General features: G+C 43.5%; 57 protein-coding genes, 1 tRNA gene and 1 riboswitch (1 of these 59 running past the window's edge). Of the genes, 42 read left to right on the top strand and 16 right to left on the bottom strand.

Annotated elements, in window-relative coordinates; genetic code table 11:
* The 7 genes from A7D14_RS08045 to A7D14_RS08015 form a co-directional block, all read left to right on the top strand.
* On the top strand, positions 1-552 hold the 3' portion of the coding sequence (locus A7D14_RS08045; protein WP_067032540.1) for an SDR family NAD(P)-dependent oxidoreductase. The gene continues 210 nt to the left of window position 1, outside the view; 552 of the gene's 762 nt are visible here — the last part of the coding sequence; the start codon falls outside the window, past its left edge; its stop codon occupies positions 550-552.
* A gap of 114 nt (positions 553-666) precedes the next feature.
* A riboswitch (SAM riboswitch) is annotated at positions 667-785 on the top strand.
* Between the two features lie 100 nt (positions 786-885).
* Entirely contained in the window at positions 886-1,887 is a 1,002-nt protein-coding gene (locus A7D14_RS08040) for a homocysteine S-methyltransferase family protein (RefSeq protein ID WP_067032538.1), read from the top strand.
* Between the two features lie 9 nt (positions 1,888-1,896).
* Complete coding sequence (gene metH, locus A7D14_RS08035) at positions 1,897-4,614, top strand: methionine synthase (RefSeq protein WP_067032535.1); 2,718 nt, start codon at positions 1,897-1,899, stop codon at positions 4,612-4,614.
* A gap of 3 nt (positions 4,615-4,617) precedes the next feature.
* Positions 4,618-5,571 (top strand): methylenetetrahydrofolate reductase [NAD(P)H], encoded by a 954-nt coding sequence (gene metF, locus A7D14_RS08030; RefSeq protein WP_067032532.1) that lies wholly within the window; start codon positions 4,618-4,620, stop codon positions 5,569-5,571.
* A gap of 197 nt (positions 5,572-5,768) precedes the next feature.
* A complete protein-coding gene (locus A7D14_RS08025; protein ID WP_067032529.1) occupies positions 5,769-6,869 on the top strand; it encodes an acyloxyacyl hydrolase in 1,101 nt (366 codons plus the stop codon).
* A gap of 26 nt (positions 6,870-6,895) precedes the next feature.
* A complete protein-coding gene (locus tag A7D14_RS08020) occupies positions 6,896-7,669 on the top strand; it encodes a head GIN domain-containing protein (protein ID WP_067032561.1) in 774 nt (257 codons plus the stop codon).
* A gap of 83 nt (positions 7,670-7,752) precedes the next feature.
* Positions 7,753-8,859 (top strand): serine hydrolase, encoded by a 1,107-nt coding sequence (locus tag A7D14_RS08015; RefSeq protein ID WP_141673295.1) that lies wholly within the window; start codon positions 7,753-7,755, stop codon positions 8,857-8,859.
* Positions 8,860-8,861: 2 nt separating this feature from the next.
* Here A7D14_RS08015 and A7D14_RS08010 read toward each other — a convergent pair whose 3' ends face one another.
* Positions 8,862-10,307 (bottom strand): pyridoxal phosphate-dependent decarboxylase family protein, encoded by a 1,446-nt coding sequence (locus A7D14_RS08010; protein WP_067032526.1) that lies wholly within the window; start codon positions 10,305-10,307, stop codon positions 8,862-8,864.
* A gap of 203 nt (positions 10,308-10,510) precedes the next feature.
* Between A7D14_RS08010 and A7D14_RS08005 the strand changes: the two genes are divergently transcribed.
* From A7D14_RS08005 to A7D14_RS07995, 3 genes are all read left to right on the top strand, one after another.
* On the top strand, positions 10,511-10,744 hold the full coding sequence (locus tag A7D14_RS08005) for a thioredoxin (RefSeq protein ID WP_067032524.1): 234 nt from the start codon (positions 10,511-10,513) through the stop codon (positions 10,742-10,744).
* A gap of 66 nt (positions 10,745-10,810) precedes the next feature.
* A complete protein-coding gene (locus tag A7D14_RS08000; RefSeq protein ID WP_067032521.1) occupies positions 10,811-11,416 on the top strand; it encodes a MarR family winged helix-turn-helix transcriptional regulator in 606 nt (201 codons plus the stop codon).
* Between the two features lie 15 nt (positions 11,417-11,431).
* Positions 11,432-11,833 carry a group III truncated hemoglobin gene (locus tag A7D14_RS07995; protein ID WP_067032519.1) on the top strand — a complete coding sequence of 134 codons (402 nt, stop codon included), beginning with the start codon at positions 11,432-11,434 and terminating at the stop codon, positions 11,831-11,833.
* Positions 11,834-11,845: 12 nt separating this feature from the next.
* Here A7D14_RS07995 and gldA read toward each other — a convergent pair whose 3' ends face one another.
* Positions 11,846-12,739: a gliding motility-associated ABC transporter ATP-binding subunit GldA gene (gldA, locus tag A7D14_RS07990; RefSeq protein ID WP_067032515.1), complete on the bottom strand. Its 894-nt coding sequence runs from the start codon at positions 12,737-12,739 to the stop codon at positions 11,846-11,848.
* A gap of 343 nt (positions 12,740-13,082) precedes the next feature.
* On the opposite strand from gldA, the gene A7D14_RS07985 reads away from it, so the two are divergent.
* From A7D14_RS07985 to A7D14_RS07965, 5 genes are all read left to right on the top strand, one after another.
* Complete coding sequence (locus tag A7D14_RS07985) at positions 13,083-13,913, top strand: prephenate dehydratase (protein WP_067032512.1); 831 nt, start codon at positions 13,083-13,085, stop codon at positions 13,911-13,913.
* Complete coding sequence (locus A7D14_RS07980; protein WP_067032509.1) at positions 13,910-15,052, top strand: pyridoxal phosphate-dependent aminotransferase; 1,143 nt, start codon at positions 13,910-13,912, stop codon at positions 15,050-15,052. The genes A7D14_RS07985 and A7D14_RS07980 overlap by 4 nt, the downstream gene beginning before the upstream one ends.
* A gap of 3 nt (positions 15,053-15,055) precedes the next feature.
* A complete protein-coding gene (locus A7D14_RS07975) occupies positions 15,056-15,916 on the top strand; it encodes a prephenate dehydrogenase (protein WP_067032506.1) in 861 nt (286 codons plus the stop codon).
* A gap of 8 nt (positions 15,917-15,924) precedes the next feature.
* The gene (locus A7D14_RS07970) at positions 15,925-17,007 is read left to right on the top strand and encodes a bifunctional 3-deoxy-7-phosphoheptulonate synthase/chorismate mutase type II (RefSeq protein WP_067032503.1); all 1,083 of its coding nucleotides are present in this window, start codon (positions 15,925-15,927) and stop codon (positions 17,005-17,007) included.
* Between the two features lie 233 nt (positions 17,008-17,240).
* Positions 17,241-17,915, top strand: a complete 675-nt coding sequence (locus tag A7D14_RS07965; protein ID WP_067032499.1) for a head GIN domain-containing protein — start codon at positions 17,241-17,243, stop codon at positions 17,913-17,915.
* A 171-nt stretch (positions 17,916-18,086) separates the two neighbouring features.
* Here the strand turns inward: A7D14_RS07965 and A7D14_RS07960 are convergent, their stop codons facing one another.
* Positions 18,087-18,527, bottom strand: a complete 441-nt coding sequence (locus A7D14_RS07960; RefSeq protein ID WP_067032496.1) for a hypothetical protein — start codon at positions 18,525-18,527, stop codon at positions 18,087-18,089.
* Between the two features lie 93 nt (positions 18,528-18,620).
* Here A7D14_RS07960 and rsgA point away from each other — a divergent pair, with 93 nt between their 5' ends.
* From rsgA to A7D14_RS07925, 7 genes are all read left to right on the top strand, one after another.
* Entirely contained in the window at positions 18,621-19,562 is a 942-nt protein-coding gene (gene rsgA / locus A7D14_RS07955; protein ID WP_067032493.1) for a ribosome small subunit-dependent GTPase A, read from the top strand.
* Positions 19,559-20,011, top strand: a complete 453-nt coding sequence (dtd, locus tag A7D14_RS07950; RefSeq protein WP_067032489.1) for a D-aminoacyl-tRNA deacylase — start codon at positions 19,559-19,561, stop codon at positions 20,009-20,011. The genes rsgA and dtd overlap by 4 nt, the downstream gene beginning before the upstream one ends.
* The gene (locus A7D14_RS07945) at positions 20,011-20,337 is read left to right on the top strand and encodes a nucleotide pyrophosphohydrolase (RefSeq protein ID WP_067032486.1); all 327 of its coding nucleotides are present in this window, start codon (positions 20,011-20,013) and stop codon (positions 20,335-20,337) included. Before dtd ends, A7D14_RS07945 begins: the two co-directional genes overlap by 1 nt.
* Positions 20,338-20,408: 71 nt before the next feature.
* Positions 20,409-21,638, top strand: coding sequence for a 3-phosphoshikimate 1-carboxyvinyltransferase (locus tag A7D14_RS07940; protein ID WP_067032482.1), 1,230 nt, complete (start codon positions 20,409-20,411; stop codon positions 21,636-21,638).
* 86 nt (positions 21,639-21,724) lie between these two features.
* Positions 21,725-22,774 (top strand): tRNA preQ1(34) S-adenosylmethionine ribosyltransferase-isomerase QueA, encoded by a 1,050-nt coding sequence (queA, locus tag A7D14_RS07935; RefSeq protein ID WP_067032480.1) that lies wholly within the window; start codon positions 21,725-21,727, stop codon positions 22,772-22,774.
* A gap of 76 nt (positions 22,775-22,850) precedes the next feature.
* The gene (gene rlmN / locus A7D14_RS07930; protein ID WP_067032477.1) at positions 22,851-23,891 is read left to right on the top strand and encodes a 23S rRNA (adenine(2503)-C(2))-methyltransferase RlmN; all 1,041 of its coding nucleotides are present in this window, start codon (positions 22,851-22,853) and stop codon (positions 23,889-23,891) included.
* A 284-nt stretch (positions 23,892-24,175) separates the two neighbouring features.
* A complete protein-coding gene (locus A7D14_RS07925) occupies positions 24,176-25,150 on the top strand; it encodes a polyprenyl synthetase family protein (RefSeq protein ID WP_067032474.1) in 975 nt (324 codons plus the stop codon).
* A gap of 8 nt (positions 25,151-25,158) precedes the next feature.
* Here the strand turns inward: A7D14_RS07925 and A7D14_RS07920 are convergent, their stop codons facing one another.
* Entirely contained in the window at positions 25,159-25,401 is a 243-nt protein-coding gene (locus tag A7D14_RS07920; protein WP_067032471.1) for a zinc-ribbon domain-containing protein, read from the bottom strand.
* A gap of 121 nt (positions 25,402-25,522) precedes the next feature.
* On the opposite strand from A7D14_RS07920, the gene A7D14_RS07915 reads away from it, so the two are divergent.
* Positions 25,523-26,152, top strand: coding sequence for a 2OG-Fe(II) oxygenase (locus A7D14_RS07915; RefSeq protein ID WP_255307415.1), 630 nt, complete (start codon positions 25,523-25,525; stop codon positions 26,150-26,152).
* 2 nt (positions 26,153-26,154) lie between these two features.
* On the opposite strand, the gene A7D14_RS07910 is transcribed toward A7D14_RS07915, so the two are convergent.
* Together A7D14_RS07910 and A7D14_RS07905 are read right to left on the bottom strand one after the other, a co-directional pair.
* Positions 26,155-26,463 (bottom strand): phosphoribosylpyrophosphate synthetase, encoded by a 309-nt coding sequence (locus tag A7D14_RS07910; RefSeq protein WP_067032468.1) that lies wholly within the window; start codon positions 26,461-26,463, stop codon positions 26,155-26,157.
* 14 nt (positions 26,464-26,477) lie between these two features.
* Positions 26,478-28,328 carry a Xaa-Pro dipeptidyl-peptidase gene (locus tag A7D14_RS07905; RefSeq protein ID WP_067032554.1) on the bottom strand — a complete coding sequence of 617 codons (1,851 nt, stop codon included), beginning with the start codon at positions 28,326-28,328 and terminating at the stop codon, positions 26,478-26,480.
* Between the two features lie 168 nt (positions 28,329-28,496).
* On the opposite strand from A7D14_RS07905, the gene dnaG reads away from it, so the two are divergent.
* On the top strand, positions 28,497-30,470 hold the full coding sequence (gene dnaG, locus A7D14_RS07900; RefSeq protein WP_067032465.1) for a DNA primase: 1,974 nt from the start codon (positions 28,497-28,499) through the stop codon (positions 30,468-30,470).
* Between the two features lie 58 nt (positions 30,471-30,528).
* On the opposite strand, the gene A7D14_RS07895 is transcribed toward dnaG, so the two are convergent.
* Positions 30,529-31,158: a response regulator transcription factor gene (locus tag A7D14_RS07895; protein WP_067032463.1), complete on the bottom strand. Its 630-nt coding sequence runs from the start codon at positions 31,156-31,158 to the stop codon at positions 30,529-30,531.
* A 158-nt stretch (positions 31,159-31,316) separates the two neighbouring features.
* The gene (nadE, locus tag A7D14_RS07890; protein WP_067032461.1) at positions 31,317-32,105 is read right to left on the bottom strand and encodes an NAD(+) synthase; all 789 of its coding nucleotides are present in this window, start codon (positions 32,103-32,105) and stop codon (positions 31,317-31,319) included.
* 66 nt (positions 32,106-32,171) lie between these two features.
* On the opposite strand from nadE, the gene gldB reads away from it, so the two are divergent.
* The 3 genes from gldB (at position 32,172) to A7D14_RS07875 (ending at position 33,968) form a co-directional block, all read left to right on the top strand.
* Positions 32,172-33,161, top strand: a complete 990-nt coding sequence (gene gldB / locus A7D14_RS07885) for a gliding motility lipoprotein GldB (protein ID WP_067032458.1) — start codon at positions 32,172-32,174, stop codon at positions 33,159-33,161.
* Positions 33,161-33,499, top strand: coding sequence for a gliding motility protein GldC (gldC, locus tag A7D14_RS07880; RefSeq protein WP_067032455.1), 339 nt, complete (start codon positions 33,161-33,163; stop codon positions 33,497-33,499). The genes gldB and gldC overlap by 1 nt, the downstream gene beginning before the upstream one ends.
* 79 nt (positions 33,500-33,578) lie before the next feature.
* Positions 33,579-33,968, top strand: coding sequence for a GTPase (locus A7D14_RS07875; protein WP_067032452.1), 390 nt, complete (start codon positions 33,579-33,581; stop codon positions 33,966-33,968).
* 26 nt (positions 33,969-33,994) lie between these two features.
* Here the strand turns inward: A7D14_RS07875 and A7D14_RS07870 are convergent, their stop codons facing one another.
* From A7D14_RS07870 to A7D14_RS07860, 3 genes are all read right to left on the bottom strand, one after another.
* The gene (locus A7D14_RS07870) at positions 33,995-34,723 is read right to left on the bottom strand and encodes a pirin family protein (RefSeq protein WP_067032449.1); all 729 of its coding nucleotides are present in this window, start codon (positions 34,721-34,723) and stop codon (positions 33,995-33,997) included.
* Between the two features lie 114 nt (positions 34,724-34,837).
* Positions 34,838-35,449 carry a ribosome biogenesis GTP-binding protein YihA/YsxC gene (yihA, locus tag A7D14_RS07865; RefSeq protein ID WP_067032447.1) on the bottom strand — a complete coding sequence of 204 codons (612 nt, stop codon included), beginning with the start codon at positions 35,447-35,449 and terminating at the stop codon, positions 34,838-34,840.
* Positions 35,450-35,500: 51 nt separating this feature from the next.
* The gene (locus A7D14_RS07860) at positions 35,501-36,265 is read right to left on the bottom strand and encodes an alpha/beta fold hydrolase (protein ID WP_067032445.1); all 765 of its coding nucleotides are present in this window, start codon (positions 36,263-36,265) and stop codon (positions 35,501-35,503) included.
* 266 nt (positions 36,266-36,531) lie between these two features.
* On the opposite strand from A7D14_RS07860, the gene mraZ reads away from it, so the two are divergent.
* From mraZ to A7D14_RS07785, 15 genes are all read left to right on the top strand, one after another.
* The gene (mraZ, locus tag A7D14_RS07855) at positions 36,532-36,987 is read left to right on the top strand and encodes a division/cell wall cluster transcriptional repressor MraZ (RefSeq protein WP_067032442.1); all 456 of its coding nucleotides are present in this window, start codon (positions 36,532-36,534) and stop codon (positions 36,985-36,987) included.
* Positions 36,980-37,882: a 16S rRNA (cytosine(1402)-N(4))-methyltransferase RsmH gene (rsmH, locus tag A7D14_RS07850; RefSeq protein WP_067032439.1), complete on the top strand. Its 903-nt coding sequence runs from the start codon at positions 36,980-36,982 to the stop codon at positions 37,880-37,882. Before mraZ ends, rsmH begins: the two co-directional genes overlap by 8 nt.
* A 126-nt stretch (positions 37,883-38,008) precedes the next feature.
* A complete protein-coding gene (locus A7D14_RS07845; RefSeq protein ID WP_067032436.1) occupies positions 38,009-38,326 on the top strand; it encodes an FtsL-like putative cell division protein in 318 nt (105 codons plus the stop codon).
* Positions 38,326-40,335, top strand: coding sequence for a penicillin-binding protein (locus A7D14_RS07840; protein ID WP_067032433.1), 2,010 nt, complete (start codon positions 38,326-38,328; stop codon positions 40,333-40,335). The genes A7D14_RS07845 and A7D14_RS07840 overlap by 1 nt, the downstream gene beginning before the upstream one ends.
* A complete protein-coding gene (locus tag A7D14_RS07835) occupies positions 40,332-41,795 on the top strand; it encodes a UDP-N-acetylmuramoyl-L-alanyl-D-glutamate--2,6-diaminopimelate ligase (protein WP_067032429.1) in 1,464 nt (487 codons plus the stop codon). The genes A7D14_RS07840 and A7D14_RS07835 overlap by 4 nt, the downstream gene beginning before the upstream one ends.
* 81 nt (positions 41,796-41,876) lie before the next feature.
* Positions 41,877-43,097: a phospho-N-acetylmuramoyl-pentapeptide-transferase gene (gene mraY / locus A7D14_RS07830; protein WP_067032426.1), complete on the top strand. Its 1,221-nt coding sequence runs from the start codon at positions 41,877-41,879 to the stop codon at positions 43,095-43,097.
* On the top strand, positions 43,098-44,432 hold the full coding sequence (gene murD, locus A7D14_RS07825; protein WP_067032423.1) for a UDP-N-acetylmuramoyl-L-alanine--D-glutamate ligase: 1,335 nt from the start codon (positions 43,098-43,100) through the stop codon (positions 44,430-44,432).
* A gap of 11 nt (positions 44,433-44,443) precedes the next feature.
* The gene (locus A7D14_RS07820) at positions 44,444-45,649 is read left to right on the top strand and encodes an FtsW/RodA/SpoVE family cell cycle protein (RefSeq protein ID WP_067032419.1); all 1,206 of its coding nucleotides are present in this window, start codon (positions 44,444-44,446) and stop codon (positions 45,647-45,649) included.
* Positions 45,636-46,724 carry an undecaprenyldiphospho-muramoylpentapeptide beta-N-acetylglucosaminyltransferase gene (murG, locus tag A7D14_RS07815; RefSeq protein ID WP_067032416.1) on the top strand — a complete coding sequence of 363 codons (1,089 nt, stop codon included), beginning with the start codon at positions 45,636-45,638 and terminating at the stop codon, positions 46,722-46,724. Before A7D14_RS07820 ends, murG begins: the two co-directional genes overlap by 14 nt.
* Positions 46,725-46,854: 130 nt before the next feature.
* A complete protein-coding gene (murC, locus tag A7D14_RS07810) occupies positions 46,855-48,204 on the top strand; it encodes a UDP-N-acetylmuramate--L-alanine ligase (RefSeq protein ID WP_067032412.1) in 1,350 nt (449 codons plus the stop codon).
* Positions 48,194-48,913: a cell division protein FtsQ/DivIB gene (locus A7D14_RS07805; RefSeq protein ID WP_067032409.1), complete on the top strand. Its 720-nt coding sequence runs from the start codon at positions 48,194-48,196 to the stop codon at positions 48,911-48,913. The genes murC and A7D14_RS07805 overlap by 11 nt, the downstream gene beginning before the upstream one ends.
* A 3-nt stretch (positions 48,914-48,916) precedes the next feature.
* Positions 48,917-50,245 (top strand): cell division protein FtsA, encoded by a 1,329-nt coding sequence (gene ftsA / locus A7D14_RS07800; protein ID WP_067032405.1) that lies wholly within the window; start codon positions 48,917-48,919, stop codon positions 50,243-50,245.
* 47 nt (positions 50,246-50,292) lie between these two features.
* Complete coding sequence (gene ftsZ, locus A7D14_RS07795) at positions 50,293-52,275, top strand: cell division protein FtsZ (protein ID WP_067032402.1); 1,983 nt, start codon at positions 50,293-50,295, stop codon at positions 52,273-52,275.
* Between the two features lie 102 nt (positions 52,276-52,377).
* Positions 52,378-52,827 (top strand): GatB/YqeY domain-containing protein, encoded by a 450-nt coding sequence (locus A7D14_RS07790; protein ID WP_067032399.1) that lies wholly within the window; start codon positions 52,378-52,380, stop codon positions 52,825-52,827.
* A gap of 54 nt (positions 52,828-52,881) precedes the next feature.
* Positions 52,882-52,955: transfer RNA gene (locus A7D14_RS07785), tRNA-Arg, on the top strand.
* Here A7D14_RS07785 and A7D14_RS19640 read toward each other — a convergent pair.
* The 5 genes from A7D14_RS19640 to A7D14_RS07765 form a co-directional block, all read right to left on the bottom strand.
* Positions 52,909-54,525 (bottom strand): recombinase family protein, encoded by a 1,617-nt coding sequence (locus A7D14_RS19640; RefSeq protein ID WP_083158026.1) that lies wholly within the window; start codon positions 54,523-54,525, stop codon positions 52,909-52,911. The genes A7D14_RS07785 and A7D14_RS19640 overlap by 47 nt on opposite strands.
* Positions 54,522-54,695, bottom strand: a complete 174-nt coding sequence (locus A7D14_RS20015; RefSeq protein ID WP_176712387.1) for a hypothetical protein — start codon at positions 54,693-54,695, stop codon at positions 54,522-54,524. The genes A7D14_RS19640 and A7D14_RS20015 overlap by 4 nt, the downstream gene beginning before the upstream one ends.
* 120 nt (positions 54,696-54,815) lie before the next feature.
* On the bottom strand, positions 54,816-55,121 hold the full coding sequence (locus A7D14_RS07775) for a hypothetical protein (protein WP_067032393.1): 306 nt from the start codon (positions 55,119-55,121) through the stop codon (positions 54,816-54,818).
* Positions 55,122-55,132: 11 nt separating this feature from the next.
* Positions 55,133-56,182 (bottom strand): relaxase/mobilization nuclease domain-containing protein, encoded by a 1,050-nt coding sequence (locus tag A7D14_RS07770; RefSeq protein ID WP_067032390.1) that lies wholly within the window; start codon positions 56,180-56,182, stop codon positions 55,133-55,135.
* Positions 56,172-56,519: a plasmid mobilization protein gene (locus A7D14_RS07765; RefSeq protein WP_067032387.1), complete on the bottom strand. Its 348-nt coding sequence runs from the start codon at positions 56,517-56,519 to the stop codon at positions 56,172-56,174. The genes A7D14_RS07770 and A7D14_RS07765 overlap by 11 nt, the downstream gene beginning before the upstream one ends.
* Between the last annotated feature and the right edge of the window lie 1,152 nt (positions 56,520-57,671).

Genomic DNA, 57,671 nt, shown 5'->3' with positions numbered 1-57,671 from the left:
GCATTTGTGGAGGAGGTCAAGAAAGTAATTGATTCCCATTTTGGAGCAAAACAAATTGATTTCTTGATCAACAATGCCGGGATTGGAATCAATGCACCCATCAGTGAAACAACCGAAGAGCAATTCAATGCCCTTGTGGATATTCATTTTAAGGGAGCCTTTTTCTTAACCCAAAAAATGTTGCCCATCATGGCAGACGGCGGAGGTATCGTAAATATCTCAAGTGGGTTGGCACGATTTTCTTTTCCGGGCTATTCAGTCTATGGATCAATGAAAGCAGCCATAGAGGCACTGACCCGATATCAAGCCAAAGAATTGGGAGAACGAAAAATCAGGTCAAATGTGGTGGCCCCCGGTGCCATTGAAACGGATTTTGGAGGGGGTACCAACAAAAATGATGAAGGCAAAAGAGCGGCCATTGCCAATTTCACCGCCTTGGGTCGTGTTGGCATTCCCAGCGATATTGGTGGTGTGGTAGCGTTCTTGTGCACCGAGGAGGCCAAATGGATCAATGCCCAACGAATTGAGGTCTCTGGCGGCATGATGATTTGATCTTCTGTTATATATCCCACAAATGGGCCGCTAATATGAAAATTAGCGGCTCTTTTTTTGCTTTTCATTCTCGAGTGCCGTTAATTTGCACCTCAGTTCATATAAAACTTGTAATGGTTATCAAGAAAGGTGGAGGGATTGGACCCTGTGAAGCCTTAGCAACCCTCGACTTCGAGAAGGTGCTACATTCTACCCGTCCTGAACCGGTTTCAGGACCTCATGGAGGATAAACCTACCATTGGGAATTGGGAAGGATAACAAAAGAATACATTCCAACAGTATTTTCCACATTTTCTTGATGCATCCATGTCCTTTTGTAAGGGAGATTGTACTATGGAAAAAATTGAAGTCATATTGAAGAAACGGATTTTAGTGCTGGATGGCGCCATGGGCACCATGTTACAGCGTTATAAATTCGGGGAAGCTGATTTTAGGGGCGAACGATTCAAGGATTGGCCCAGTGATTTGCAGGGAAACAACGATTTATTGTCCTTGACCCAGCCACAGGCCATCGCTGAGGTTCACCGGGTGTATTTGGAAGCCGGAGCGGACATTATTGAAACCAACACCTTTTCGGGTACTACCATTGCCATGGCCGATTATGGTATGGAAGAATTGGTTTATGAGTTGAACTACGAATCTGCCAAAATCGCAAAACAGGTTGCTGAAGAATTTACCAAAAAGAATCCAAGCAAACCGAGGTTTGTGGCAGGAAGTATTGGCCCGACCAACAAAACGGCCAGCATGTCCCCCGATGTCAACGATCCAGGCTATCGTGCCATTTCATTTGATGAACTTCGCATAGCCTACAAACAACAAGTAGAGGCCCTCTTGGATGGCGGCTCCGATATTTTATTGGTGGAAACCATTTTTGATACCCTCAACGCAAAAGCGGCCCTTTTTGCCATTGAAGAAGTAAAAGATGAACGAAATATTGAGGTTCCCGTGATGGTGAGCGGTACCATTACCGATGCTTCGGGAAGAACCTTGTCCGGACAAACAGCCGAAGCTTTTTTAATATCAATTTCCCATATTCCAATTTTATCTGTTGGGTTCAACTGTGCCTTGGGCGCCAAACAATTGGTGCCTCATTTGGAGGTGATTTCGGCAAAATCAGAATTTGCCACCTCAGCGCACCCCAATGCCGGATTGCCCAATGCCTTTGGGGAGTACGATGAGACCCCAGGGCAAATGGCAGCTCAAATCAAGGAGTATGTGGAAAAAGGCTTGGTAAACATCGTGGGAGGTTGCTGCGGAACCACACCAGAGCATATTAAGGCCATTGCCGATTTGGTAAAAGAGTATGAACCCAGAAAACTTTTGACTTTAGCATAGTTTAGACTTATGGCAAAAGAGAATGAGCAGAGATATTTAAAATTAAGCGGCCTCGAGCCCTTGATCGTAACCCCGGAAAGCAATTTCATCAATGTGGGGGAGCGCACCAATGTGGCCGGTTCAAAGCGGTTTTTAAGACTGATCAAAGAAGAAAAGTTTGATGAGGCTCTTGATGTTGCCCGAGACCAAGTAGAAGGTGGTGCCCAAATCATTGACGTGAACATGGATGATGGGCTGATCGATGGTAAGGAAGCCATGGTCAGATTCCTGAATCTCATTGTTTCCGAACCCGATATTGCCCGGGTGCCCATCATGATCGATAGTTCCAAATGGGAAATCATCGAAGCTGGACTTCAGGTGGTGCAGGGGAAATGTGTGGTGAATTCCATCAGCTTAAAAGAAGGTAAGGAAGAGTTTATTCGTCATGCAAAGCTGATAAAGCGCTATGGTGCCGCTGTAATCGTTATGGCTTTTGACGAAGTGGGTCAGGCCGATACCCTGGACCGTCGTATAGAAATTGCAAAGCGCTCGTATGATATATTGGTCAATGAGGTGAATTTTCCGCCAGAGGATATCATCTTCGACTTGAACATTTTCCCAGTGGCCACCGGAATGGATGAACACAAACGCAATGCACTCGATTTCATTGAAGGTACCCAGTGGGTCCGTGAAAATCTGCCCTATTGTAGTGTCAGTGGAGGGGTGAGCAACGTTTCCTTCTCATTCAGGGGGAACAATCCGGTGCGGGAAGCTATTAATTCGGCTTTTTTGTTCCACGCCATTAAAGCGGGAATGAACATGGGCATCGTTAACCCAACCATGTTGGAGGTGTATGACGATATTCCCAAAGATTTATTGGAACATGTGGAGGATGTACTGCTCAACAGAAGGGATGATGCCACAGAACGGCTTTTGGAATTTGCGGAGACCGTGGTTGGTAAGGCAAGGGAAAGCAAAGTGGACCTATCTTGGCGGGAAGAGCCATTACAGGATCGTATTACCCGTGCTTTGGTCAAAGGGATTGATCAATATATCATTGAAGATGTGGAAGAGGCACGCCAACAAGCCGCTAAACCGTTACAGGTTATTGAAGGCAATTTAATGACCGGAATGAATGTGGTGGGCGACCTTTTCGGAAGCGGAAAAATGTTTCTGCCACAGGTGGTGAAATCAGCTAGGGTGATGAAAAAGGCCGTAGCGTATTTGACCCCCTACATTGAAGCATCAAAAGACGAAAATGCCAAGCCTGCTGGAAAAGTACTGATGGCCACCGTAAAAGGCGATGTGCACGATATTGGAAAGAATATTGTGAGCGTGGTATTGGCCTGCAACAATTATAAAATTGTGGATATGGGCGTGATGGTTCCGCCTGAGAAAATCATCAATAAGGCCAAGGAAGAGCAAGTGGATATAATCGGGTTGAGTGGGCTGATCACCCCATCCTTGGATGAAATGGTGTTTTTGGCCAAAGAAATGGAACGCCAAAACTTTGATGTTCCCCTATTGATTGGAGGAGCCACCACGAGCAAGGCCCATACCGCGGTAAAAATTGACCCGCAATACAGTCAGGCTGTGGTTCACGTCAACGATGCCTCCAGAGCGGTAACGGTGGTGGGCGATTTGCTTCAGGATGAAACTTCCGTTAGCTATAAAAAGAACATCAAACTGGATTACGAGAGCTTTCGGGACAAGTTTTTGAAACGCTCCAAGCATAAGGAATATTTGACCTTAGAGCAGGCCAGAGAAAACAAGCTGAAAATCGAGTGGAACCCATCAGAGATCAAAAAACCGAACCAGTTGGGTATTCAAGTTTTGGAAGATTTCGAGTTGACCAAATTGGAGGAATTTATCGATTGGTCTCCTTTTTTCCGAAGTTGGGACCTGCACGGAAAATATCCCGATATTTTGACCGATGAGGTTGTTGGTGAGCAAGCCAAGGAACTTTTCAAGGATGCCAAGGAGCTTTTGAAGAAGGTGTTGGATGAAAAATTATTGAAGGCCAGGGCCATTTTCGGGCTGTTTCCTGCAAATCAAGTTGATGAGGATGATATTGAAGTTGTCAGTTCGAGCGCCCGCCTGCCGGACGGGCAGGCAGTCGAGAACAGTAATAAAACCTTCATTTTCAGAACACTTCGCCAACAACTCAAAAAACGGGAAGGCGTTCCCAATATCGCATTGGCAGATTTTATCGCCCCCAAAGATTCTGGAATTCAGGATTACGTGGGCTGTTTTTGTGTAAGTGCGGGGTTTGGCACCCAAGAGTTGGCGGCCCAATTTGAAAAGGATCATGATGACTACAATTCCATTATGATCAAAGCCTTGGCCGATAGATTGGCCGAAGCTTTTGCGGAGTATCTGCACAAAGAAGTACGAACCAATTATTGGGGCTATGCAGTGGATGAAAATTTGGATAATACGGATTTAATCAAGGAAAATTATCGCGGAATTCGCCCAGCACCCGGCTACCCAGCTTGTCCGGACCACTTGGAGAAATTGACCATTTGGGATATGATGGATGTTGAGGAAAAAATTGGGGTAAAACTGACCGATAGTCTGGCCATGTGGCCCGCTGCCAGCGTTAGTGGCTATTATTTTGCACATCCACAGGCCAAATATTTTGGATTGGGAAAAATAAAACAAGATCAAGTAGCGGATTTTGCCAAAAGAAAAAACATTGAACTGGAGAAAGCCCAAAAATGGCTGGCTCCCAATATAGTTGACGAATAACAAATGAAAGTAACCGACCATATCAAAAAAGCAAAGGGAAAAACGCTTTTTAGTTTTGAGATCATACCGCCGGTAAAGGGGAAGAGCATCCAAGAACTTTATAATAATATTGACCCTTTGATGGAATTTAAACCCCCATTTATTGATGTTACAACCTCAAGGGAAGAGTATGTCTACATTGATAGGGATGGACTATTGGACAAAAAATTGACCCGTATGCGCCCCGGAACTTTGGGGATTTGTGCCTCCATAAAGCATAAATATAATGTGGACACAGTGCCCCATGTGCTTTGTGGTGGGTTTACCAAAGAGGAAACGGAGTATTTGTTGGTGGATTGCCATTATTTGGGCATTGAAAATGTTATGGCCCTACGTGGTGATGCCATGAAAGAGGAAAAATATTTTGCCCCCACCAAAGGTGGACACCAATATGCATCGCAGCTGGTGAAGCAAATCCAGGATATTAATTGTGGCAGTTACCTGCATGAAGTGATAGAGACGGATGATTGCTCCGATTTTTGTATTGGGGTGGCGGGTTATCCAGAGAAACACATGGAAGCACCTTCCTTAAAATCAGATTTAAGACGATTGAAGGAAAAAGTGGAATTGGGTGCAGATTATGTGGTGACCCAGATGTTTTTCGACAATAAAAAATTCTTTGCCTTTGTGGATGCCGCTCGCGAAATGGGTATTGATGTGCCCATTATTCCGGGAATTAAGCCCATCGCCGTAAAACGGCACTTGCAGTTGCTCCCTCAAGTCTTCCGTGTGGATATTCCACAGGATTTGGTGGATGCCGTGGAAGCTTGCAAGACCAATAAGGAGGTGCGGCAAGTAGGGGTGGAGTGGTGCATAGAACAGTCCAAGGAACTCAAGGAAGCCGGAGTGCCCGTATTGCATTATTACTCCATGGGAAAATCGGATAATATCAAGGCGGTTGCCAAGGAGGTATTTTAATCATGAAATTACTCCCGATTTTACATCGGGAATCCAAATCATGTCATTCCGAACTCCTGCCTTCCGGTAGGTAGGTGTTTCGGAATCTAGAATAAAAAGCTTATAAGTAGGATTAGATCATTAGAACACTGTTTGCCCAAAGTATTATCTTTTCAGATTAAATTTGAAATCTTTTTATTTCCCTACTTTAGTGCCCCATGAAGCCCCTTTTCTGTTTTATAACCTTCTTATGCTTTTATTTGGGATGTTCCCAAAACACGGATATTCCAAAGAAATATGTGTTGGATGCCAACCAGTTTTATGGCTCTGTACTGTTGCACAACCCGGATATTTCCCACTTGATCACAAATTATCCTGCGGGGCTTATTTTAGGGTTCAGTAGAAAACGGTTTGGGCATGAGGATTGGGAATCGGAGTTTGGGTATCCCGATACCGGTTTCTCGTTTGTGTACCAAGACATGAACAACCCGACCCTTGGAAAAAATTTTGGGTTGTATGCCCATTACAATTTTTATTTCCTCAAAAGAAATCTTCAGTTTCGCATAGGGCAAGGGATTGCCTACAACACCAACCCCTATGACAAACAGAAGAATTTCAGGAACAATGCCTATGGCACCCATCTGTTGAGCACCACCTTGGTGATGTTCAATTACCACAAAGAAAATCTTTTGTCAGGGCTGGGGGTCAAGGCGGGGATTTCACTCATTCATTATTCCAATGCCAATTTTAAGGCTCCCAATACTTCAACAAACACCATGGCATTCAATTTTGGGCTCACGTATGATTTGGACGGAGGACAAGTTTATGAATTTGTTGAACCAGGCTCCAAGGAAAAAATAACCGAACCCATTCGATATAATCTTGCATTGCGTGGTGGGGTGAATGAGAGTGATGTGATTGATTCGGGCCGTTATGGTTTTTGGATTGTATCGGCCTACGCAGACAAACGTTTGGGCCGGAAAAGTGCCATTCATTTGGGAACCGACATATTTTTTTCCAACTTTCTTAAGGAATTGATTCGGTTTCAGTCCATCTCATTTCCAGAAATGGATGTGTCGCCGGATACCGATTATAGACGGGTTGGATTGTTTGTGGGACATGAACTCTTTATCAATAAAATGAGTGCCATTGCCCAGTTGGGGTACTATGTGTATTATCCTTTTGATTTTGAAGGGAGGATGTACAATAGGATTGGGCTAAAACGCTATTTTGGGGATAAAATCTATGGGGCCATCACCCTAAAATCACATGGGGCCAAAGCCGAAGCGGTAGAATTTGGAATAGGAATGCGGTTATGAAAAGGAGGAAGTACAACATACGAAGAATGAAGTGTCCCCTTGAGGGGACTTTAGGGGTGTTTTTGATGCTCCTTGTATTCATTTTGATCTCCTGCAATGGCGATAATGTACCCGACTGTTTTCAAAATGCTGGGGATTTGGTTCGGGAAACGGTTGCTGTCCCCGAGTTCAACACCATTACCGTTTTTGAAAACCTCAATCTGGTGTTGAAACAGGGCGAAGAACAAAAAGTGGAAGTTGAAACCGGTGAGTTCCTTCGGAACGATGTATCTGTGGAAGTGGAAGATGATCGACTTATTCTTCGAAACGGGAACAGTTGCAATTTTGTACGGGAGTATGGTTTAACAACTGTTTATGTAACATCTCCCAACATTTCAGAAATACGGAGCAGCACCGGACTATTGATTTCCAGTGATGGTGTTTTGGATTATCCCGATTTAACCTTGATTTCAGAGAGTTTCAGCAATCCTGAAACCGAAATAACGGATGGTTCTTTTGATTTGAACCTTAATGCTACAACGGTCAGAATTGTGGTCAATGGAATAGCCTATTTTAAATTGAAAGGCGCTACCAATAATTTTAATGTGAATGTGGCCGCTGGGGATTCCAGGGTGGAAGCAGAAAACCTTGTTTCCCAAATTGTAAATGTTAATCATAGGGGCTCCAACGATGTTTTTGTCAATCCCCAACAACGTATCAGTGGGGTGGTTCGTGGTACGGGCGATGTGATCAGCGTTAACCGCCCACCCGAAGTTGAGGTTGAAGAACTTTTTAACGGTAAATTGATTTTTCAGGAGTAAACCACCCAGGTGTTCAATTAAAATAGGTTTCCCTTTCCTTTCTTTGGATTTCTCACTATGTTCGGAAGAACAAACCAACACTGTTGAATTCACTGTTTGCACATATCAAGCAATTCTTTTCAAACTCCCCAAAAGTGAAATCGGTGGAAGGACTGCAAGGTTTGGAAAAAGCCGATATGCTCTTTCATGACCTTGTGGCTGAAGGGCAGGTGCCGGGAATGGCGATTACGGCGCTCAAAAACGGACAGACCTTACTTCAAAAAGGATATGGGTATGCAGATTTGGAACGGAAGATTCAAGTAGATGCCAAAAAAACCGTATTTCGAATAGCTAGCATCTCTAAATGTATCACCGGATTGGCCCTGGGCAAAATGGTGGAAGAAGGCATCGTGGATTTAGAGGCTTCTTTTTATGCATATGTGCCCTACTACCCCAAGAAAACCTACGATTTCATCCTGCGTCAACTGGCAGGCCATACCGCAGGTATACGGGGGTATAGAGGAAAAGAATATGCGCTAAATAAAGATTTTTCCATAAAGGATAGTATCGCGATTTTTAAAAATGACCCACTTCTTTTTGAACCGGGCCAAGGATATCTGTACAACAGTTTCGATTTTGTATTGCTTTCCTTGGCCATGCAAGAGGCGAGTGGGGTACCTTTTCAGGACTATGTAAGGGAAAATATTTTGATGCCCTTGGGATTGAAAAATACATTCTCCCCAATGGATTTTAATGTCAGTTCGAGTGCCCGCCTGCCAATCGGGCAGGCAGTCGAGAACAAAGCGGAATTCTATACCAAAAGAGCGTTAAGTTTTAAAAAGGCAGCTGAAGTGAACAACAGCTATAAATTGGCGGGAGGCGGATTTTTATCCACTAGCGAAGATGTTGCAAGATTAGGACAGGCCATATTAGAGCAAAAATTGCTAAAAAAGGAAACCTATGACCAGCTGTTGACCTCTCAAGAGGTCAATGGAAAACCGACTTTTTATGGATTGGGCTTCCAAGTGAGTCAAGATGTCCAAGGAAGGCCTTTTGTGGGTCATGTGGGCAGTAGTGTAGGGGCATACACCAATTTTTTTGTCTATCCTGAAGAGGAATTGGTCGTTTCGGTGTTGATCAATTGTACGGCCCCGAAAGTTCAGGAAAAATTGGATGGGGCAATTGCTGCTATTTTTGAAAATATAGCTTAAAGTTAACTAGCCAATTGTTCTTCAATTTCCGAGGCAAAGGTTTCACAAAGCGCAAAAGTATCCTCAATATCTTTTAGTTCTGTTCTTGGATTGATGAGACACATCCGAAGTACCACCTGTCCATGCAATAAGGTTGTGACCAACAACGCTTTCCGTGAAGCCACCACTTTTTCTGAAATGTATTGGTTGATGGCATCCAGCTCTTTTTCGCCGTAGTTTTTTTCGATGGGGTTGTACCTAAAATTAATGACCGCCAAAGTCGCGGGGAAAACAACCTCCCAATATTTGCTCTTCCGTAATTTGGATTCCACTTCCTCGGCCAAGTCAATATTATAGGTGATGGCATCCCGAAACTCCTTCAATCCAAAGGTTTTTAGCGACATATAAAATTTCAATGCCCTAAACCTACGGGTCAACTGGATGCCGTGGTCGTAAAAATTGATTTCTGAGGTGTTCCCCTCAATATCCCTTAAATATTCCGGTTTTTCAGTAAAGGTATGGCTCAGGTTTTTGTGGTTTCGTACCAACAAACAGCCCATTTCATACGGCTGATAAAACCATTTATGGGGATCAACGGTCAGCGAATCGGCCTTTTCAATGCCCTTTAAAAGTTGCTTCCCTTTTTTGGAGAGAATGGCCGCCGCGCCGTAGGCGCCATCAATATGAAACCAGATATCCTCCTTTTTACAGATCTTGCCCAAATCCACCAAAGGATCTACCGTTCCGGTATTGGTGGTTCCTGAGGTAGCAATCAAACAAAAGGGAAAAAGCCCTTCCAATCTGTCCTTGGCAATACAATTTTTGAGTTTGTTGATGGAAAACTTAAGTTCAATATCAGTCGGGATAATGCGAATCTGTTCTTTTTTGAAGCCCAACACCCGAATGGCCTTGATGTTTGATGAGTGGGCCTGGTCCGAAAGATAGATGACTGCCTTGGAAAAATCGTCCCCACATTTTATCCGTCTTGCCGTGGTCAAAGCCGTTAAATTGGCCATGGAACCGCCACTGGTAAAAATACCACCCCCTTTTTTCTTCGGGAACCCAAAAATCTTCAGCAACCATTGAATGGTGACAATCTCCAACTCGGCAGCAGCGGGCGAAGCCGCCCAACCACCCGAAAAAATATTGTAGCCCGTAGCCAAGGAATCGGCCATGACACTGATGTAATTGCTGGGTCCGGGAACAAAGGAGTACGATTTGGGGTGTGACATCAACGTACTGGTGGTCATTACCTTTTCCAAGACAAAGTTGAGCACCTCAGTGGGGTCGGTTCCCTTTTCCGGAGCTTCTTCCAGAAATAGGGAGTCCATTTCCTCCCGAGATCCCAGGGCCACGGGTAGCTTTTCACTTTGGGTGTCATGATGTTCCACAATGGCATCCACTATCTGATAGCCGTAGGTTTTCATGGCTTCTTTGGACAATTCTAATCTGGCGTTGTTCTTCTTCATGGAGTCGTTTTACGTCTTCTCCGCAAAAATACCACATTTGAAATGGTTCAAAACTGATTTGGCACCTGTTACTCCCAAAGCAATGGTGACTTTTTAGGTTTGCTTGACACTAATATTTTGAAAAAAACCTTCTTATATTTTTATAGTTAGGAATCCTTACTATATTTGTGGAGCAATAATGCTTTAACTTAAATAGTATTAAAATGAACAAGTCTATCTTTTATCATGCGGGTTGTCCGGTATGTGTCGGTGCCGAACAGGAAATCATCAATTTATTGGGAGAAGAGAGCCTCCATATTGTCCATTTGGGCGAAAACAAGCAAGAAATAACCGCGGCCGAGAAGTTTGGGGTCACCTCTGTGCCAGCTTTGGTTACTCCCAATGGGGCAGTCCTCCATATCAACTACGGTGCTTCTTTGGAAGATGTGAAGGCCTAATGGCAGTTATAATGATTAGGATTGCTAACTTTGCCTGTCGAGTACGCTCGACAGGCATTGTTTTTTATGAAGAAGAGCATTTTTGATCCAGAAGAACAGCAGTATGATCTTTCCAGCAAGATCATAGCAGGCTTGGAGCGGGTTTCCCAAGCTTTTAAGGTATTGCTCTGGGAAAAGGCGAAGCAACTGGGCCTCAGTCCCATCCAGATTCAGATATTGATATTTGTGGCGTACCATAAAAATGAGTTCAACAATGTGAGCTTTTTGGCCCGTGAATTCAATGTAACCAAGCCAACCATAAGCGATGCCATTCGGGTTTTGGACCAGAAAGGACTGATCCTAAAGGATCATTCCTCACCAGACAGCAGAAGCTACTCCATTTTCCTTTCGGACAAAGGCAAGGAAATTGTTGGGGAAACGGATGATTTTGCCAATCCAGTGGCTTCACAATTGAACAACATTCCAGCAGATGACCGGGAAAATATGTTCAAGGTCTTGTCCAAATTGATTTTCGATTTGAATCAAAAAGGAATCCTAACGGTACAGCGTACCTGTTTTGCTTGTAGATTTCATGGGAAGAATGGCAAACAACACTATTGTCACTTGCTGGAAAAAGAATTGAAACATACTGATATCCGTTTGGACTGTATTGAATTTGAGGAAAAATCTTGATTGGAAAAAACAACGATGGAAAAGCCAGATATACGGAATAGGAAGGATATTTCAACCTTGGTCCACAATTTCTACGAAAAAGTAAGGGCCGATGCGGAGATAGGCCATTTTTTCAATAAGACCATAACCAATTGGCCGGAACATATGGAGAAGTTGACCGACTTTTGGGAAATGAATCTCTTCTTTGTGCACCGGTACAAAGGGAATCCTTTGGAAGTACATGCCAAGCTTGACAAAGACATGGGAAACACCATTACGGATTACCATTTTGGAATATGGCTGCGCCATTGGATCAGTACCTTGGATACTCATTTTAGCGGACCCAATGCAGAAAAGGCAAAACAACGGGCCAGAAATATCAGTACCCGGATGTTCATTGCCATTTTTGAACAGCGCAAGCGGGATGGCCTACTATAACAAAGCCCAAAATTAGTGGGTAAGTTCCGAAAACAAACTCTCCAGATTTTTATTTTTTCGGCTCAGTTGAAGGGTTTTTAGTTTGTTGTCGTGTGCAAAGTCAAAAACGGCGGGGCGCATATCTTTGGAAGTGGCAAAAGTAATTTCATAGACAAAACCTCCTGTATTTTTTACGTTGGACACGTTTGGTAATTGGTTCAACAACTGTTCCTCTACCCGATAGTCAAACTCCACCTCAATGATCTGCTCTTCCGATTCACGGAGTTCCTCCAATTTTTTGTCCGCCACCAATTTTCCTTTGTTGATGATGATGACCCGATCACAAACGGCTTCCACCTCTTTCATGATGTGGGTGGAAAGCAAAATGGTCTTCTCCTTTCCAATTTCCCGAATGAGTTTTCTGATCTCCACCAATTGATTGGGATCCAAACCCGTGGTGGGCTCATCCAAGATCAAAACTTCCGGGTCATGTAATAGTGCCGCGGCCAATCCCACCCGTTGACGGTATCCTTTGGATAACTGTCCTATTTTTTTGTGTGCTTCGGGCGTAATTCCGGTCTTTTCAATGACGTCACTGATTTTGGATTTGGGCACTTGGTAGACATCGGCATTAAAGGCCAGATATTCCTTTACGTACATTTCCAAATACAACGGGTTGTGTTCGGGCAGGTAACCAATGCTTTTTTGAACATCCGTTTCAGCATGCAATACATCAAAGCCATTCACTTCGGCAGCTCCAGTATCCGCTTTGTAATAGGTGGTCAAAATCCGCATCATGGTGGATTTTCCAGCGCCATTGGGTCCCAAAAAGCCAACAATCTCCCCTTTGTTGATGGAAAAAGATACATTGTCCAGTGCTTTTTGTTGGCCAAAGGTCTTGGTGATATTGTTTACGGTGATGGACATTCGATTGAATTTGAAACCAAAAATACGGTTTTAGAAGTTTTGAAAAACATTGGATGATTGAATTATGGGATGAATGGAATTCTTAAAAAAAGAACACTTCATCAAAATAATACGCAGTGAACTTGGTTTTTTTTAAAAAAATCAAAAAAAATTTAGCAAGCTATGTTCATTTTGGATTGAATGGCTATCTTAGCCGCAGATTTGTAATAAAATGACAAGGACGTATTTCTGGAACGGTTTTTACTTTTACTTCTTTTTTCAAAGAGGTACGGGACTGTTTTGAATACGATTAAAGTATATAAACATGTAAAGTCCCGGTAAAAATCGGGGCTTTTTTTTTGCCATGGGTTTAAAAATAGCCATACAGGGAATTAAGGGATCCAACCACCATCAAGTGGCCACGGATTTTTTTGGGGAAGACATAGAATTACTGGAGTGTTTTTCCTTTGATGCCATTATCGACCATTTGTTGGGAGGAACGGCGGACAAGGGAATCATGGCCATCGAGAATTCAATTGCGGGTTCCATCATTCCAAATTACAATTTGGTGTACCACAACAAGATACATATTATAGGGGAACATTATCTGAGCATTCACCATAACCTGATGGTGTTGAAAGGCACAGCTATTGAAGACATCAAGGAAGTACATTCGCATCCCATGGCCTTGTTACAGTGTAAGGAATTCTTTAAGGAATATCCGAACATCAAACTGGTGGAAAGTGTGGATACTGCCGAAACGGCAAAACGGATCAGGGATGAAAAATTGACCCATATTGCTGCAATTGCTCCAAAAATGGCTGCAGATCTCTACAATTTGGATATCATTGCCCCTGAAATACAGACCATAAAGAACAACGCCACCCGTTTTATCATCTTAAAAAAACAGAACAAGGTTTTACCGAAAGCCGAAATCAATAAAGCATCGCTTCGGTTTATCACAGATCATAAAAGAGGGAGTTTGGCCACGGTTTTAAACGTGATGAGCGATTGCAATCTAAACCTGACCAAGATCCAATCGCTTCCTGTGATTGAAACACCGTGGAAATATGCCTTTTTTGTGGATGTCACTTTTGATGAATACGAGCACTTTTCAAAGGCAAAGGCTTTGTTGCAGATCATGTCGGAGGATTTTACGGTTTTGGGTGAATATAAAAATGCATTGTTGTCATGATCACAGCCGATAGGTTACATAGCGTACAGGAATACTACTTCTCCAAAAAATTGCGGGAAGTAAGAGGGTTGATCAACCAGGGGAAGCCCATCATCAATATGGGGATAGGAAGCCCCGATTTGGCACCATCGCCCCAAGTTTTGCAAACCCTGCGGGACTCCATTATGGATGCAGGGGCGCATCAGTACCAAAGTTATCAAGGATTGCCACAATTACGGGAGGCCATTGCCGACTTTTATCTTCAGAAGTTTGGTGTGTCCGTAGACCCCAATACGGAAATTTTGCCCTTAATGGGTTCCAAAGAAGGTATCATGCACATCAGCATGGCTTTTTTAAATGTGGGGGATGAGGTGCTATTGCCCAATCCAGGCTATCCAACCTACGCCTCCGTGACCAATCTGGTCGGTGGAGTGCCGGTAACCTATGATCTAACCTTGGAAAATGGTTGGTTCCCGGATTTGGAGGAACTTTCAAAGAAAGATTTGTCCAAGGTGAAGTTGATGTGGGTAAGCTACCCGCATATGCCCACAGGAGCTACGGCCTCCAAGGAACAGTTAAAGACATTGGTGGATTTCGCCCTTGAAAATGAAATTTTACTGGTCAATGACAACCCATATAGTTTTGTGTTGTCCAACAATCCCACCAGTATTTTATCGATTGAAGGAGCCAAGGATTGCACATTGGAACTGAACAGCTTGAGCAAGACTTTTAACATGGCCGGATGGCGCGTGGGAATGGTTTTGGGCAACGAAGCACATATCAATGCCGTGCTGAAGGTAAAGAGCAATATGGATTCGGGGATGTTTTATGGCATTCAAAAAGGGGCCGTTGCTGCATTGAAAAGTGGCACCGAGTGGTTTGAAGAATTGGACAAGGTTTATACCCAAAGAAGGGAGCTGATGTTCCAATTGGTAGAGAAATTGGGCGGTACGTATGATAAAAATGCCGTTGGGATGTTCGTGTGGAGCAAACTTCCCGAAGGTGCTGCACCCTCCGAGGAATTTATAGACCAGATTTTGTACAATAAAGACATTTTCATTGCACCGGGAACCATTTTTGGAAGCAATGGCGAGGGATATATCCGTTTTTCACTCTGTGTGGAGGAAGAAAAAATAAAAGAGGCCATAGAAAGATTTTAGATCATGAAAGTAGTCATCGTAGGAGTTGGATTGATTGGCGGCTCTTTTGCCAAGGATGTGAAAAAGTTGCATCCCGAAGCGGAAATCATCGGTGTGGACAAAAGTGAATCCCATTTGGATGAGGCTTTGGAGTTGGGAATCATTGACACCAAGGGCGATTATGGTTCTTTGACATTGGCCGATATGGTCTTTGTGAGCATTCCCGTGAATGCCTTGGTAGCGGAACTCCCTAAAATTCTGGATGCCGCTGGCGATGAAACGGTTGTTATTGATGCGGGATCCACAAAAAGTTTGATCTGCCAATCCGTGGACGAACATCCCAAACGCAGAAATTTTATGGCCTGTCACCCCATTGCAGGTACTGAATTTTCGGGTCCATCAGCAGCTATTGAAGGATTGTATAACGGTAAGACCAATATCATCTGCGAGGTGGAGAAGACGGCTTTTAAGCTTCAGGAGAGGGCTTTGGCCATTTTTCAGGATATAGGTATGCGTATCAGATATATGAATCCCGATGCCCATGACAAGCACATTGCCTATGTTTCGCATTTATCACACATCAGCTCATTTATGTTGGGAAAAACGGTAATTGAGAAAGAAAAAAATGAGCGTGATATTTTTGACATGGCGGGCAGTGGTTTTGAAAGTACCGTTCGCTTGGCAAAGAGTTCACCGGACATGTGGGCGCCCATATTTGAACAAAACAAGGACAATGTTGTGGAGACCTTGGAAGAGTATATCCAAAACCTGACGAAATTCAAAAAATTGATTGAGGACAATGATTTTGAGAGCGTGCACCAAGAAATGAACAATACCAATAGAATAAAACAAATATTAAAAGGAATACCACTTACAAAAAAATAGAGAGTATTATGGAAAACAGGAAGGAAATGAGAAAATGGCTGGATGATATGAACTTGGGACATCCATTGGTCATCGCTGGTCCCTGCAGTGCGGAAACCGAAGAGCAGGTGCTGAAAGTAGCCCACGAATTAAAGGATACCGATGTAAGCTACTACCGTGCCGGAATCTGGAAACCCAGAACCCGCCCGGGTAATTTTGAGGGCGTTGGGGCCATTGGATTAAAGTGGTTGCAGAAAGTGAAGGAAGAAACCGGACTGAAAACCGCCACCGAAGTGGCCAATAGGGCCCACGTGGACCTTGCTTTGGAGCATGATGTAGACTTGTTGTGGGTTGGTGCCCGTTCTACCGTTAGCCCATTTATCGTTCAGGAAATAGCCGATGCTTTGGAAGGAACGGACAAAATCGTTTTGATCAAAAACCCTGTCAATCCAGACTTGTCCTTGTGGTTGGGCGCTGTGGAACGATTGTATTCTGCGAACATTGAAAAATTGGGAGTGATCCACAGAGGATTTTCAACCTATGAAAAAACCAAATACCGAAACATCCCGGAATGGCAATTGGCCATTGAGTTGCAGACCAAGTTTCCCGATCTGCCCATCATCAACGACCCAAGCCACATTTCCGGTAAGCGTGATCTCATCTTTGATGTATCCCAAACCGCTTTGGACCTGAATTTTGATGGTTTGATGATCGAGACCCACTGCGACCCGGACAATGCATGGAGTGACGCTGCACAGCAAGTAACCCCAGAAAGATTGGTACAGATCATGAAAGACCTTCGCATTAGAAAAGAAACAAATGAAGAGGCCGAATACAACAACAAGTTGAGCAACCTAAGGGCCCAGATAGATGTATTGGACAATCAACTGATCGACCTTTTGGGAAAACGCATGAAGGTTTCCGATGGCATCGGTGAGTTGAAAAAACAAAAGAATGTTGCTGTTTTGCAGAGCAATCGTTGGAATGCCATCTTGGGCAATATGATTTTGGAAGGTGAAGAAAGAGGACTGAGCGAGGAATTTATCTTGAGAATGTTCAAGGCCATTCACCAGGAATCCATCAACCATCAGGAGAAAATCATTAACGCTTAGTGCGGTTTAAAGGTTGGTAAATAAGTATTATCAAACAGCTTAAGATGTCAGTTCGAGCGCCCGTCCGGCAGGCGGGCGCTCGAACTGACACTAATTTAAGTTTCAAAAAGGCATATTTTTAAGGCTGTTTGGAAGCAGATTTTTTAAAATTCTGAATTCCAAACAGTTTTTTTGTGCCCAAACTGTAACAATGGCCCAACGGAAAACTCTTTAGGGGTATAAATAGCACTGTCATGAAAAAAATCTATACATTTTGTCTTTTGTTGCTTCCCTTTTCCTTCTTTGCCCAACGTATGATTGATACCGAGGTGGGTGATTTTGATACGATCAAGGTTTTTGATCTGATTGAGGTAAATCTTATTCAATCCGATGAGAACCGAATAACAATTAAAGGTTGGAACGTGGACGATATTAAGTGGACCAACAAAAATGGAACATTGAAACTTAGAATGGTATTGGACAAAAAGTTTCAAGGAGAGGATACCTTTATTGAGGTGTACTATACCAATTTGGACGTAATTGATGGCAATGAAGGCGCCAAAATCACCTGCAATGAACTGGTGAAAAAAAGCAAGATTGAGGTAAAGGCCCAAGAAGGGGCACAGATACGAATAGGAATGGATGTGGATTATGCCGATGTTCGAGCAGTTACGGGCGGCATTGTTGAAGCGTCGGGTTTGGCCAAAAACCAGTCGATTGTCATTAACACCGGTGGAATTTTTGATGGAAGGGATTTGCGAACTTCAAGTACGGACGTTAAAATTTCAGCTGGGGGAGAAGCCGATGTCTTTGCTTCGGAACAAGTGGACATTAAGTTAACAGCAGGCGGAGATGTTACCGTCTACGGAAACCCAAAAAGCATCAACAAAAAGAGCTTTGCTGGAGGTAGGGTTCATATAAAGGATTGATTGTAAAATAAAAAGAGGCCGTCTAAAAAGCAACAAATTTTGATTTTGTCAGGTTGAGCGCAGTCGAAACCTCTTGATTATCGACTTGATTTAGGTTCTCGACTGCGCTCGAACTGACAGGTAATGAGCTTTTTAGACACCCCCTTTTTGTGTCAAATTTTAACCAAAAGGTTATTTTTTGAAAATGTATCGGGTAATAAAAATACCTTGTCCATCACCTTTACCACCTTCACTTTCCACACCACTCACCACAAAGGCCAGTTCCCATCCATTGGCGATCATGTCGTTGATCATGGAAGTGATCACGGCATCATTGGCCGCGATGTTCTGAAAGCGGATGCCACCAATATTGTAAAAGTTCAACAATTTGGTCTCTTCAAAATTCTTTACCCGGATTTCACTTCGGTCCGATTTGTTCCTACTGTTGTCGTCTTCGGTCTGTACACTGGTAAATTCCTTGTAGTCCTTATCTTCAAGGGCGTTAATGATCCTAGATCTACCAAGGCCATTGGGCACTATGGATTCCACGCTGGTGATGACCTTGTACTGTTGTGCGCTCATACTGAACACGGCAGCTAGGGTTATCACTGCGGAAAAAATGATTTTTTTCATAATAATAAGTTGTTGATTGTTAAAACTGTAGACAAAGATATACGCACAAAAAGAAGGATTATTGTTTCTTTGCAATGAAAATATGAACAAATAGTGAACGGAACTGTTTATAAATCAACGGGAAGCTGGTATACTGTGAAATCCGAGGAGGGGCAATTTTACGAATGCCGCATTAAAGGAAAGTTCCGTACCCAGGGAATTAAGAGCACAAACCCCGTAGCTGTGGGGGATCATGTGGTCTTTCAACTGGAAACAATAGGGGATGAGACGGTTGGGGTGATTTCAAAAATTGGGGAACGAAAGAATTATATCATCCGAAAATCCGTGAAACTGTCCAAGCAGACCCATATTATTGCGGCCAACCTAGATCAGGTTTTTCTGTTGATCACGTTGAACAATCCCCCCACCTTTACCAGTTTTATAGACCGATTTTTGGTAACGGCTGAGGCATATGAAATTCCTGTGGTGCTCTTGTTCAACAAAATGGATGTGTATGATGATGAAGAAATGGTGGAAGTTGATTATTTGGTCCAACTGTATTCCAAAATTGGATACCCTTGCATTGAGATTGCCGCCAAAGAGGGCAAGAATGTGGATAAGGTAAGGGAATTGATGAAGGGTAAGACAAGTATGTTCGCCGGACATTCCGGAGTGGGAAAATCCACCTTGGTCAATGCCTTGGAACCCGGGTTAAGGCTGAAGACCGCAGAAATTTCCGAACAACACCTACAAGGGCAACATACCACCACTTTTGCCGAAATGTACGACCTTTCCTTTGGGGCAAGGATCATTGATACCCCGGGCATAAAAGGATTCGGGATTGTGGACATGGATGATGATGAGATTGGGGACTATTTTCCTGAATTCTTCAAACTAAAATCAGAATGCAAGTTCAACAATTGTTTGCATTTGGATGAACCAAAATGTGCTGTCAAGGAAGCTTTGGAGAATGATGAGGTGGCCTGGAGCCGATACAGAAGTTATGTGCAAATGGTGACTGGGGAAGAAGAAAACCCATATAGGGAACGATCATGAGGGCAGTAATACAGAGAGTTGCAAAAGCCAGTGTAACCGTGGATGGGCAAGTGGTTTCTTCCATTGGTTCAGGTTTGTTGGTATTGTTGGGCATTGAAGATGCCGATGGAAAGGAAGATAGGGACTGGTTGTCCAAAAAAGTGGCCAATTTGCGTATTTTCAATGATGATGCAGGGGTGATGAACCGCTCCGTACTGGATGTTGGCGGAGATATTATCGTGGTAAGTCAATTTACATTGCACGCCCAGACCAAAAAAGGAAACCGGCCTTCCTACATCAAGGCCTCAAAACCCGAAATTGCCATTCCCATGTATGAAGCTTTTGTGCAAAAGTTGGAAGAGGATTTGGGAAAAAAAGTAGGCACCGGAATCTTTGGGGCCGACATGAAAGTGGAGTTGTTGAATGATGGTCCAGTGACTATAGTAATCGATACAAAAAACAGAGAATAATGAATATTGAAAACGCCCAAAAAGCCGTTGACGAATGGATCCAAAACCATGGGGTACGCTATTTCAACGAATTGACCAATATGGCCCAATTGACAGAGGAGGTTGGGGAAGTGGCCCGAATCATCGCCCGTAGGTATGGGGAACAAAGTGAAAAAGAGTCCGATAAAGCCAAAGATCTGGGCGAGGAACTGGCCGATGTACTCTTTGTGGTGCTCTGTCTGGCCAACCAAACCGGTATTGATCTTCAGGAAGCCTTTGACAAAAAACTGGACCTAAAGGCCAAACGGGACCATGACCGCCATCAAAATAACAAAAAGCTCAAATAAAGTTGGCTGTCTAAGGGGACATTAGGCGTGTTTTTTCTAGTTTTGGAGCTGCAATTCAAACTACAAGAGCATTGAGACTTCAGTTGTCCATTCCCCAGGAAAAAACCATCAAAAAAAGCATTCAGATAACGGGCTCCAAAAGTGAGACCAACCGCTCTTTGTTGCTTCAGGCACTTTTTCCCAACCTGAAAATACAGAACCTTTCCAATTCGGATGACGGCGAGGTGATGCAGCAAGGACTCAAAAAAACAACGGGAGAGGTGGATATTCACCACGCCGGGACCGCCATGCGATTTTTAACGGGCTATTTTGCTTCACAAGAGGGTAAGGAAGTGGTGCTTACAGGATCACAGCGTATGCAGGAACGACCCATCAAAATTTTGGTGGAGGCCCTTCGCGAACTGGGCGCCGATATCCAATATGTGAAGAATGAAGGTTACCCACCCATCAAGATAACCGGAAAGAAATTGGTCAAAAACAAGGTTTCCCTGCCGGCCAATATCAGCAGTCAGTATATTTCATCCCTTCTTTTGATCGCCCCCAGTCTGGAAAATGGACTGGAATTGGAATTGGTGGGGAAGATCACTTCGGTACCTTATATTAAAATGACCTTGGCCCTTTTGGAACAAATTGGAGTACAGACCTCTTTTGAAGGAAACCATATTAAGGTTAGTCCAAAGGACGCAGTTGAAGATACCACTTTGGTGGTGGAATCAGATTGGAGTTCGGCCAGCTATTTTTACAGCATTGTGGCACTATGCAATGTGGGAACGGAGATTCAATTGTCTTCCTACAAAAAAGACTCTTTGCAAGGCGATAGTGTTTTGGCCAAAATTTATACCGATTTTGGGGTGGAAACCACTTTTTCTGAAAACACGATTACCCTGACCAAAGTTTCGGATGACATTCCTTCACATCTGGAATACGACCTTTCCAACGCCCCGGATATTGCACAGACCATTTCCGTGACTTGTTTGGGATTGGGGATAGGGTGCCATCTCACGGGATTGCACACCTTGCCCATCAAGGAAACCGATCGTTTGGGCGCATTAAAGACGGAGCTCGCAAAATTAGGGGCCAAAGTGGGGATTGATTCAGAAAGCTTGACCCTTCAGCCTACGCAATCCATTACACCCGATGTGGCCATAGACACCTATAATGACCACAGAATGGCCATGGCCTTCGCACCTCTGGCGTTGCGAACCAATATAATGATCAATGATGCCGGGGTGGTTTCCAAGTCCTATCCCGATTTTTGGAAAGACCTTACCGCACTCGGCATCGGCATTCAAGAAGTGTAATTCATATTTAATCATCAAATTACTTGACATCCCCTATCGTGAGGTTGTATATTTGCCATCTTTGAAAAAAATCAAAATAAGTCTACATGAAATTATCAAACTTCAACTTTGAACTACCCAAGGAATTATTGGCAGAATATCCCGCGGAAAACCGGGACGAGTCAAAACTAATGGTAGTTCATAGGGATACTGGAAAAATTGAACATAAAATGTTCAAAGACCTGATTGATTATTTTGATGAGGGAGATGTAATGGTGCTGAACAACACCAAGGTATTTCCTGCAAGACTATATGGAAACAAAGAAAAGACCGGTGCCCGCATTGAGGTTTTCTTGTTGCGCGAGCTAAACCAAGAACAGCGCCTTTGGGATGTGTTGGTGGATCCGGCCAGAAAGATCAGAATAGGGAACAAGCTCTATTTTGGGGAAGATGAAAGCTTGGTGGCCGAGGTTATCGACAACACCACGTCCAGAGGTAGGACCTTGCGGTTCCTTTATGATGGTTCCTATACCGATTTTAGGAGAAAATTGCGTGAATTGGGGCAGACCCCATTGCCAAAATACATCAAAAGGGATGTTGAACCGGAGGATGAGAGCAGATACCAGACCATTTATGCCAAATATGAAGGGGCGGTTGCAGCGCCAACGGCCGGTTTGCATTTCTCCAAGCATTTGTTGAAGCGTTTGGAAATAAAAGGAATCGACTTTGCAGAGGTTACCTTGCACGTAGGCTTGGGTACTTTCAATCCCGTTGAAGTGGAAGACCTTTCAAAACACAAGATGGACAGTGAGGAATTGGTGATTGATGAAAAAGCTACCGAAATTGTGAACAATGCCAAACTAAAAAAGAAAAGGGTTTGTGCCGTTGGAACAACCGTAATGCGAGGTTTGGAAAGCGCTGTCTCCTCTGAACATACCTTGAACACACATGAAGGGTGGACCAACAAGTTTATTTTTCCTCCTTATGAATTCAGTATTGCCAACTGCATGATTACCAATTTCCATTTGCCCAAATCAACCTTGTTGATGATGGTATCGGCATTTGCGGGTCATGATCTCATCAAAAAAGCATACAAACAGGCCATTCTGGAGGGGTATCGTTTTTACTCCTACGGAGATGCCATGTTGATTCTGTAAATCAGAAAATTTGATATAATCAGAAATCCCGTTTGATTCAGAATCAGCGGGATTTTTTCTTGACTATCTTTATCCTGTGGAAACCAAAAAAAAGGACATACGTGCATTAACCAAGGAACAGCTCCGCGACTTTTTTGTGGCGCAGGGCGATAAGGCCTTCCGCGGCAATCAGGTTTATGAATGGCTGTGGCAGAAATCCACCCACAGCTTTGATGCCATGACCAATATTTCCAAGGAAACCCGACAAATGCTGGAGGATAATTTTGTGATCAACCACATTCGGGTAGACCAAATGCAGCGTAGTTCGGATGGTACCATCAAAAACGCGGTGCGCTTGCACGATGGGCTTATCGTGGAATCCGTGTTGATTCCAACGGATACAAGGACAACGGCCTGTGTCTCCAGTCAGGTGGGGTGTAGTTTGGACTGTCGGTTTTGTGCCACAGCCCGACTAAAACGGATGCGCAACCTCAATCCCGATGAGATTTATGACCAAGTGGTGGCCATTGACAATGAAAGTCGATTGTATTTTGACCGCCCACTGAGCAATATTGTCTTTATGGGCATGGGTGAACCGCTTATGAACTACAACAACGTGTTGCAGGCCATAGATAAGATCACCTCGCCCGAAGGATTGGGCATGTCTCCCAAAAGAATCACCTTATCCACATCGGGGGTGCCCAAAATGATCCGGAAAATGGCCGATGAGGAAGTGAAATTTAAATTGGCTGTCTCTTTGCATTCCGCTATCGATGAGGTACGAACGTCCATTATGCCCTTTAATGCCACTTTTCCCTTAAAAGATCTTCGTGAAGCATTGGAATATTGGTACAGCAAGACCAAAAACCGGATCACGTATGAATATGTGGTCTGGCAAGGCATTAATGATACCCAAGAAGCTGTTGATGCCTTGGTCAGGTTCTGCAAATTTGCTCCATCCAAGGTCAATCTAATCGAATACAACCCTATTGATGATGGGGAGTTCCAGCAAGCTTCTGAGGCTGCCACACAAATGTATCAAGATACGTTGGAAAAAAATGGAATCACGGTTACCGTGCGTAGGTCGAGGGGAAAGGATATTGATGCCGCCTGTGGACAGTTGGCGAATAAGAGTTAGTTTTTAGGAGTTGAGAGTTATGAGTTATGAGTTGGTGATTGGTTTTTCAAAATATATATTTCCATTAACCATTAACCATTAACCATTAACCATTAACCATTAACCATTAACCATTAACCATCAACCATTAACCATTAACCATTAACCATTAACCATTAACCAATAACCCTGCATCTTGCCGATACTTTCGTTCTGCTGACTTAAATCTTAAAGGATACTTCCACCAACTCTATCATTTTCCCTACTTTTAGGCTTTTAAAACCAAATTCGCCAAACCTGTTACGTTGAAGATAGTTTCTCAGATTAGGGAGCCCGTTGAGGATGAAATGGAACTTTTTGAGGAGAAGTTTCTCAAATCCATGTCGTCCAAAGTGGCTTTGTTCAACAGAATTACCTATTACATTGTGAACCGAAAGGGCAAGCAAATGCGGCCCATGTTCGTTTTTTTAACAGCCAAGCTGCTCAATGGGGAAGTGAACGAGCGAACCTATACCGGAGCATCCATCATTGAGTTGATACACACGGCAAGTTTGGTCCATGATGATGTGGTCGACGATAGCAACAAACGGCGGGGCTTTTTTTCCATCAATGCTTTGTGGAAGAACAAGATTGCCGTTTTGGTGGGGGATTTTTTGTTTTCCAAAGGACTTTTGGTCTCGCTGGAGAACAAGGATTATGACCTGCTTCATATTATTTCCAATGCCGTTCGGGACATGAGTGAGGGCGAATTGCTCCAGATTGAAAAAGCCCGACTTTTGGATATTACCGAAGAGGTGTATTATGATATCATCCGACAAAAAACAGCAACACTGATTGCCGCCTGTTGTAGTATGGGGGCCTGTTCCGTAAAACCTGATTCGGATGAGGTGGAAACTTTTCGAAAATTTGGGGAACTCTGCGGTATGGCATTCCAAATCAAAGACGACCTATTTGATTATGGCGCTGAAAAGATTGGAAAACCTACAGGAATTGACATTAAGGAACAGAAAATGACCCTTCCATTGATTTACGCCCTCAACAACAGCGACAAGGAAAAGAAAAAATGGCTTATCAACTCCATCAAAAACCACAACAAAAACAAGAAAAGGGTAAAAGAAGTGATATCCTATGTCAAGGAAAAAGGTGGGTTGGATTACGCCGTGACCAAAATGTTGGAATTTAAGGACGAGGCCTTGGCCATTTTGGATAATTATCCAGATTCTGAATATAAAAGTGCTCTTACCTTAATGGTGAACTACGTGGTTGACCGTAAAAAATAATCCAGTTGTCATGAGGAAAGCGCCTGTTCCATTTCCGGTGTAAATTCTTCCTTGTAATAAACCCGTTTGCAATGGGAACATTCTGCATATCGCACATTGTTGATGGTAAAAATGGGAATCCAGAACAAATGGGCATAATTAGGCTGGCAAGTAACCGTTAAAGTATCCATTTGTTGGCAATGTGGGCAGGTTACATTTCTTAGGGTTTTGGTTTCCTTTTTGCCCGGTCTGCTTCCAAAGAAAAGAATCATGCGTAATGATAAAGTTTAGAAATTGTTGTACTAAGGTATAGGTTTCTTTGTCATGATAAAAGATATACACACATCATTTCGCTTTGAATTATTTTCTACATTCGCGCACATTTTTTAGCACTTGAAGACATATCACAGTTTGGAGCAATGGTTTTCTTGGATGGACGACCTCTCCGGTAAGGATTATGTGGTCATTGACCATTTTTTTCAGGATACATTGTATGCTGAGGTCAAATCTTTTTTTCTTGGAAAGCTCTCAGATTTTACGAAAGCGGGAATTGGAACAAACTCGGATAACCAAATCAATAAAAATATTAGGGGCGATTTTACCTATTGGTTGGATCGAAAAAGGGATGTACGGTTGCAACCTTTTTGGAATTTGTTGGATGAAATTGTTTTTATGTTCAATCGCTATTGTTATTTGAGTCTTTCAGGATATGAATTCCATTTGGCCCATTACCCCTCCGGCGGACATTACGACAAGCATTTAGATCAATTTGAAAATAGGAACAACCGAATGATTTCCGTAATCATCTATTTTAATGATGCATGGCAAAAAGGGGATGGCGGGGAATTGGAAATTTTTGAAAAAGATGGTTCCAGCTTCTTGGTTGAGCCCTTGGCTGCCAGATGTGTGATGTTTAAAAGCGCAGAGGTGCCCCATGCCGTACTCCAAGCACACAAAAGTCGGTTTAGTGTAACAGGATGGTTGTTGTATCAACCTTCTGCTCTTGGGCGATTCTTGGGGTAAATTCAGTCTTTATGACTGGGTATTTGTCGAATGAGCTCCACATTCTGACCATGTTCCGCACTATAGGACATGACCAAGGTGCCTTTGGTGCCATCACCGGCCTCAATCGCAAATACAGTGGATTGATCACCGGGGTTGGTCATACCTTCAAAACGATAAGAACTTAAAATTTTAAGTTCGCTCGGTTGGTACTGCCTTTTGGAATACAGTGCTTTTATGAAGTCGTTCTCGGCCTCAAAATCTTCAGTAAACCCATCTTTGGTGAGGGTGTTAACCGCTTCTGAAAGCGTATCAAAATTATATTTTTTCATGTTACATTATTTTTTCATTCATTTGTGTAGGTTGCCTTTATGTAAGATTCTTTACCTCCAACCACGGGCAATGTAATTGTGGTGGCGTCCAAATCCACGGTCAACTCGGTGCCCGGTTCCGGCCATAGCGTAAATTCCTTGTCGCTGGAGAAAATCATCAATCCAATCTGCTGCCCGGCAGAAATAACTTGGTCATCAGGCATTAAATCGAAAGTGACTTCGTAGAATTTATGGGGAACCAGAGGTTTGCTTTTGGTCAGTGATTGGTGATTTTGGGGGTCGGCCCATCCACGGGTAATGATATTGTCAGTGATTTTTGTCCTCCTACCGTCGTTCCAAGGAAGAGATACCAACCAAACCGAAAGATTGGCCGCCGGTTTGCTGCTGGATAACTTCACCGTAATTTTTGGGATACCGGAAATGTGGATATCCTGTTGCAATGGAGGAGAAACATAAATCAGGCGGTGATCGGTAATTTCGGCTTGAGCGAGTGCAGACCCCGAAAAGGAATAGTTGTCCACCAAGGTTTCCTTACCTTGTTTTGCGGGTTTGTTGCTTGTTAACCCTCCGCGCCCAGGAGCCCCCTTGGTTAGAAACAAAGTCACATCCGAAGCATTTGGGTTTGGATAATCCTTGTAGGATGTGGGATGGTCCCTTTCGTCATCCTCACGGACAATCCAAGCTTTTGGGTCGTTTTCCACCCCATTTTCCACCCCAAACAGATAACGGGTGAACCAACGGTTCATCATTTCCAAGGGTGGCGGACCGCCATGCCCGTTTTGGTGATAATAAATTTGGACAGGAAGTCCCATTTCCCTGGCCTTGTCATAAATTCTATAACTATGCTCGGGCATAACGTTCCAGTCGTTGAATCCGTGCGACATCAACAATGCGGCCTTCATCGGAGCCATATCGTTCAAATAATCGCGTTGGGCCCAAAAATTATTATAATCTCCTGTAACACGGTCCTGCCCGTTTTTCATTTCAGTATCACGAACAACTTTATTGTTTCGGGCTCTTTTGGCCTCATCACCACTATGGATAAAATCATAGAGCACATCAATGTCCTCTCCGAGATACCCACCTGGGGAGCGAACCAACCCGTTGGAACGATAGTAATGATAGTAAGAAGTATTGGGAGCGATTGGAATTATGGCTTCCAAACCCTCAACCCCGGTTGTTGCGGCAGCTAGGGGCAACGTTCCGTTATACGAGGTGCCGGTCATCCCCACTTTTCCTGTGGACCAATAGGCTTTTACTTCTTCGTTTCCATCTCGCTCCGTGTATCCCTTGGCCCGTCCGCATAGCCAATCGATGACGGCTTTGGGAGCAAGTGACTCGTTATCGCCACCCACCGTTGGGGCACCATCTGAAAGACCCGTTCCCGGAGAAGAGGAGTGTACCACAATATAGCCCCTTGGGACCCATGTCCGGGTTTGGGAATTGGAAATGACAGGGCGTTCCCCGATGCGTTGCACTTCTGGGTGCTGTCTAGGTTTTCCAGCTTCGCCCAGTTCGTGTTTTACATCCCAAAAGATACCATCACCCAAACCTGCAGTACCTGCATAGTAAGGGCTGGATTCATAAATGACAGGAAGTTTTAAACCTTCGGTCTCGGTTTGCTCGGGACGCGTGACATCCACATGCATTCTATCCAATTTTCCATCCCCATCCGAATCAAATGTGGTCTCTACCCATAAGTCGTGCCGAATCCATTTTACCGGATCGGAAAAAGCTTCCACCACTTGGGCTTCCCCGTTGTCAAAAATAGGGCTGGCCTTTTCAGCCAACTGGGCCTGAATGCCAAAGCTGCCCATCAAGAAAAAGGAAATAAATAGGAGTAAATGGAGTTGTTTTTTCTGCATCATCTATTCTTTGCGTATTTCAATTCAGTGTTGATACCCAAATCGTAGAAAACGGGCATCATACAATATGCTTCTAAGATAATAAATATTGAAGGGCTATCTTGGTATTGGATTCCCCAAAATTTTGTTTTTATTTACCTTTAGAAGCTGCTAAAAACCATTTTCCCATTGATTAACAAAACCACCATTGATCAAGTGTACGAGACCGCCCGGGTTGAGGAGGTGATCGGCGATTTTGTACAGTTGAAGAAGTCAGGGTCTAATTTTAAAGGATTGAGCCCTTTTACTGATGAACGTACCCCAAGTTTTATGGTATCACCCGTAAAACAGATTTGGAAGGATTTTAGTAGTGGAAAAGGTGGCAACGTCGTGGCTTTTTTGATGGAGCACGAGCATTTTACCTACCCGGAAGCCATTAAATACCTCGCCAAAAAATACAATATTGAAGTAGAGGAGACCGAGCAAAGCGATGAGCAAAAAGAGCAGGCCAATGAGCGGGAGAGCATGTATCTGGTCTCGGAATATGCCCAAAACTATTTTGCACAGACCCTTTGGGAAACCGAACCCGGGAAGGCCATCGGTCTCAGCTATTTTAAAGAGCGCGGTTTTACCGATGAGACCATAAAAAAGTTTGGATTGGGTTATAGCTTAGATCAATGGGAAGCTTTTACCAAAATGGCTTTGGATGAAGGGTATCAATTGGAATTTTTGGAAAAAACTGGTTTGACCATTGTAAAAGAGCAAACCGAAGGTAATGCCAAAACCTTTGATCGTTTTAAGGGACGGGTCATGTTTCCCATTCATTCCATGAGTGGGAGGGTCTTGGGTTTTGGAGGTCGAATTTTGGGCAATGATAAAAAAGCGGCCAAATATCTCAACTCCCCTGAAAGTGAGATTTACCATAAAAGCAAGGTGCTTTACGGCATCTACTATGCAAAACAGGCCATTGCCAAAGAAGATAACTGCTATTTGGTGGAAGGGTATACCGATGTTATCCAAATGTACCAACGTGGGGTAGAGAATGTGGTTTCTTCCAGTGGTACGGCTTTGACCCCGGAACAAATCAGATTGATCAACCGGCTTACTAAGAACATCACTGTGCTTTTTGATGGGGATGCGGCGGGATTGCGGGCTTCCCTTCGCGGTATTGATTTGATCTTGGAACAAGGCATGAACGTAAAGGTCTGCACTTTTCCAGAGGGGGAAGACCCTGATAGTTTTGCCAAGAACAACACATATGAGGACTTGGTGCTTTATCTGGAAGAAAATGCCAAGGATTTTATCCAGTTCAAGACCTCCCTCTTGGCCAAAGAAGCGGCCAATGATCCTATAAAACGGGCCGATACGGTCCGGGATATCGTGAACAGCATCAGTAAGATTCCAGATCGTATCCAAAAGGAAATCTACATTCAGGAATGTGCCAAGATCATGCAGATTTCTGAGGAAGTCCTTTATAATACCTTGGCCCAGATAGACAAGAAACAGCTAACAGACGCCAACAAAAAGCAGAAACAGGAGCAGAGAACCTTTGAAGTGGTCAAAAACGACCCTGTGGTTGAAAAGGTGGATGTGCTTTATGAGCTGGAACGAAAAATTATTGAAGTACTCTTGTTATATGGAAATCAGCAGCAAGAGTTTGAGGATCTGGTTTTGAAGGAAAATGAAGAAGGGGAATTGGTTTTGGAGCCTGAGGTGGTGGAAGCCAAAGTATATGAGAAGGTGTTTTTGGACCTTCAGGAAGATGAAATTGAGTTGACCAATGAGCAATTCAGAATTATTTATTACAAGCTCATTGAAAACTTGAACGAAAATGAAGCCTTTACTGTGAATACCTTCATGATGGAGTTGGACCAAGAAATGGTTCCGGAAATATCATCAATCCTTATGGAAGAGGAACAGTACGTGCTTCATGATTGGGAACGAAAAGATATTTACCCAAAGGAAAAGAAACTCGGAGTGGCACAGTTGGTGGGGGAGACCATTCTTACCTTGCGATGTAATTTGATCAAAAGTCGCATTCAAAAATTGCAGGAACAAACCCAGGATCAGAATGGGGACAATACTGAGGTTTTGGAAGAAATTGTCAACTACCTTCAATTGAACAAATTGTTGAACGCCAAGCTGAACAGGGTACTTTCCTAAGACAAAAAATCCCGGACTAATTGCCCGGGATCTACTTTAGTTAGTTTGGATTGGTTATTTAATAAAGTTCCAAAGCTTTGGCTTGCTGTAACAGGTCCACCAAATTATCCACGTTCAATTTTTTCATTAAACGGGCTTTATAGGTACTTACGGTTTTTTCATTGAGGTTGAGTCCTTCGGCCACTTCCTTGTTTCGCTTTCCGCTGGCCAATAATTTTAATACCTCTACCTCTCTAGAAGACAATTTTCTAAAGAACCTTCTGGGTTTTTGTGTGCCTTCATCAAAGGCAAGGCGCTGTGCCAGTTCATTGGTGATGAACATATTGCCTTCATTCACCTTTTTCACGGCAGATATGATATAATCCAGATCTGCTGTTTTTGAAAGGTAGCCAAATGCACCTGCTCTAATGGTGCTCAAGGCATAAACGTCCTCCGATTGGCCGCTGTACATTAAGGTTTTTACATTCGGAAATTCCAGTTTCATCTTTCGTAAAGTAGCAATTCCGTTTATCTCTGGAATATCCATTTCCAAGATGACAACATCTGGAGCTACTTTATTTAATGTTTCGAATAATTCTGAGGTGGTGGAAACATCTGCAATGACTTCAATATCTGGGCTGGACTCGAGCACTTGTTTTATACCAAGCCTGACAATGGGATGATTGTCAGCAATCAATACTTTTATCATTCGGTTTGAGTTTACTTAAAATTGTTGATTAGCTAATTACTTACGTAACATAGCAGGCAAGATAACAATTTGATGACGTAAAACTGAAATTTTTTTCTTAAAACCCTAGAATTTCTATGGTTTTTTTCGTTTTAAACTGGGTTTTTTGGGTCAAAAGGTCATTTTAGGGCACTTGGAATCTCACAAATGGGTATGGGAATCATCTTGTGTTTGTTGGCAGTATTGTATCGTTTATAGATAGCGAAAACTTCTTTTTCCCTATCGGAAAAATCCTCAATGGTCTTTCCTTTCCCATCCATTTTCATGGCCCATTCCAATTCTGGGTAGGTTGCCCCAATTTGGTCCTCGTCCGTTCTGCTGTCGCCCCAAAGCCCATCCGTGGGCGGGGCTTCCATAATATCTTGGTTCACACCCAATACCCTTCCAACTTCGTATACCTCAGTTTTTACCAAATCAGCAATTGGGCTCAGGTCAACGCCACCATCACCATATTTGGTATAGAAGCCAATCCCAAAATCCTCAACCTTGTTTCCTGTTCCGGCAACCAGATACCCTTTTAAGGCCGCAAAGTAATAAAGCGTGGTCATTCGCAGTCTTGCCCGGGTATTGGCCAGTGACATAAAACGTTCTTCTTCCGTGTCAACCTTGGGAAATGCGGCCACCAAACTATCAAATACCGGAGTAAGGTTTACGTCTTGACGGGAAACATTGGGAAAATTTTCCATAAGCCAGTCGATATGCCGATCAGCACGGGTCACTTGGTCCTTGCCTTGGTGAATGGGCATTTCTACGCATAAAAGGTCCAACCCCGTTTTGGCACAAAGGGTTGAGGTCACCGCAGAATCTATTCCTCCGGACACCCCTATCACAAAACCCTTGCATTTGGCATTTGTGGCATAATTTTTTAGCCAGTCCACTATATGGGCAATTACCTTTTCTGTTTGCATATCGTACTATTTAGATTCATTAAATTACCTTTGTGCCCTGTAAATTTAAACCCTGTCACCTAAAAAATGAAGAGGTCGTTGAAATACTTTATCCAATTTGGGATTTTCGGGTTGATTTTTCTGATGGTTCTCGTGTTCGGTGGATGCAAGGAAACCGATAAAACGGCAGAGGAAATTTCCAAAGTCCCCATGGATCTACAAATTTTACGGTTTGATCGCGAGTTTGCCAACGCCACTCCTGAAGATATTCCCCAGCTGAAGAAAAAATACCCTTACCTTTTTCCAGAACAGTTCGCGGACAGTATTTGGATCAATAAATTATCGGATACCCTACAAATTGAGTTATCTGAGGAAGTGGACAAGGCCTTCGGTGATTTTGCTGAAGAATCTGAGGGGCTGGAGACTCTTTTTAAACATATTAAATACTATTTTCCGGATTTTACGGCTCCTAAGATCGTGACCCTAACCTCCGATGTGCGGCACAATGACCGTATTATCCTCACAGATACACTTTTATTGATTGGTTTGGATAATTATTTGGGGGAGCACCATCACTTTTATGAGGGAATCCAACGCTATATCGCGGCAGGTCTCGATAAAAAATTCCTGACTTCGGATGTGGCCAGTGCCTTTGCCAAAAAAGTACTCCTATATCCCAGAAACCGTACTTTTTTATCCAGAATGGTGTATTACGGTAAGGAGCTTTACTTGAAGGACAAGTTGCTTCCCTCCATTTCTGACGCCCAAAAAATTGGCTATTCCGAAGAGGAAATGGAATGGGCCATGACCAATGAAGAGCAAATGTGGCGGTATTTTGTTGAAGGGGAACTGCTCTACAACACAGATTCCCAATTGGATCGGAAATTTTTGGATCCCGCTCCCTTTTCCAAATTTGGTTTGGAACTGGACAATGAGTCCCCCGGAAGATTGGGCAGGTATATGGGCTGGCAGATTGTAAGGGCCTTCATGGAAAACAATACCATCAGTTTGCAACAACTTTTGGACATGCCTGCGGATGAAATTTTAAAAGAATCAAATTACAAACCCAGAAAATAATGGCGGTAACACATACTTCGGAAATTAAATTAACGGTAGGATTGGATGAAAATAGGGTTCCTGAGGAGTTGACCTGGTCCGCCCAAGACGGTGGCGTGGAAAATGAAGAGGCCAAGGCCATGATGCTTTCGGTCTGGGACAGTAAGAACAGGGAATCCTTGAAAATCGATTTATGGACCAAGGATATGCCCGTGGATGAAATGAAGATATTTTTTCACCAAACCCTCACCACAATGGCCGATACGTTCATGAAGGCCACCCAAGACGAAAAGATGACGGCCACCATGAAGGATTTTTGCGACTACTTTGCCGAAAAATTGGAGTTGAACAAACTTTAAGCCAATCAACGGGCTGATCCAACTCATTGAACGGTAGGTTTTTTCCTCATCGTACAGGTACAAACCTCAAGCTAGGAAAATGAAATCAGAGACCAACCAAAAGCTGCTATTTGTGTACAACGCCAATTCGGGTGCCCGCAACGCCATTTTGGATAGTATGCACAAAGTGTTCAGTCCATCCACCTATGATTGCAATTTGTGCGACATCACCTTTGGTGTGATGGCCGAAAATCGTGCTTGGAAGAAATTTCGAGAGCAAAGCAACATCTCCATGTCCTTTTTACACAAAGATGAATTTGCCAAAACCTATGCCAGCAAGTTTGGCCACCGATATACATTTCCCATTGTTTTGTTGGAAAACGAGCATGAATTGGAGCTTTTTATTTCCACCGAAGAGCTGAATGCACTGCAATCTGCACAGGAATTGATTGATACAATACAGAAACGCATAAAAAAAATGTCCCAATAAAGGGACATTTCTATATTTCAGGAGTTTTATCGTCCTATTTTTCCAAGGCTCATGGGGACTTCCATCAGTAAGACCCTGCTGTTGCTAAGGGATTTAAAATCAAGGGAATCTGTCTCCCAAAGTCCAAAACCATCCCTTTTTTCCAATTTTTGCCCGTTGATTTCCACTTCACCTTCCAAAATAAAGGCATAGACACCGTTTCCTTCTTTTTTAAAAGTGTAGGTGTCAGTAGAACCGGTATCAAATTTTCCCAAATGAAACCATGCATCTTGGTGAACCCACACCCCTTCATCCTCAGGGTTTGGTGACAGCACTTGGTAAAAGGCATTTTCTTTTGCAATATCCCGTATGGAGATTTGGTCGTAACGGGGTTCTACATTCCGTTTGTTCGGGAATACCCATATTTGAAGGAATTTCACCTCTTTATCGGTATTTTTATTGCGTTCGCTATGGGAAATACCCTTGCCGGCGCTCATTACCTGTACATCACCTTCCTTTATGGTCGCCACATTGCCCATGCTGTCCTTATGTTCCAAATCACCTTCCAGCGGAATGGAGATGATTTCCATATTATCGTGAGGATGTGTCCCAAATCCATTTCCGGGAGCTACTTGGTCATCGTTCAATACACGCAAGACCCCAAAATGCATCCGTTCCGGGTTTTGGTAGGCTGCAAAACTAAAGGTATGGTGACTGTTCAGCCATCCATGGTTGGCATGGCCCCTGGTGTCGGCTTTGTGCAAAACTGTTTTCATGTAATTCGCTGTTATAAGTTGAAAAAAAGACAACGGAAGGCTGAATCCTTCTAATTGGAATCTAAGTCGTAAACTCTACTGATTCCTTACCTTTTTTTGGCCGTGCCGACAGTGCTATTGATTCTTGAAAAAATCCTGATTGATGGCATCAATATAGTCCAATAGTTCTTCACGTCCCATTCGGTTGGAAGATGAGGTGGTAAAATGTGGAGGAGCTTCCTCCCAAACGCTGTCCGTCAATTTTTTCAAATAGGCACTGACCTGAGTTTCAATGACCGCGGGTTTTAATTTATCGGCTTTGGTAAAAATGACGGCAAAAGGAATTTGGTTCATGCCCAACCATTCCATGAATTCGAGGTCCACAGGTTGGGGGTCGTGGCGTATATCCACCAAAACAAAACCACAGACCAATTGTTTTCGCTTTTGAAAATACTCCGTGATATACTTTTGAAAGGTCTTTTTATCCTTTTTGGAAACCCGTGCATAGCCATAACCGGGCAAATCCACCAAAAACCAGTTATTGTTGATCTTAAAATGGTTGATGAGTTGGGTCTTTCCAGGCCGACCAGAGGTTTTGGCCAGACCCTTGCGTTCCATCAACATATTGATGAGCGAAGATTTCCCTACGTTGGACCTGCCGATAAAGGCATATTCGGGCAAGGGCTCATTGGGGCATTTGGCCACGTTGGAGTTGCTCATTACAAATTCTGCCGAGGTAATTTTCATTTTAAATAGATGTTAGACTCAGGATTTGAGACGATAGATTTAAAACTAAGACTAAAATCCCCTTTTTTCAAGCCAAGCTTCAAGAATGCGGTTAAAATCATTTGGGTGTTCCATCATGGGGGCATGGCCGCATTTTTCTATCCAAAATAAATCGGAATCTGGTAAAAGTTCGTGGAATTCCTTGGCTACATTGGGTGGCGTTACCGTATCATTTTCGCCCCAAATAATACAAGTGGGAGTTTTCATGTGCGGTAAATCTTTGGACATATTATGCCGGATGGCACTTTTGGCAATGGCCAGTGTCTTTACCAACTTCATGCGGTCATTTACAGTGGCAAAAACCTCGTCCACAATTTCCTTGGTGGCCACTTCGGGGTCGTAGAAAACGTCCTGGGCCTTCTTTTTGATGAACTCATAATCGCCACGCTTGGGATATCCGTCGCCCATGGCACTTTCATAAAGGCCGGAGCTTCCGGTAATGACCAAGGCCTTCACCATGTTAGGGAACATTTTGGTGTGGAGCAGGCCAATGTGCCCTCCCAGGGAATTTCCCAAAAGTATGACATCCTTTAATCCCTTGAACTCAATAAACTCTTCCAAAAACTTGGCAAAATTCTTCACCGTGGTCTTGAGAAGGGGCATATCGTAAATGGGCAGTTCTGGAATCAATACCTGATAGCCTTTGGAAGGAAAGTATTCCGAGACCCCTTGAAAGTTGCTCAGTCCACCCATGAGACCATGCAAGATAATCATGGGGGTTCCCTCGCCCATTTCTATATATCGGTATTTGCCTTCCTCAATGATATGCTCTTCCATCAATAGTTAGTTGGTGCTAAGAGGGGCAAATATAGGAATTTCATATCACACGGATTTCAGGTTTTTTCTATCCATAGAGCAACTTTTTTAAGTATCCCGGAACAGGGGTATCCCACATGTTAAAATCTGAAAGCCTGTTCTTGGGGTCAAAATCCCATTTTTTTACCGAAAAGTGGGGAATTTATTAACAAAAGTGTCATTAAGTGGAGAAATGTGGAAATAAAATCTATATATTTGAGTTGTAATAAGTAACCAATTGATTTCTAGTGACCCATATCATAGGACAACATGATTGCAAAGCAGATTCCAAAGGGAGGGTTTTATTGCCCATTTCTTTGAAGAATCAGTTGTTGCCCGTGCTGAAGGAAGGGTTTGTGATCAAGAGGTCTGTTTTCCAACAGTGTTTGGAGCTGTATCCCAAGCAGGAGTTTGATGTTCTGATGCAGAAGGTAATGAAGAAAAGCAAGATCAACCGAAAGTACGATGCCTTTGTTCGAAACTTTGTGGCTGGGATGAAAGAAGTCGCTATTGATGGGGATTCCGGAAGATTGCAGATACCCAAAAACCTTGTGGATTTTGCTGGGATTGAAAAGGAAGTGGTGCTCAACGCTGTTTTTGACAAGATAGAGATTTGGGACAAGGACAAATATGAAAAAGTCTTGGCCGAAGGAGAGAAGGACTATGCCGATCTAGCGGAAGAGATTTTTGATGACGATGAATAGTTCATACCACAATCCGGTGCTGTTACAAGAATCGGTAGACGGATTGAACATAAAACCAAATGGAGTGTATGTGGATGTCACCTTTGGTGGCGGAGGGCACTCCACTGAAATATTGAAACGATTGGGCGATGAAGGAAAGTTGTTCGCATTTGACCAAGACGAGGACGCGTTGCAAAATGCCATTGATGACGAACGATTTCAACTGATCAACCAAAACTTTCGGTATCTCAAGCAATATTTAAAGTTCTATGGCATTCGGAAAGTTGATGGAATCCTGGCAGATTTTGGGGTTTCTTCCCATCAGTTTGATGAGGCAAGCCGCGGTTTTTCCACACGCTTCAATGCGGATTTGGACATGCGGATGAACAGAAACGATGAATTGTCCGCCTTCGAAGTGGTCAATTCATATTCCCAAGAAGATTTAGCGTCGGTCTTGTTCCAATATGGTGAGTTGCGTAACGCAAAAGCCATGGCCAAGGTCATTGTGGAGGCAAGGTCGCAGGTAACAATCAAAACCACGGACCAGCTCAAAACGGTGTTGGCACGATTTCTTCCCAAAATGAAGGAGAACAAGATTTTGGCGCAGATCTATCAGGCCATCCGTATTGAGGTGAACCAAGAAATTGAGGTGCTGAAGGAGTTTTTGCTCCAAGTGCCAGAGGTTTTGGAGCAAGGTGGCCGATTGAGCCTGATCAGTTACCACTCCTTGGAAGATAGATTGGTGAAACGCTTCATACGAGCCGGGAAGTTTGAAGGAGAGCCGGAAAAGGATTTTTATGGGAATATAAATGTTCCCTTGAAAAAAGTAGGAGGGTTGATTGTGCCATCAGCAGAAGAAATAGCCCGGAACAACAGGGCGAGAAGTGCAAAGCTCCGCATTGCGGAAAAAGTTTAATAGTTCTGGGACGCTGAGCGCCCGCCTGCCGGACGGGCAGGGAGCCGAAGCGTGAGGGGGCAGGCAGTCGAAAGATAAAGAAAGGTGGATTCCCGCCTATGCGGGAATGATAAAGGAAACACAGGGATGAAAAAGGGATTACTGGACATTTTAAAAGGAAAGTTTTTGGTGAGCGGGGATGCTCCCAAGAACTGGATGTTTTTGTTGTATGCCTCTTTCTTGGCCGCTTTGATGATTTCGAGCAGTCACCGTGCCGATAAAAAAGTATTGGAAATCGCTGCCTTGAATGAAGAAGTAAGAAAATTGCGCAGTGAGTTTGTTGAGGGAAGATCGGAAGTACAACAGTTAAAATTGGAGTCCACATTGCGCAAAGAAGTGGCCGACCAAGGTCTGGTTCCATCCGAAAATCCACCTAGAAAAATAAAAGTAAAATCAGCAGAGTAGTGGCGATATCTGAAAAAAATATCATGAACAGACTGTACCTCGTAGCCGGGGGACTGCTTGTTTTGTCCATTGCCGTGGTGGTGAAGCTGGTGGATATACAAATGGTGAAAGGGGAGGAGTACAAGGAACTCGCCCTCAGCAAAACGGAGAAGATGTTCACCATTGAGCCCAATCGTGGCAATCTATATTCTGAGGATGGGAGTCTGTTGGCCGCATCCGTGCCAAAATATGAGATTCGGTTTGATGCCAAGACCGTTTCCGAAGAAAACTTTCAAAAATATGTAGGACCGCTTTCGGATTCTTTGGGTCAAATGTTCAATAAGCCTTCGTCCCACTACCGACAGTTGTTTCGTAAGGCGAGAGCAAATGCAAACCGATATAAGTTGGTGGCCCGCAATGTGGATTACTTGGATTATGTACGGATAAAACAATTCCCACTCTTCAGCTTGGGGCCTTATAAAGGTGGATTTATTGAAACGCATCGAGTAGTCAGGGAATACCCCTTGGGTAAAATGGCGGCAAGAAGCATTGGCTACGAGCGTGTGGATGAAAATGGATACTATACCCGTGTGGGTCTGGATGGCGCTTTTGGAGAATCCTATTTAAGGGGACGGGAAGGCAAGCGTTTAAAGCAAAGAATAGCCAAAGGCCAGTGGAAACCCGTAGGGTTGGACAATATTGTGGAGCCGCAAGATGGTTTGGATGTGGTGTCCACCATCGATATCAACATTCAGGATATTGCCCATCACGAACTTTTGGCCCAGTTGGAAAAATACAAGGCCGACCATGGTTGTGTGGTGGTCATGGAAACCAAGACCGGGGAGGTTAAGGCCATTTCCAATTTGGGACGTACTTCCGAAGGAAAATATTATGAAAAGCTGAACTACGCCGTTGGGGAATCCCATGAACCCGGTTCCACTTTTAAGTTGATGTCGCTTGTGGCGGCCTTGGAAGACAAAGTTGTGGACACCAGTACGGTCATCGATACCGAAAAGGGAAGGTATCGCATTTATGATGGGGTGGTAAAAGATTCAAAATGGGGCGGTTATGGAAAAATATCTGTGGCCAAAGCCTTTGAGGTTTCCTCCAATACCGCTTTCGCCAAGATTATTAACGAGAACTACAAAGAACAACCCGAAAAATTTGTAAACCGACTGATGAACATGGGCCTTCACAAAAAGTTGGGATTGCCAATCATTGGTGAGGGAGACCCTGTGATACGTTACCCCGGGGACAAAGGGTGGTCTGGAATTTCTTTGGGATGGATGTCACATGGGTATGAAGTGTCCCTAACCCCCATGCAGACCTTGGCCTTTTACAATGCCATTGCCAATGATGGGGAATACGTGAAACCAAGATTGATCAAAGAAGTTCGGGAAGGCAGTAAAGTTGTTAAAAAGTTTGATAGACAGGTGTTGAATTCCTCCATCTGTTCCCAAGAAACCGTAAAAAAAGTACAGCAATTGATGAAAGAGGTGGTGGAAAAGGACTATGGAACAGGTCATAAACTGTATTCCAAAAACTTTTCCATGGCGGGCAAAACAGGGACCACACAAAAAAATTATGTGGAAAAGAATCCGGATAAGCTGGCGTATATCTCCTCATTTGCGGGATATTTTCCGGCAGACAATCCAAAATATTCCTGTATTGTGATCATCCACGAGCCGGACAAGGAAGAAGGCTATTATGGTGCTGATGTTTCCGGGCCGGTGTTTAAGTCCATGGCCCAGAAAATCCATGCCATTTCACCCCTGGTGGACGAAGTTGAGGAGAAAGTCTATGACGAAAAGACTTTGGAAGAGAACTATCAGCAATATTATGCGCAGGTTCAAAAGAAATACAATACGGTTCCCGATGTGAAAGGGATGACAGGAATGGATGCCGTTTCCCTATTGGAAAATCTAGGGCTGGAGGTAGAGGTGCACGGAAATGGAAAAGTGAAAAAACAGTCCATTGATAAAGGAACAGATATTAAAAAAGTAAAAAAAATAGTACTGGAACTTTCATGAAGTTGTTGAAGGACATATTATATGGTGTAAGCCTTTCCGCAGTGAGCGGAGATACCAACGTTATGGTCAACCAAATCCATTTCGATTCCCGAAAAGTGGAAATGGACGATGTCTTCATTGCGGTCCGTGGCACAGTGACCGATGGGCACAACTTCATTCAAAAAGCAGTGGAGGCTGGTGCAAGGGCCATTGTCTGTGAGGAATTGCCAGAGCTGTTGATTGACGGCATAACCTACCTAAAAGTTCCCGATTGCAACAGTGCGTTGGCCATAATAGCGGCCAATTATTTTGATAATCCTAGCAAAAACTTAAAGTTGGTCGGGGTTACCGGTACCAACGGAAAAACCACCGTAAGTACCTTACTGTACAATTTGTTCAAGAAAGCAGGCTACAAAGTTGGGCTGCTCTCTACCATAAAAGTTATGGTGGACGATACGGAATATCCTGCCACCCATACCACACCAGATGTCATCACCATAAACGATTATTTGGTAAAAATGAATGCTGCTGGGGTGGAATTCTGTTTTATGGAAGTGAGTTCGCATGGAATCCATCAAAAAAGAGCCGAAGGATTGCACTTTACTGGAGCCATTTTCACCAATTTGAGCCATGACCATTTGGACTATCACAAAACCTTTGCAGACTATCGGGATACCAAGAAGAAATTGTTCGATGGGCTTCCAAAGACCGCTTTTGCATTGGTGAACATAGACGATAAGAACGGCTTGGTGATGTTGCAGAACACCAAGGCCAAAAAATATACCTATGCCCTAAAATCCTACGCAGATTACAGGGCCCAGATTTTGGAACGGCAGTTCAACGGTCAATTGTTGAAATTGGATGATAACGAATTGTGGTCAAAATTGATCGGTGATTTTAATGCCTACAACCTTCTGGCCATTTATGCCACTGCGGATATTTTGGGATTGGAAAAAATTGAAATCCTACGGTTAATGAGTGAATTGGAGACCGTTGATGGACGGTTTCAATATTACATATCGAAAAAGAAAATAACGGCTATTGTTGATTATGCCCATACGCCGGATGCACTAAAAAATGTATTGATCACTATCAATGCATTGAGGACTGGAAATGAAAACGTCATCACCGTAGTGGGGTGCGGTGGTGACCGTGATAAGTCTAAGCGTCCGGTTATGGGTCATATCGCTTCCGAAATGAGCAATCAGGCCATTTTTACCTCAGACAACCCCAGAACGGAATCGCCAGCAGCCATTATTGAAGAGATGGAAGCCGGGGTGGAAGCGCAGAATGTCACAAAAGTATTGTCCATTGAAAACCGAAAGCAGGCCATAAAAACGGCGTGTAAGTTGGCCGCTGCCAATGATATCATCCTAGTGGCGGGAAAAGGACACGAAACCTATCAGGAAACCAATGGGATTCGGGTAGATTTTGATGATTTAAAAGAAGTAAAAGAGGCCTTGAACAGCCTAAACAAATAATAAAATGGAAATAAGAAGCAAGTGTCAAAAAGGGCTATTTCAAGCACCTTTTCTCTTGCGTCTCACATCTAAAGTCTAACAATGCTGTACTACTTGTTCGAATATTTAGAGAAACAATACCAACTGCCCGGGGCGGGACTCTTTCAGTTCCTCACCTTTAGAGCGGCCATGTCGGTCTTGTTGTCTCTTTTGATCGCCATGGTCTACGGAAAGCGCATTATCCTGTTTTTGCAGAAAAAGCAGATTGGTGAAACTGTTCGCGATTTAGGACTTGAAGGGCAAAAACAAAAGGCAGGGACACCCACCATGGGCGGTTTGATCATTATTTGGTCTACGCTTATCCCAGTACTCCTCTTTGCAGATGTGGAGAACATTTATGTGATTCTTTTGGTCATCACTACCATATGGATGGGCATTATTGGATTTATAGATGATTACATCAAGATCTTCAAAAAAGATAAAAAAGGATTAAAAGGTAGGTTTAAGGTTACAGGTCAAGTAGTATTGGGGTTGATAGTAGGGGCAACCCTTTACTTCCATCCGCAAGTGACTGTAAAAGAGAAGGACAGCACCCGAATCACACAAAATTTTGAGGTTGAGCAAGTGTTCGGTGAAGAGACCAAAACTGTCCGTACCAATGTGCCTTTCTTTAAAAACAATGAGCTGGACTATGCTGATTTTATCTCATGGATGGGTGAAGGCATGGAAGAATACGCGTGGTTGATTTTTATTCCCGTAGTCATTTTTATCATTACCGCAGTGTCCAATGGAGCTAACCTTACTGATGGTATAGACGGATTGGCCGCAGGCTCCTCAGCCATAATTGTGCTTACTCTGGGGATTTTTGCCTGGGTTTCGGGGAATATTCAATTTTCAAACTATCTGGACATTTTTTATCTGCCCAGGGTGGGCGAATTGGTGGTGTTCATTGCTGCCTTTGTTGGTGCCTTGGTAGGATTTTTATGGTACAACGCCTATCCCGCCCAAGTTTTTATGGGAGATACCGGAAGTTTGACCATTGGCGGGGTCATTGCCGTGATTGCCATTATTGTGCGTAAAGAATTGTTGATTCCCATTCTGTGCGGAATCTTCTTTGCGGAGTCCTTGTCGGTAATGGTGCAAGTGGGGTATTTCAAGCATACCAAGCGGAAATATGGTGAAGGAAAACGCATATTCTTGATGGCGCCGTTGCACCATCATTATCAAAAGAAATTATATCACGAGAGCAAAATAGTGACCCGTTTTTGGATCATTGGAATTTTATTGGCAATCATCAGTATTGTCACCCTTAAAATTCGGTAGATGGCGCGCTTGGTGATACTTGGCGGAGGAGAAAGCGGTGTGGGAACCGCCATTTTAGGGAAAAAAGAAGAATTTGAGGTCTTTGTTTCAGACAAAGGCGAAATAAAGGAGGCATACAGAAAAGTTCTTGAACATTTTGAGATTGAATGGGAGTCCGGTCAGCATACAGAGGCTAAGATCATGAACGCCGATGTAGTCATGAAAAGTCCTGGCATTCCAGATAAGGTGCCCTTGGTTAAAGCGTTGGTGGAGAAAGGTATTCCGGTGATTTCGGAAATTGAATTTGCCTCAAAATACACGGAGGCGACCTTAATCGGAATCACGGGGAGCAACGGGAAGACCACCACAACCATGCTTACCTACCATCTTTTAAAGAATGGTGGTTTGCATGTGGGCATGGCAGGAAACATTGGAGATAGCTATGCCAAAATGGTGGCCGAGCAAGATTTTGATCAGTACGTGTTGGAGATCAGCAGTTTTCAGTTGGATGGGATTGTGGATTTTAAACCCCACATCGCCATACTGACCAGTATAACACCAGATCACTTGGATCGCTACGAGTACAAATTTGAGAACTATATCGCATCCAAGTTTCGCATCGCCATGAATCATGATACAACTGATTATCTGATCTATGATGCAGATGATGAAGTGATTCAGGAATGGTTGAAAGACCACCCAGTTCAATCCAAATTGATTCCTTTTTCAGTGAAGAAAAAGCTGGAAGAAGGAGCTTGGTTGGAAAACGAAACGATAAAAATAAAATTAGAACATAAAACCTTGGAAATGAGTACAGATATTTTGGCCTTGGAAGGGCAACACAACGTAAAAAATACCATGGCAGCCAGTATGGCGGCCCTATTGGTGAAGGTTAGGAAGGAAACTATCCGCCAGAGTATCCAGTCTTTTCAGGGGGTGCCCCATAGGCTGGAGAAAGTATTAAAGATTAATCATGTGGAGTACATCAACGACTCCAAGGCAACCAATGTAAATGCCACTTTTTATGCCTTGGATGGGATTAAAAAACCCATTGTTTGGATTGTTGGTGGAGTGGACAAGGGCAATAATTATGCTGAGTTGATGCCTTTGGTTCGGGAAAAAGTGAAGGCCATCGTCTGTTTGGGCATGGACAATTCCAAATTAATTGATGCCTTTGGCAATGTCATTGATTTGATGGTAGAAACCTATTCCATGGAAGAAGCCGTAAAAGTGGCCTATAAAATTGCGGAACGTGGCGATTCAGTTTTGCTGTCCCCGGCTTGTGCCAGTTTCGACCTTTTTCAAAACTATGAGGATAGAGGCGATCAATTTAAAGCAGCAGTAAAGAATCTATAAAACCAATAACCGTGTTGGCACTATTCAAAAATTTGAAAGGAGACAAAGCCATTTGGGGCGTCGTGGCCCTTTTGGCCCTTTTCTCATTTTTGCCGGTCTATAGCGCAAGTACCAATTTGGTGTACGTTAATGACGACGGTACCACGTTTGGCCATTTGGTGAAACATGCCGTGCTCTTGTTTTTGGGCTTCGGGATCATTTATGCCGTACACCGTATACCTACCCATTATTTTAAGGGACTTTCCATTATTGCCATGCCCATTGTGCTGCTTTTGCTGGGCTACACCTTGACCGTGGAAACGGAAATTGGCGGTGTTACGGCCAATCGGTGGATTAAGATTCCTTTTGTAGGGGTCAATTTTCAGACCTCGACTTTGGCTTCGGTGGTGCTGATGATTTGGATAGCCCGCTATTTGACGAAGATCAAGGATGTTCAGATTACCTTCAAAGAAAGTATTTTGCCCCTTTGGTTACCCACGGCTCTGGTGGTACTGTTGATTTTGCCCGAGAACTTTTCAACCGCGGCCATCATCTGTTTCTTGGTGTTGGTGCTTTGCTTTTTGGGAGGCTATCCCCTAAAATATTTGTTCTCCATGGTTGGAGTGGGCATTGTGCTGGCAGGAATGTTCCTGTTTGTGCTGTTCAAGGCACCGGAGGTGCTGCCCGATAGAGCCGGAACATGGAAATCAAGGATAGAGACCTTTATTCATCCAGAGCAAGCAGACAAAGACGATTTGCATCAATTAACCTTGGCTCAGATTGCCATTGCCGAAGGAGGAATCGTAGGGAAAGGTGCAGGAAAGAGTGTAATGAAGAATTTGTTGTCGCAGAGTACTTCGGATTTCATTTTTGCCATCATTATTGAAGAATATGGGCTGTTGGGTGGAGGAGCACTCTTGTTTTTCTATCTGTTATTGCTTTTTCGGATAGTGGTGGTGGCCCATTCGGCCAAGACCGTTTTTTCAAAATTATTGGTCATTGGGGTGGGCTTGCCCATCGTTTTCCAGGCTTTTATCAATATGGCCGTGGTGGTGCAATTGTTTCCCGTTACGGGACAACCGTTGCCTTTGATCAGTATGGGAGGAACATCCATTTGGATGACCTGTATGGCTATCGGAATTGTACTGAGTGCCAGCAACAAAAAAGAGAATTTAGAGGAGCAATCCTATGACATAGATGAAACCAATCCTTTAGAAGTACTGAGTGGACAAATTTAGGTTTATACTTTCTGGAGGAGGTACGGGTGGACATATTTATCCGGCCATAGCCATAGCCAACGAATTGAAGCGAAGGCACCCAAACGCTGAGTTTTTGTTCGTCGGTGCCAAGGATAAAATGGAAATGGAAAAAGTACCGCAGGCAGGATACAAAATAAAAGGCCTGTGGATAAGTGGAATACAACGGAAACTGACATTGAAAAATCTCATGTTTCCTTTTAAACTGATGAGTAGTTTGATAGAGGCACGCAAAATAGTAAGGCAATTTCAACCCGATGTAGCCATCGGGACGGGAGGCTTTGCCAGTGGCCCATTGTTGCGAATGGCGGCTGGGGCAGGGATTCCATGTGTGCTGCAAGAACAGAATTCCTTTGCCGGAATCACCAACAAACTATTGGCCAGTAGAGCCCAGAAAATATGTGTTGCGTATGATGGTATGGAGCGATTTTTTCCAAAGGAAAAGATTGTGAAGACCGGAAACCCTATCCGAATGGATTTGGTGGATTTGAAATCGGACAAAAAAGAGGCTCTTGATTTCTTTGGTTTGGATGAAAGTAAAAAGACCGTCTTGGTTTTGGGAGGTAGTCTGGGAGCCAGACGCATCAACCAATTGATTGAAAAGGAACTCAGTTTCTTTGAAAATAGGGGGTTGCAAGTGCTTTGGCAGTGTGGCAAGCTCTACTATGATGAGTACAAAAAGCATGATTCTAACTCAGTGAAGGTGTTGGCCTTTGTCAACCAAATGGATTTGGCCTATGCCGCGGCGGATGTGATTATTTCCCGAGCAGGAGCTGGTTCGGTATCGGAATTGTGCTTGGTGGGCAAACCGGTGACTTTTATCCCATCACCCAATGTGGCCGAAGACCATCAGACCCAAAATGCAAAAGCTTTGGTGGCCAAAGATGCAGCCATTATGCTAAGGGAAACCGAACTGGATAGTGAATTCGAGAAATGCTTTTCCGATTTGATGGATTCCAAGGAAATGCAAAGCAAACTCGGAACAAACATCAAAAAAATGGCCATGCCCAAGGCCACGGAACATATTGTTGATGAAATTGAAAAATTGTTGAAGTGATGCAAAAGAGTATGCAAAATTCTGGAATATGTCACCTCGAGCACCCGCCTGCCGGATGTGCAGGCAGTCGAGAGGTGCTTGGTGTTGTGGATTTTGTTCTCGACTGCGCTCGAACTGACAATCCACAAGTATGAACATAAAGGACATCCATAGCGTCTATTTTATTGGTATCGGAGGTATTGGTATGTCCGCCTTGGCCCGCTATTTCAAATTTATGGGAAAAGAGGTCGCTGGATATGATCGCACTCCCACACCCATCACCAACGGTTTGGAAGAAAAAGGCATTTCAGTGCATTTTGAGGATGCTGTGGATAAGGTTCCTGAGGCTTTCAAACAATCAGGAACCCTTGTGGTATACACACCTGCGGTGCCGGCAGTCCATTCGGAACTGCAATTTTTCAAGAACAATGGTTTTGAGATTAAAAAACGGTCCGAAGTGTTGGGCATCATTACAAAAGATACCTTTTGCTTTGCAGTGGCAGGCACCCATGGCAAAACGACAACATCCAGCATTTTAGCCCACTTGTTGAAGGAGTGCAATGTTCCATTCACGGCATTTTTGGGTGGTGTTTCGGAGGATTTCAATAGCAATTTTGTGCTGGAAGGAACGGAGTATTCCGTGGTGGAGGCCGATGAATTTGATCGCTCCTTTTTGCGACTTTCGCCCAATGTGGCCTGTATCACTTCCATGGATGCCGACCATTTGGATATTTACGGCACCAAGGAAGAATTGGAACAATCATTCAGGGATTTTACTGAAAAAATAAAACCTGGGGGAAAACTTTTTGTGAAAAAAGGATTGCCGTTGGAGGGAATCACATTTGGCATTGAAGATGGTTCGGACTACCGAATTGAACATATAGAAGTTGAACAAGGGACCTACGTATTTGATCTCGTAACGCCTTTGGAGGTATTGAAACAAGTGCGTTTCAACAAGCCCGGAAGGCACAATTTGCTCAATGGATTAGTCGCTTTTGCAATGGCGGTGGAAACGGGCTGCCCACCACACCGCCTTGCCAAGGCTTTGGAGAGTTTTAAAGGGGTGCAGCGAAGATTTTCATACCAAATCAAAGAAAAGGACTTTGTTTTTATTGATGATTATGCCCATCACCCAACAGAAATCAATGCCGTTTACCAAGCCATCCGGGAAATGCATCCCGGTGAAAAAATCACAGTGATTTTTCAGCCGCACTTGTTTTCTAGAACCCGGGATTTTGCAGATGATTTTGCCAAAAGTCTGTCCCAATTTGATATGATCATCCTTTTGGAAATCTATCCGGCGAGGGAGGAACCCATTGAAGGAATTACCTCGGAATGGCTGTTGGAAAAAATAGAGAACCCCCACAAAAAATTGATTTCAAAATCAAAATTGATAGAGGAGATAAAGCATTGTAAAACAGGAGTTTTGGTGGCTTTGGGAGCGGGTGATATTGGAATGGAAGTACCAAAAATCAAAAAAGAATTGGCGTATGCGAGTTAATTGGGATTACATAAAATTGGCTTGTTTGTCCGTGGCGGTAATTGCATTGTATGGCTTTGCCGATCAACGGAGCAAGCAGAAAAAAGTGGAAGGAATGACCGTTAAATTTGTGGGCGACAATAACTTGTACCTTACTGAGGATGCGGTTAATAAATTGTTAATACAAAATTACGGACCGGTAAAAAATAGGGCCAAAGAACAGTTAGTTTTGAATACCATAGAGGAGGTAATCCAATCCAATGCTATGGTTAAAAACGCCCAGGTCTATCTTACTGTAAACGGGGAACTTGTCTCCAAAATTGTTCAGCGTAAACCGATTGGGAGAGTAGAGGGAATCTCTAAATTTTATTTGGATGATTTGGGAGAACGCATGCCTTTGTCAAAGCACCATTCGGCCAGGGTTCCCATCATCACGGGTGAGGTTACGGGAAAAACCTTGGAGGACGCTTATGTTATTTTGAACTATATCAACGGGGACGATTTTCTTCGGAAAAATGTCATCGGCATACACATTGTGAAAGAGGGCAAGTACCAGTTGAGGTTCCGAATGGAAAACTTTGTGGTAAATCTTGGAGGAGTGGAAAACCTTAATGAGAAGTTCAAAAATTTTATGGCATTTTATGCCAAGGCATCCAAAGATCTGTCGTTGGCAGATTATGCAATAGTGAGTTTAGAGTTCAACAATCAAGTGGTTTGCACCAAAATATAACGTATGGAACAGGGTAATTATTCAGTTGGATTGGATATTGGAACTACCAAGATTGTAGCGATCATAGGTAGGGAAAATGAGTATGGAAAGATTGAGATTTTAGGAACCGGAAAGTCCAAAAGTCTGGGCGTACATCGTGGGGTGGTCAACAATATTACGCAGACCATTTCCTCTATTCAGCAAGCCGTGGAACAGGCCGAAGTCAATTCGGGTCTAAAGATTGGTTCCGTGGTGGTGGGCATTGCAGGTCAACATATCCGAAGCCTTCACCACAGCGATTACATTACCAGACCAGATTCTGAAGAGGTGATCAATAATGAGGACTTGGACCGACTTTGTAACCAGGTGTACAAATTGGTGATGCTTCCCGGAGAGGAAATCATCCATGTACTGCCACAGGAATACAAAGTGGACGGGCAAACCGAAATAAAACAACCCAAAGGCATGTACGGTGGCCGATTGGAAGCCAATTTCCATGTGGTTGTGGGCCAGGTATCATCCATCAAAAACATTGGAAGGTGCATTAAAAGCGCCGGATTGGATTTGGGCAACATTACCTTGGAGCCCTTGGCTTCAGCCGATGCTGTTCTAAGTCAGGAGGAAAAAGAAGCTGGTGTCGCCTTGATCGATATAGGTGGTGGTACCACGGATTTGGCCATTTTTAAAGATGGTATCATCCGTCATACCGCCGTTATCCCATTTGGTGGTAATGTGATTACCGAAGACATTAAGGAAGGTTGTTCCATTATTGAGAAACAGGCCGAACTCCTCAAAATAAAATTTGGTTCCGCATGGCCCGGTGAAAACAAGGACAATGAGATTGTCTCCATTCCCGGATTGCGTGGCCGTGAACCCAAAGAGATCACATTGAAGAACCTTTCCAAGATCATCCATGCAAGAGTAGTGGAGATTGTGGAGCAGGTGTATGTCGAAATCAAGAACTATGGGCACGAAGATCAAAAGAAAAAACTGATTGCAGGGATTGTGTTGACCGGTGGTGGAAGCCAACTGAAACACCTTAAGCAATTGGTGGAGTATATCACAGGTATGGATACCCGTATTGGTTATCCCAATGAGCACTTGGCAGGAGATTCAGATGAGGAAGTGGCTAGTCCGCTCTATGCAACGGCAGTTGGTCTGTTGATGAATGCCTTGGAATCCACAGGCAAGCAAGTCATTGATGAGGAAGAGCATGTTCCCGAAGAGGAAAAGGTATTGGTGGGCCAAGAAAATATGGGCGGTCCTTCAAGTGCTAATTCCGATAAAGAACGAAAATCAATTTTTGATAAATGGTCCGAGAAGTTGAAAGACTTTTTGGACAACGCAGAATAACCCCATACATAAGCAGAGTATAACCCCGTAAAAGAAAAAGAACCGTCATGAGTAAGAACGCCGAATTTGATAACATCGCTTTTGATCTGCCCAAGAACAAGAGCAACGTAATAAAAGTAATCGGAGTTGGAGGTGGAGGAAGCAATGCCATCAACCACATGTTCCAAGCAGGAATCAATGGAGTGGACTTCGTAATCTGTAACACAGACGCACAAGCCCTACAGAACAGCCCGGTGCCCAACAAAATCCAATTGGGGGTATCGTTGACTGAGGGACTGGGTGCGGGAGCCAATCCTGAAATTGGGGAGCAGGCCGCATTGGAAAGTATGGAAGATATAAAGGCTATGATGGAAAATACCACCAAAATGGCTTTTATCACTGCTGGAATGGGTGGGGGAACCGGTACGGGAGCGGCCCCGGTCATCGCCAAATTGGCCAAGGAAATGGACGTCCTTACGGTGGGAATCGTTACCATTCCTTTTCAGTTTGAAGGAGCCATGCGGAACAAACAGGCACAGTTGGGGATAGAAAAATTACGGGCCAATGTGGATTCGTTGATAGTCATCAACAATAACAAACTGCGCGAAGTTTACGGCAATCTTGGGTTTAAGGCCGGATTCTCTAAAGCGGATGAAGTTTTGGCCACTGCTGCACGGGGAATTGCAGAGGTAATTACGCACCACTACACACAGAATATTGACCTTAGGGATGCCAAAACGGTACTTTCCAATAGCGGAACCGCCATTATGGGTTCTGCAACCGCAACAGGTTCTTCTAGGGCAAACGAGGCCATTATGAAGGCCTTGGATTCCCCCTTGTTGAACGATAACAAAATCAATGGGGCCAAGAATGTACTTTTGCTCATTGTTTCTGGAGCGCAAGAAATTACTATTGATGAGATCGGAGAGATCAATGACCATATCCAGATTGAGGCCGGTCACGGCGCCAACATCATCATGGGGGTGGGTGAAGATGAAAGTTTGGGCGAAGCCATTGCGGTAACCGTCATTGCTACAGGTTTTAATGTAGACCAGCAAGACAATATCGTCAACACGGAATCCAAAAAAGTGTTTTACACCTTGGAAGACGAACAGACTGCGGAGCAGGATTTGACCCCTGAGGCCACATCGGTACAAGAGGTAAAGGTTGAGAAACAACCGGTACAACCCCAAGAACCCACCATAGTAAAGCACACCTTGGACACGTCAGAAGAAGAAATTGAACCTAAGGCACAGGTACAACCACAAAAGGAGGAGCCAGAAACCGACCTTATTCCAACTACAAACTACATCAGAAACTTTAATGTGTTCTATGAGGAAGTGGTTGCGGAGAATGTTGAGGACGATTTCATCATCATAGAAGCAAAGAACATCATCAATGACATTGAGGTAGTGGACCCAGAAGTGGTTTCGCCAAAGGCCAAAGAGGATCAGATTACCTTGAGTTTTGATATGCCCCTGAACAGTGAAGTTGAAGAGGAAGAAGATGAAAAAGAGCATACCGTCACCTTTAATTTGGATGATGGTATTGGGGACGTCAATGTGAACGAATATGTAGAGGTGAAGCCTGTTTTGGAATACAAGAAGGAAGGGGAGACCCGCTACAATCTGGAAGAGTACATGGAGTTGGAGAACAAACTCACCGGAGCAAAATCCAAAGCGGAGACCCACGAGCCCAAATTGGTGGAGAATGAGTTGGTTTTTGAGAAGAAGACCATCAAAATGGAAGCCTCCAACGAAGGTGAGGGAGATTCCCAAAATATAGACCCGTTCAACAGCTCAATTAGTGAATTGTTGAAAGAACGCGCAGATGAGCGTCGCAAAAAATTGAAAAATTTCAACTACAAGTTCCAGAACAACAGGAACAGCATAGACGAGATAGAAAAACAACCTGCATACAAGCGCCAAGGGGTGGACTTGAACGATGTCCCAAAAGAGCAAAAAGTATCCAGGACTACATTGAGTGAGGACAGCAATGATGATTTACAACTGCGTTCCAACAACTCTTTTTTGCACGATAATGTTGATTAGTAGTGTTTAAATTGAAATCCATTTTTTAATGGAAAGCATAAGCCCGATAGTTAAGAGACTTTCGGGTTTATTTTTTATCTTCGCAGCCCAAAATATTCAGTAATGGGTTTGCAGGAAAAGGTAATGACCGAAATGAAAGCCGCAATGAAGGCGAAGGACACTGTTGCCTTGGAATCATTGCGAGCCATTAAATCTGCCATTTTATTGGCAAAAACAGAAAAAGTGGGTACCGAGCTGTCTGAAGAGGATGAGGTGAAGTTGGTTCAGAAATTGGTAAAACAGCGCAAGGACAGTGCAGCGATTTACCAGCAGCAAGGCAGGGAAGATTTGGCGGAGCCGGAATTGGCGCAAGTGGCGGTGATTGAAAAGTTTTTACCCGAGCAGCTCACTGAAGAAGAAATTGAGAAAGTAGTGGTGCAAACCATTGACTCGGTTGGAGCTTCTGGAATGCAAGATATGGGAAAGGTAATGGGCATTGTCTCCAAGGAATTGGCTGGACAGGCCGATGGAAAGACCATTTCCACCATTGTTAAAGCAAAATTGAGTTCATAAAAATACATATTGAAGTGCTCCGGATGACCTTTTGGGATAATGGAGCGAGATAAAGGCCGCGTAGTTCAACTGGATAGAATATCAGATTTCGGCTCTGAGGGTTGAGGGTTCGAATCCTTCCGCGGTCACTAAAGGGGATTTTCTGCAAATCGAGTGGAAGTCCCCTTTTTCTTTGCCCTTCAAATCCCCTGTGAACAAAGAGATTGCGCCAAAAATCTCATTGACCCGAAAAATTCGAACTTGCTTGTTTTTGAAGTCATACCCAATCCCGTCGGGGAACACCATATATTGTATGGACCTTTTTGTTTCCAAATCCCCTAACTTCCACAGTGATGGTAGGTTACAAGCGTAATCGAGTGCCAATTTTACAGACTTTTTGAGGTTCGAACTATTTATTCCCCCATTTTCCATTTTCACCTCCAGTTCCCTTTTTTTGGCTTTCAGTTCCGGCATGAAAAGGTCGTACTGGGACTTTGTGATCTCGTTCAGCAAGACATATCTTCTCTCCAATGTGTCCATCCTTTCTTTAAGTTGGCCGAGTTCTTTGGTCAACCGCTTTTGGTCCTCAAGTGCCTCCTGGTTTTTATCGATCAAGGTATCGTGTATGATATCGGCCAATGGCTCGATATACTTTTTGTCGGCTAGTGTATACCTGCCCAATACGTTCAGGAACTCTTTATGGAACTTATTGGCACTTCTGTTCTCCTTGCTGCCCTTACGCCTGTTCTTGTAATAGTACAGGCCTTTTTTCTTCACGATATATCCAGTGTAGGGTGTTCCACAGACCGAAGATCTGACAAACATCTTCAATGGCAGGTTTTCGTCATCGAACGAATATTTCTTCGGTGGTTCACCTGCATGGAGGAGATTGTGGATCTTAAGGAACATTTCTTTCGATATGAGGGCCTCGTGTTTCCCCTGGATCACTTCACCGGGAATAAGACTGTTCACGATAAGCCCACAATAGAAGGGGTTTCTAAAAAGGTCCGTCAATCTTTTTGCATGTATGTCCAGGCCCTTGTCTTTAAGTCGTTTTGCAATCTCGACATGTGACATGTTGGAATTTGCCTTCCATAAAAAAGCCTGTTTTAATAATCTTCCTTCCTCCGAGATCACAAAATTCGGAATCTTCCCTTTTCCGGGATTCGTATTGGTGTATCCAAATGGATAGGCACCGGTCCAATGGCCCCTTCGCAGTTTTTCCCGCATTCCCGTAATGGATTTGTCCCTACGGATCTGGTTGTCGAAGTGGGAGAACATGTGGTACAGGTTTTCCTGGAACGTACCCGCACTCGTGGTCACATCGATTTCCTGGGTGGCCGAAATAACGGCAACCCCCTGCTTTTTTAACTGTTCGCTGATGTAGGCACCGTTCGCACCCGTTCTGGAAAACCTATCATAGGAATAGACGATGATATAGCCGATGTTCTTTCTCCTTTTGACATAGCTGAGCATCCTTTGGAACTCCCTACGCTCATCGCTCTTTGCGGATTCATAGGTTCCCCCAAAATATTCCAATACTTCCAATTCCTTTCGAATTGCATATTCTTGGCAATATTTGAGTTGTGTTGTCAGGCTGGCATTGTTGTCAAATTGCTCCTTACTGGAAACACGGGTGTAGATGACCGCCGTGTTGTTCTTTCCTATGATCCTTCCTTTTTCCTTTTTCGCAAATTGACTGAATACCTCTAAGTTCATGTGTTCCCTTTTTGGACATGGCGGCAAACTATGTCGGCGAGTTCCCTGAGCTGTTCCACGACCTTTTTCGCTTCTTCCTCCGGGCAATCCTCAAAACCTTTATAAGTCTTGAGCCATGTACTGTTGAATGTTCTGTTTTTCCGCTTTAGCTCGATTATCGGGTTTGACATTTCCTATAAATAGCAATAGCTCCTGAATCTTGAAGGTCACTACCGTATTTGTAAAGCAGGCTTTAATTTACCTTTTTTAATCGATCTGGTCCCTTGTGGGACCATTGTTTTATTCCATACTTATGAGTTGTCGGTCAACAACTTTTGGTTTTTGCGACAGGGGTCGATCTTTTTTCTAAAGATCCTGTTCACACAGACAATCTTACCATTACTTTGTTTGATCTCCAGATTTTGAAAATCATGTTGTTTCAACATATCGATGATACGCTCTCCTGTGTCCAATCGTTCCAGACCTTCAATGGCATCCACCTCCCCATTTTTGATGATCACTTTGATGGACAGGAACCTTTTGCTGCGTACCATTTCCAATACCTGGATCTCAGAGGGGGACAATCCTGAATGTTCCTGCTTGTTGTTATCTTTCATAAGTTCAAGTTCTACAGGCCCAGCCCTTTCCTTTTCTTCTTTCTTTTGGACTTTTTCCTCGCAACATGGTCATTGAGTTCCAGCTTGAAAGGGGTCCAATCCGTTTCATTTGCCACAGACCCGGTCATTCCATTTCCCTTAATTTCTCCCACATGACCTTTTGATTGTTGAGCAGGATCTTCAGTGCCTTTTTCAACTCCCTCACTTCTTGGTACAGGCCTGATTGTCGCTCCATGGCTTCCTTCACCAGATCTATCAGTTCCCCGTTCTTTTCCATTAGTCGATAGTATAACTGTACGGTCTCTGTCTTGCCCATAATCGATTTGTTTTACGATATTGTTCCATGAATATTTTTTGCCGAGCGTACTGCCTTTGTACACTATGCCTTGATAGTTGAACGATATGCCCGAGACCCTGCCCGTGGTTTTGCTTATGTTGAATCTTGGCGATATATTTTGCTCTTGTAGCAACTTGATAAATTCCGTTGTATCCGTTGCCCTTGAAATTACCGAACCGATCCTCTTCTGAAGTATCAGTTTGATAGGCAGATTACCCGTTCTCAGGGTTTTCTCGATCTCTTTCCGGGTAAGTGGTTTTTTGAGACTGTTCTTTGCAGAAATTTGGGTCAGCCCATATTTCTTTTCCAGATCATTGATCACCTCCCGGCTCCTTCTTTTAATGTTGCTGTCACTTGCCGATCTGCCCGAATAACTGACCCTGTTGGCCACGATATGGATGTGCTCGTGCTTCGTGTCCGTATGGCGGTACATGATGAACTGGTTGTTATCGAAACCCATTTTCATCAGATAGTCGCATCCCAATGAAGCAAATTCTTTATCGTTCAATCGATCTGAGTATGGCAGGTTCAAGGAAACATGGAATACCGCATTCCCAAGTCCCGGACGCAAATGCCTGATCAAATTGAATTCCTGTGTCATGTTTACCGCTGTGGAATGTTCAATATTGGAATCGATCACATGTCCTACACCTTCGCTCACCTTCTTTTCATTGTAGGCAAGAACACCGTAAAAATCCTTTCCTATGGCTATCTTACCTATCATTGTTGGTGATATTTGATTTGAGCTGTTGCAACAACATTTTTACCTCCTCCAATTGTTTATGAATATTGAACGGGGCACGGATACATGAGTTCGAGACCCTGGCAAGTTGGTTCAGGTTGTTTCCCACCCTGCTCAGCTCGACAAAAAGTTTCCGGTCCAACGGATCCACCTTTTTATTCGGCAAGGATTTTCCAGTACATTTTCTTCGGATATACTGGGCAACGGACAGCCCAATGGCCTCTGCATTATTGGTAATGATAATGTATTCACTTTGTGAAACTCTAAAGGCGATGACAATCGTCCTTTGTTTTGATATGTCCTTTTTAGGTCTTGCCATTTTCTATGGTTTTGGTATTGTTCAAAAGGTCACTTGCAAACGAAGTGCGCAGTTTTTGTTTACAAAAACACAACTTGCTTCGTGACCTCTGAGAACAAACCTATTATCATTTATTTAGGGGAACCTACTTTGCAGTACAAGATGTTATGTACGGTAAATCCATGTAGTATATTTTCAGAATGGGAAAACAAAACTTGTACGGAATCGTAGCAATGAGTATCTATGGAAAGGGAGAGAAAATGCCCAATGGTTACCTATCCACGTAGTCCTTGGCATATTTGGCCCATTGCACCAAATCTTAATTTTAAACCTACTAAAGGGGCAGATATCTTAGGTATGGGTTATCTAAACAAGATATCATAAAAACTTATTTCTTTCTTTGGATAATGGTGTGAGCAGAACCATTTCGAACAGGCTGAAAAGCTTGATTGTCCAATTAATTAAACCCGATAGATAGGTCTCAACTTTTCGGGACTTGCCCCAGTTTGCTTTACCCAATCCAATTTTAATGTCTGTTATGAACCAAAAATGGGAAGGGATAAAAGTACCATTCCCCCAACATATCATTGACTTTGATTGTTAACATGCATTTTACTTATATCCATTTCCTTTGTGTATGTAATCATTTAAATGTATGATTGTATGATTGTATGATTGTATGATTGTATGAATATATATGCTTACATCTTTTGGGACATTTTTGAAAAGGTCCATTGGCTTTCAAAATCATCATTAAACTTATTTTTAACCATTATTGTCCTAAGAATAGGGGAATTATAACATTGGGGGAATCCAAGAAACATCCAACCTTTTCTTCTTTCTCCCTTTCCACAATAAGCGCCCAACGGGAGTGCCCCTCTCAAACCAAAAATGTAGTGGTTCATTAATAGGTAGTGGCCAATTTGATGGGATGTAAGGAGTTTTTAAATATAATGCAAGAAGGTGAATTTTTTCGACCTCTTGCGTTTATGCACGTCCCCTAGGATGTTGAAAATCTGGGTTGAAAGGGGAGGCCTTTCAACTTCAACAATGACAAAAAAATATTGTAAAACCGTAAATTGGTTAAAAGAGTAATACTCAAAGGAAGGAAAGAGCACCAAATTCAAAAGTTGAAGTAATAGAAGAATTATATTAGCAACTTGACTTTATTCA

The organism is Allomuricauda sp. CP2A (genome assembly GCF_001683915.1).
In the GTDB taxonomy this organism is placed as follows: domain Bacteria; phylum Bacteroidota; class Bacteroidia; order Flavobacteriales; family Flavobacteriaceae; genus Flagellimonas.
This window is presented reverse-complemented; position numbering and strand designations above follow the sequence as displayed.

Bases quoted from the DNA above. Each gene is read 5' to 3' on its own strand.
- A7D14_RS08040 (WP_067032538.1), top strand. From the start codon at position 886: ATGGAAAAAATTGAAGTCATATTGAAGAAACGGATTTTAGTGCTGGAT.
- metH (WP_067032535.1), top strand. From the start codon at position 1,897: ATGGCAAAAGAGAATGAGCAGAGATATTTAAAATTAAGCGGCCTCGAG.
- metF (WP_067032532.1), top strand. From the start codon at position 4,618: ATGAAAGTAACCGACCATATCAAAAAAGCAAAGGGAAAAACGCTTTTT.
- A7D14_RS08025 (WP_067032529.1), top strand. From the start codon at position 5,769: ATGAAGCCCCTTTTCTGTTTTATAACCTTCTTATGCTTTTATTTGGGA.
- A7D14_RS08020 (WP_067032561.1), top strand. From the start codon at position 6,896: ATGAAGTGTCCCCTTGAGGGGACTTTAGGGGTGTTTTTGATGCTCCTT.
- A7D14_RS08010 (WP_067032526.1), bottom strand. From the start codon at position 10,307: ATGAAGAAGAACAACGCCAGATTAGAATTGTCCAAAGAAGCCATGAAA.
- A7D14_RS08005 (WP_067032524.1), top strand. From the start codon at position 10,511: ATGAACAAGTCTATCTTTTATCATGCGGGTTGTCCGGTATGTGTCGGT.
- A7D14_RS08000 (WP_067032521.1), top strand. From the start codon at position 10,811: ATGAAGAAGAGCATTTTTGATCCAGAAGAACAGCAGTATGATCTTTCC.
- A7D14_RS07995 (WP_067032519.1), top strand. From the start codon at position 11,432: ATGGAAAAGCCAGATATACGGAATAGGAAGGATATTTCAACCTTGGTC.
- gldA (WP_067032515.1), bottom strand. From the start codon at position 12,739: ATGTCCATCACCGTAAACAATATCACCAAGACCTTTGGCCAACAAAAA.
- A7D14_RS07985 (WP_067032512.1), top strand. From the start codon at position 13,083: ATGGGTTTAAAAATAGCCATACAGGGAATTAAGGGATCCAACCACCAT.
- A7D14_RS07980 (WP_067032509.1), top strand. From the start codon at position 13,910: ATGATCACAGCCGATAGGTTACATAGCGTACAGGAATACTACTTCTCC.
- A7D14_RS07975 (WP_067032506.1), top strand. From the start codon at position 15,056: ATGAAAGTAGTCATCGTAGGAGTTGGATTGATTGGCGGCTCTTTTGCC.
- A7D14_RS07970 (WP_067032503.1), top strand. From the start codon at position 15,925: ATGGAAAACAGGAAGGAAATGAGAAAATGGCTGGATGATATGAACTTG.
- A7D14_RS07965 (WP_067032499.1), top strand. From the start codon at position 17,241: ATGAAAAAAATCTATACATTTTGTCTTTTGTTGCTTCCCTTTTCCTTC.
- A7D14_RS07960 (WP_067032496.1), bottom strand. From the start codon at position 18,527: ATGAAAAAAATCATTTTTTCCGCAGTGATAACCCTAGCTGCCGTGTTC.
- dtd (WP_067032489.1), top strand. From the start codon at position 19,559: ATGAGGGCAGTAATACAGAGAGTTGCAAAAGCCAGTGTAACCGTGGAT.
- A7D14_RS07945 (WP_067032486.1), top strand. From the start codon at position 20,011: ATGAATATTGAAAACGCCCAAAAAGCCGTTGACGAATGGATCCAAAAC.
- queA (WP_067032480.1), top strand. From the start codon at position 21,725: ATGAAATTATCAAACTTCAACTTTGAACTACCCAAGGAATTATTGGCA.
- A7D14_RS07920 (WP_067032471.1), bottom strand. From the start codon at position 25,401: ATGATTCTTTTCTTTGGAAGCAGACCGGGCAAAAAGGAAACCAAAACC.
- A7D14_RS07910 (WP_067032468.1), bottom strand. From the start codon at position 26,463: ATGAAAAAATATAATTTTGATACGCTTTCAGAAGCGGTTAACACCCTC.
- A7D14_RS07905 (WP_067032554.1), bottom strand. From the start codon at position 28,328: ATGCAGAAAAAACAACTCCATTTACTCCTATTTATTTCCTTTTTCTTG.
- A7D14_RS07895 (WP_067032463.1), bottom strand. From the start codon at position 31,158: ATGATAAAAGTATTGATTGCTGACAATCATCCCATTGTCAGGCTTGGT.
- nadE (WP_067032461.1), bottom strand. From the start codon at position 32,105: ATGCAAACAGAAAAGGTAATTGCCCATATAGTGGACTGGCTAAAAAAT.
- gldB (WP_067032458.1), top strand. From the start codon at position 32,172: ATGAAGAGGTCGTTGAAATACTTTATCCAATTTGGGATTTTCGGGTTG.
- gldC (WP_067032455.1), top strand. From the start codon at position 33,161: ATGGCGGTAACACATACTTCGGAAATTAAATTAACGGTAGGATTGGAT.
- A7D14_RS07875 (WP_067032452.1), top strand. From the start codon at position 33,579: ATGAAATCAGAGACCAACCAAAAGCTGCTATTTGTGTACAACGCCAAT.
- A7D14_RS07870 (WP_067032449.1), bottom strand. From the start codon at position 34,723: ATGAAAACAGTTTTGCACAAAGCCGACACCAGGGGCCATGCCAACCAT.
- yihA (WP_067032447.1), bottom strand. From the start codon at position 35,449: ATGAAAATTACCTCGGCAGAATTTGTAATGAGCAACTCCAACGTGGCC.
- A7D14_RS07860 (WP_067032445.1), bottom strand. From the start codon at position 36,265: ATGGAAGAGCATATCATTGAGGAAGGCAAATACCGATATATAGAAATG.
- rsmH (WP_067032439.1), top strand. From the start codon at position 36,980: ATGAATAGTTCATACCACAATCCGGTGCTGTTACAAGAATCGGTAGAC.
- A7D14_RS07845 (WP_067032436.1), top strand. From the start codon at position 38,009: ATGAAAAAGGGATTACTGGACATTTTAAAAGGAAAGTTTTTGGTGAGC.
- A7D14_RS07835 (WP_067032429.1), top strand. From the start codon at position 40,332: ATGAAGTTGTTGAAGGACATATTATATGGTGTAAGCCTTTCCGCAGTG.
- mraY (WP_067032426.1), top strand. From the start codon at position 41,877: ATGCTGTACTACTTGTTCGAATATTTAGAGAAACAATACCAACTGCCC.
- murD (WP_067032423.1), top strand. From the start codon at position 43,098: ATGGCGCGCTTGGTGATACTTGGCGGAGGAGAAAGCGGTGTGGGAACC.
- murC (WP_067032412.1), top strand. From the start codon at position 46,855: ATGAACATAAAGGACATCCATAGCGTCTATTTTATTGGTATCGGAGGT.
- A7D14_RS07805 (WP_067032409.1), top strand. From the start codon at position 48,194: ATGCGAGTTAATTGGGATTACATAAAATTGGCTTGTTTGTCCGTGGCG.
- ftsA (WP_067032405.1), top strand. From the start codon at position 48,917: ATGGAACAGGGTAATTATTCAGTTGGATTGGATATTGGAACTACCAAG.
- ftsZ (WP_067032402.1), top strand. From the start codon at position 50,293: ATGAGTAAGAACGCCGAATTTGATAACATCGCTTTTGATCTGCCCAAG.
- A7D14_RS07790 (WP_067032399.1), top strand. From the start codon at position 52,378: ATGGGTTTGCAGGAAAAGGTAATGACCGAAATGAAAGCCGCAATGAAG.
- A7D14_RS19640 (WP_083158026.1), bottom strand. From the start codon at position 54,525: ATGAACTTAGAGGTATTCAGTCAATTTGCGAAAAAGGAAAAAGGAAGG.
- A7D14_RS20015 (WP_176712387.1), bottom strand. From the start codon at position 54,695: ATGTCAAACCCGATAATCGAGCTAAAGCGGAAAAACAGAACATTCAAC.
- A7D14_RS07775 (WP_067032393.1), bottom strand. From the start codon at position 55,121: ATGAAAGATAACAACAAGCAGGAACATTCAGGATTGTCCCCCTCTGAG.
- A7D14_RS07770 (WP_067032390.1), bottom strand. From the start codon at position 56,182: ATGATAGGTAAGATAGCCATAGGAAAGGATTTTTACGGTGTTCTTGCC.
- A7D14_RS07765 (WP_067032387.1), bottom strand. From the start codon at position 56,519: ATGGCAAGACCTAAAAAGGACATATCAAAACAAAGGACGATTGTCATC.